This is a genomic window from Peribacillus psychrosaccharolyticus ATCC 23296, assembly GCF_000305495.1.
GTDB lineage: Bacteria > Bacillota > Bacilli > Bacillales > DSM-1321 > Peribacillus > Peribacillus psychrosaccharolyticus.
The window spans coordinates 57,672-115,342 of sequence record NZ_AJTN02000193.1 but is presented as its reverse complement, the minus strand read 5'-3'; the positions used below and the strand labels follow the sequence as shown (position 1 = coordinate 115,342).

Genomic DNA, 57,671 nt, shown 5'->3' with positions numbered 1-57,671 from the left:
TGTTAGTGGAATTACAGACCTTTCTTTAAATTCAATCGATGTCCTTTCAGGAATCGAAACCGTAAAAATTTGTGTTGCATATAAATATAATGGTGAAGTGATTAAAGAAATTCCAGCTAACCTTAATATTCTGGCTAAGTGTGAACCAGTATATGAAGAACTTCCTGGTTGGAAAGAAGATATTACCGGCTGTCGTTCACTAGATGAACTGCCTGAAAATGCACGTCACTATGTAGAGCGTGTGTCTCAGCTGACCCAAATACCGTTGGCAACATTCTCTGTCGGTCCAGACCGTACACAGACGAACATTGTTATAAACCCTTGGCGTATAGTATAAAAAAACATCTCGGGATATTCATTCTATTAAGGTTTGGATATCCCAGTTTTTATATGACGCTTACATGGTAATTTCATAGTAAAATAAGCTGATATTAAGCGGTCCATAAGAGACAATGTTATCCTGCTTTATTGATTTGTTTGTACCGTGTGGCATGGATTGAGATCATTAAAATGACAAAGAAAAAACACCGTTAAAAATAATACTGAAATTTATTTTAAAATACTATTGCTAAAAAGTCATAATCTATGATAATATAAAAAGCGTCGTCACAAAAGAAAGTAAAAACAGAGCATTTGCTGCTGTTAATTGTACGAGCCATTAGCTCAGTTGGTAGAGCATCTGACTTTTAATCAGAGGGTCGTAGGTTCGAATCCTACATGGCTCACCATTTTTATTTTTGTAATGGCCCCTTGGTCAAGCGGTTAAGACACCGCCCTTTCACGGCGGTAACACGGGTTCGAATCCCGTAGGGGTCACTTTGGTCCGGTAGTTCAGTTGGTTAGAATGCCTGCCTGTCACGCAGGAGGTCGCGGGTTCGAGTCCCGTCCGGACCGCCATTTTTAAATGTTCAGCTTATTTCATTGAGCCTTTCAGGTTCATACCGAAATGAAATAAAATAAATTATGGCCCGGTAGCTCAGTCGGTAGAGCAAAGGACTGAAAATCCTTGTGTCGGCGGTTCGATTCCGTCCCGCGCCATCTCTTAAACGCCTTTAGGGCGTTTTTTTTGTGTTTATAATTAACTCGCTTCTTTCCTCTTCTGTAATCTTTTTGTCATATACCTAATTCATTCATACTTTATTTTTCCAACCCCAAATGTCATTCTTACTGACAGACGAACATTCCCGATGCAAATAACAGGTAAATACATGTAATAAACGATTTTTTGTTTTGTAACATGATGTCAGTATCTATACATTTTTATTACAAATTAGCCTCTCTTTCAGAATGGTTTCGACAATATGATAGAGTAATGAAGGGAAAAAATGTTTAATGAATCTAGTCATTTATACCTACATATCGAAAGACTTTAGGTTATAAGATATCTTCTTGTCATTATAATGGCTGTTTCTTCAAGGAGGAATAAGGAAAAATGTTCAAGTTATATAATAGATGTACTCTTTTTAAAGGATTCCTTGCCGCATGTGCAGTTGTTTTACTGTTTCCGATACATTCATCTGCCAAAGAAAATGAAACATCAGAAATGAAGACGGTGCAGCATGTGTATGTTGATGATGATTTTGTTGGAAGTTTGACTGATGATAAAGGTTTACAGTCGAGTTTAGAAGAAAAAGTAGAGGATACAAAAGCAGCATACCCAGATGCCGTCATTAATGCGGATAGTCAGGTAACGCTCATACCTGAACAAATGTTTGAGGAACCTGACCGGGATAGCTTGGTTATTGATAAAGTCATTCACGATCTTAAAGTCAAAGCGGATGCTTACGAAATTATGATTGGTGATGAAGGGGTTGCTTATGTCTCATCAAAGGCCGATGCCGAGGAAGTAATAAAAAGCATACTTCTTCAGTATGTGACGGAAAAAGAACTTGAACAATATGAAGGAAAGAAACAAGGGGAAGTAAACGATACACAGGAAAGCCGTGTAACAGATATTCTATTATCAAAGTCTGTTGAAAGTAAAGCTGTTCATGTAGATCCGGCTAAACTGATTGATGTTAAAGAAGCAATTGAAGTGATTAATGAAGGTACGCATGTTAATGCGGTCTATGAAACAAAGGATGAAGAAACGCTGGCAGATATTGAAGACATTACTGACGTTGAAATAACAAGACTATTAGAATTAAATCCGGATATTAATGATGAGACGAAACTAGAGTCAGGTACAGAACTGCAAGTTGAAGTCCCTGTATCTTATCTAGATATTCGAGTTGAAAGAGAAGTCTTTAGGAATAAAAAAATAGCTTTCGAGACTAAAATTATTAAAGATGAACAACTTTATGAAGGTGAAAAGAAAACAGATGTAAAAGGGAAACCTGGGAACCGGGTTATTACGTATAAAACAATTGAAATGAATGGACAGCCTATTGAAGAAACGGTTACAGATGACCGTGTGGCATCAGAAGCAGTTACACAAGTGGAAAGAGAAGGAACAAAAGAAGTGCCTTCCAGAGGGACAGGAACCTTTGCATGGCCTGCAGACGGAGGTTATATCTCCAGCAAGCAAGGACAACGATGGGGTAAATTGCATAAAGGGATTGATATTGCCCGTCCGGTAACCAAAACAATTACAGCTGCGGACAATGGCGTGGTAGAATTCGCTGGAATAGGCTCTGGGTATGGAAATATGGTCATCATTGATCATAAAAACGGCTATAAAACAACTTATGCCCATTTAGACTCGTTAGCTGTTCATTCCGGACAAGTAGTACCTAAAGGAACGAAAATAGGTGTGATGGGGTCCACAGGCCATTCCACAGGTGTACATCTTCATTTTGAAATTCATAAAAATGGTGCGCTTGCTGACCCGCTTAAGTATATTAATCAATAAGTACTAGATCAAAAGCCTCTGAACCTTAGATTCGGAGGCTTTTGACATGTATTGTGGAGGCGGTATTACCCAATGGAAATAGGTAATAGATGATTTAAAGCCTAGTAAGTGATAAAGTATAATAGAGAATATATGTATGCTCAAGGTACCACTGTACGGTTTTAACAAAAGAAAAATTCATAGTGAAAAACTAGATTAAATCATTAAGCTATTTTACTAACGAAGTAGAAGGCTATTTAGATAACAGCTACCATTTGACAAAGGAGAAACAAGAATATGGAAAAAAAGATTTTAGTAGTAGATGATGAGAAGCCGATTGCAGATATTCTGCAATTCAATTTAAAGAAAGAAGGCTATGATGTATATTGCGCTTATGATGGCAATGAAGCACTTAAAATGGTCGAGGAATTACAGCCAGATCTGATCCTTCTAGATATCATGCTTCCACAGCGTGACGGTATGGAAGTTTGTCGTGAAGTCAGAAAAAAATATGAAACACCTATTATTATGCTGACAGCTAAGGACTCGGAGATAGATAAAGTACTAGGTCTAGAACTAGGAGCAGATGATTATGTAACGAAACCATTTAGTACGAGAGAAATCATCGCTCGTGTAAAGGCCAATCTCCGTCGTCATCAAATAGTAGCTGCGCCAAACCCAGAAGAAGAATCAAAAGAAATCTCTATTGGACCTTTAACGATACATCCAGATGCGTACGTTGTATCTAAGCGCGGCGATACAATTGAGTTAACGCATAGAGAATTTGAATTGCTCCATTACTTAGCCAAACATATTGGACAAGTTATGACACGAGAACATCTTCTGCAAACGGTTTGGGGCTATGATTACTTTGGAGATGTTCGTACGGTAGACGTAACAGTGAGACGTTTACGTGAAAAAATCGAAGATAATCCAAGTCACCCAGGCTGGATTGTCACAAGAAGAGGGGTAGGTTATTACCTGCGTAACCCTGAACAGGAGTAATAACCATGAAAAAGCTAGGCTTATTTCGTTCTATTCACGTGAAGTTTGTCCTTATCTACGTGCTGCTAATCTTTGTAGCCATGCAGATTATCGGTGTATATTTTGTTGCTGAATTAGAAGGTAAATTGAAGGAAAACTTTCAGAAATCAATTACCAGTCATATTAATCTTCTGACCTACAGCATAGGTGAAGAAATGACAAAAGAAAGAACAGAAAGTGATCCTCCGCTTGAAGTCGCAATCAATGGAATCCTTCTAGATAAGAATAATGGCAATAACGATATAACCGAGGTTCGTGTCGTCGAACAAAGATCAAAGAGAGTGATTGGAACATCGAATACTAGTAATCAAGCACTCGTCGGAAAGAAAACAACTGATTTTCTTGTCAAGCGGACACTTGTAGTCGGCCGAGAGCATAGTGAAATTCAGCGTGACAAGGATACGGGCCGGCGCATGTGGGTGCTTGCAACGCCTATTACTGAAAATTCGACGGTGATTGGTGTGGTCTATTTAATTGCGGATATGGAAAACGTATTCGAAGAAATGAATGAAATTAATACTATATTTATTACCGGAACAGCTATAGCACTTGTTATTACGGCAATATTAGGGGTATTTCTCAGTCAAACCATTACCCGGCCAATGACGGATATGCGAAAACAGGCAATAGCTATGTCTAGAGGGAACTTTTCTCGTAAAGTAAAAGTGTATGGCGATGATGAGATTGGTCAGCTTGCTGTCACCTTTAATACGCTGACTAAAAAGCTTCAAGATTCCCAGTCGAGTACAGAAGGGGAACGCAGAAAGCTGTCTTCCGTATTATCGTTTATGACTGATGGAGTTATTTCAACTGATCGTCGAGGACGAGTGAACTTGATTAATGACCCGGCAGCACGTTTATTAGATGTTTCACGTGAAACAGTATTAGGTCAGCCCATAATTGAACTGCTTGGGCTGGAAGAAGAATATACCTTCGAGGATTTACTTGAAGAAAGAGAATCTGTCATTCTTGATTATAGTAAACAGAATCAACCATATGTACTACGTGCTAATTTTTCCGTTATTCAAAAAGAAACTGGCTTTGTTAATGGCTTAATTACCGTGCTGCATGATATTACCGAACAGGAAAAGATCGAGGAAGATCGCCGTGAGTTTGTAGCAAATGTCTCTCATGAGCTGCGTACACCGTTAACGACGATGCGTAGTTATTTGGAAGCTCTTGCTGAAGGTGCCTGGCAGGATGAGGAGATAGCTCCGGCATTTCTAGGGGTCACGCAAAATGAAACAGAGCGAATGATCCGCCTTGTGAATGACCTGCTTCAATTGTCGAAGATGGACAGCAAAGATTATCAATTTTCAAAGAACTGGGTTAACTTTAGCACCTTCTTTACAAACATCATTGATCGGCTGGAAATGTCGAAAAAAGAAGATATTATTTTTAAAAGAGATGTACCAAGAACAGCTTTTTATGTCGAAATCGATGAAGATAAAATCACCCAAGTACTCTACAATATTATTTCTAATGCAATGAAATACTCCCCGGAGGGCGGACAAATTACCTTTAGAATCCGTGAAGCAGATGAACAGATTGTGATTAGTATTAGTGATGAAGGAGTGGGAATTCCTAAAAACACTCTTGATAAGATCTTTGAACGGTTTTACCGTGTTGATAAAGCTAGATCAAGGAATGTCGGCGGCACTGGATTAGGACTTGCTATTGCTAAAGAAATGGTCGTCGCTCATGGCGGGAAAATTTGGGCTGAAAGTGTGGAAGGCAAAGGAACGACTGTATTCTTTACCCTACCGTACGAACAGGAACAAGAGGATGAGTGGTCATGAATTTTGAACATGTGAAAAGCATTACTCTGACGATTTTAATTGTCACAAGTGCAGTGTTGACATGGAATATTTGGACGACCCAGCCCGAATATGAAGACATAGATCCCAATGGGTTTATCCCGGTTAAAACAGAAGAAAAAGAAATTAACGATATTCTTAAGTTAAGAGGGATTCTTTTTCATTCAGGCGGTAGTCATTTTCAAATGACCGACAGTGTCGAATTGGATAAATTCCAAGCTAATTTATCTAAATGGACTTTAAATGGTTATAAAGATGTCTCTTCTGAAAAGGCTGGGTCAGCTGGAGAATTCAGCAATTTTCTGCACAGTGAGGCTAATACAGAAATTTTGTTAACAGATGAAGTACCGTTTAAAATTTTTAATATGCTTCTCAATAGTAATGAAAAGGATTTACCGAGCTTTTCGTTTGACCGAATTGTTTTTCAAGCGAAAGAGTCAAGCCAAAGAGACTCATCGATTTATTTTGTTTCAACAAAAAACAAGGAAGTTATAGAAAGTAAATTAAATGGAGCGGATATGGAAGGGTTTTATCAAACCTACTATAAAAAGGCTCAAACTTTACCTGAATATGAATCGTACAAGGTTAGTAAAGAACGTACATTGTTTATTCTGAAAGAAAAACCGAAATTAGAGAAGCTCATCTATAGTATTAAATACGTGAATTTGAGTAACCTCAAAAAAGCTCTGTTTGATAATCCCTCAGAAGTCCGAACTGAAAAAGTGGAGGATGGAGAGGAGTATTCAGATGACGGCAGCTTGATGACAGTTCGAAGTAATTCCTTAATTTCTTATGTGGATACCACTGAAAAAGGGAATACGATGAACAGTTTTTCATCAAGTGAAATCATTCAGCAAAGCATAAACCATGTAAATAATCATGCAGGATGGGAAGAAAATCAATATCAGTTTGCAGGTCTTAAAGAAAATGACCAGAGTATCTTTTTCCAGTTGTTTATTGAGGGGATTCCAGTATTTAATGAATTAGGAATGTCTAAAATTGAACAGGTTTGGGGCAATGCCAATATTTATCGTTATAAACGTCCTGCTTTCGCTCTTGATTTCCCTTTACAATCTGATGGTGCTGAGGTTGAACTGCCAACAGGGAGGGAAGCGATAAAGGCGTTGAAAATGAAAGAAGGTTTTCAACTGAGCAAGCTTCAAGATTTAGTCGTTGGCTACCGTTTATCGAAACCATCGTCAGATGATAAATTCGTGACACTTGAACCCGCTTGGTATTACCGTTCTGGTGATACTTGGACCATCGTTTCGTTTGCTGAACTGGGAGGCGAGTAGGGATGGACTGGAACAAAACGCAAACGCTTTTTATTATTGTTTTTTTAACCCTTGATATTTTTCTGCTTTATCAATATATTGAAAAAAAAGCAAGCTTCAATACACCCTTTGTAAGCAGACCTTCAGACGTAGAGTTATTAAAACTTGAAGACATTACGTATGATAACCTGCCGAAAAATAAACTGAGAGAGAATTATCTTACCGCAAAAAGTAAGGATTTCACAAAGGAAGCAGATAGGCTGAAGGAACTTAAGGATCAGAAAACAACCATTATTAATAAGAATAAATTGACGGGTAACTTTGAAAAAAAAATAAAGTTCTCTAGCAAAAACTCGGCAATAGAACTTGAAACGTTTTTAAAGGAAAATATCCTTTATGGCAAAGATTATCGCTTTTGGTCCTATGATAAGGAAGCTAAAACGATTGTTTTTTATCAGTATGTAGAAAATAAGATGTTTTACAACAACAGTAAGGGAAAAGTGACTATTTTCCTTGATGATAAAAACAATATGATCTCCTACGAACAAACGTATCTGGTTGAAATTGAAAAGTACCAAAAGGAAAGAGAACTTCAACAGGCAGAACAAGCGATTATCTCTCTCTATTACAATGGTGATATTGCACCGAAAAGCGATATTCAAGCAGAACTAGGGTATTATAATTCACTACAAGCTGCTACTGTATCTCAACTATTGGTTCCAACTTGGAGAATTATTGTAAATGGTGAACTTGATCTATTTGTTAATGCATTTGATGGTGAAGTAATTGAGTTAAATACGGAAGAAAAAATACTGGAGTGAGTGGAATGACAATGCATTTTAGTGTTCTCGCAAGCGGGAGTACAGGAAATGCCTTTTTCGTAGAGACGGAGGATCAATCCTTCCTAGTAGATGCCGGATTGAGTGGTAAAGCGTTAGAAGGTCTTTTCAGCGATATTGGACGTGATATGTCCAAGCTCTCAGGCATTCTTGTTACTCATGAGCACAGTGACCATATTAAGGGACTAGGCGTAATAGCGAGAAAACATAAACTACCTATTTATGCGAATGCAAAAACGTGGAATGCTATGGAACGAAATATCGGACAGATTCCGATTGAACAAAAGTTCCATTTTGAAATGGAACAAATTAAAACGTTTGGCAGCTTGGATATTGAATCATTTGGTGTCTCTCATGATGCAGCTGAACCGATGTTTTATTCCTTCCATCATGAGGGTAAGAAGGTCGTTTTAATAACCGATACCGGTTACGTAAGCGATCGAGTTAAAGGGATCATTTCAAATGCTGAAGCATATATCTTTGAAAGCAATCATGATGTTTCTATGCTAAGAATGGGACGTTATCCTTGGAATATTAAGCGCCGTATTTTAAGTGATGTAGGACATGTATCAAATGAAGATGCAGCTCTTGCAATGAGTGAGGTTGCTGGTGATCGGACTAAACGTATTTACCTGGCGCATCTAAGTCTAGATAATAACATGAAAGATTTGGCCAGGATGTCTGTGGAGCAAACATTGAAAACACAAGGGATCATTGTTGGTGAACAGTTTTCAATTTATGATACGGATCCAAAAAAAGCAACAGAACTAGTAAGTGTGTAAGGGATAGCGAGGGACTGAAGGGAAACAACCTTCAGCCCTTTTTTGTGGAAAATTTCAGAGTGTTTTTATTAAGCTATTTCTTGTATCGAGAGTATAATAATGGGTATAACATAGAATGAATAGGTAGTATATGTACATGAACCAAAAGAAAGGATGAGTAAACCTTGGGATACTTTGATGAACAGGAGAGTAATCAAAAAACACGAAAAAGGGGAAGTAAAATCGGTTATTTTTTTGCGGCATTAGCGGGAGTGTTAATTGGTGCACTGCTCGTATTAACCGTTGTAAACAATAATGATAATGGAACGGAAACTGAAAATGCTGGTCAATCAAAAAACAATGAAAAATCGGCTGAACATGTACAAGATATTTCAATCGATGTTACATCGGCAGTTATTGACGCTGGAGACAAGGCTAGTGATGCTGTAGTGGGCATTACAAATATACAGCAAACGAACTTCTGGGGACAGCAAGGAGAAGCTGCAGAGGCTGGAAGCGGATCAGGTGTGGTATATAAAAAAGAAGGAGACAAGGCGTATATTGTTACGAATAACCACGTAATTGAAGGTGCAAACGAACTTGAGGTGACACTTGCCGATGGAACGAAGCTGCCAGCTAAATTGATGGGAAGCGATCCTTGGACAGATCTTGCAGTTGTTGAAGTAGCAGGAGCAAAGGTTCAAACAATCGCAGAGTTTGGAAAATCTACGGCACTGAAACCAGGTGAACCAGTCATCGCCATTGGAAATCCACTTGGTCTGCAATTCTCTGGTTCAATTACACAGGGGATTATATCAGGATTGGAACGAACAATAGAAGTTGATATTAATGAAGATGGACAGGTAGACTGGAATGCAGAAGTTATTCAGACAGATGCTGCAATCAATCCGGGAAACAGCGGTGGAGCACTTGTGAACATGAAGGGACAGGTAATTGGCATTAATTCAATGAAAATTGCAGAAAGTGCAGTTGAAGGCATTGGACTTTCTATCCCGATTGACTCAGTTGTGCCAATTATTAATGATATTGAAAAATACGGGGAAGTTAAACGTGCCTATATGGGAGTAAGTTTGGCTTCTGTAGAAGAAATTTCACAGTACCACCAGAAAAACACACTCAAATTGCCCGAGAATGTGAGCTCAGGTGTAGCGATTACAAGTGTACAGCCGAACTCGCCAGCAGCCAAAGCTGGACTAAAGGAATTCGATGTAATTATCAAGATGGATAAGGAAGAGATCAAAGACGTAGTCGGTCTAAGAAAGTACTTATACAACGATAAGCAAATAGGAGACAGTATTACGATTACCTATTACCGTGCTGGTAAAAAGGAAACAGCTGCAGTTAAGCTTACTGAAGAACAATTATAAAAAGAAAGGCAGGAAGGAATCATTCCTGCCTTTTTCTGTACTTGCGCTTTTTGAGTAATTTGGTACGATGACAGATGAGAAAAAATTATCAGTCATCCACAAATGAATGTATGCTTGAACTCAATTTGTGGATAAATAAGTATGGAATGATTGATCTAGTGTGGATGAAAGTTGGAAGTAAGGAGGGAAATTAATGATTTATTGCTGCCAAGAACATGTAGAACTAGCGTTAGATATAGTGGTAGATGAACATGAAACCTATCCAGTTTTGAATAAAGTGACAGATGAAAAGTTATCAACAAACTGTGAATATTGTCCTAATCAAGCTGTATATATGGTAGGGAACTAATATTCGCATACAACATGTGGATAATTTTTGTGGATATGTGGATAACTATTGTGGATAATATGTTTGTAACTTGTTCGTAAACTGTTTGTAAAGTAGGGGAATCGATGAATATTACCATTATCACCGTCGGAAAATTGAAAGAAAAGTACTTAAAACAGGGGATTGAGGAGTACCTGAAACGTCTATCTGCTTATGCAAAAATCGACATGATTGAACTGGCTGATGAAAAAGCGCCAGAGACACTCAGCGACATAGAAATGGAACAAATTAAAGAAAAAGAAGGGCAGCGCATCCTCTCGAAGATCCACCCGGATGCTCACGTCATTGCCTTAGCCATTGAAGGAAAACTTAAATCTTCCGAAGAACTTGCAGAAACCATCGACAAGCTTGCCACCTATGGCACAAGCAAAATCTGCTTCATTATCGGTGGTTCGCTCGGCCTAAGCAAAGAGGTCATGAAGCGGGCCGATGAAGCGCTCTCGTTCTCTAGAATGACCTTTCCACATCAGTTAATGAGACTAATCCTGGTGGAACAGGTGTATCGAGCGTACCGGATCAATCGGGGAGAACCGTATCATAAGTAAATGAGGTTTTTATTAATCACCCTATCCTTCCAAAAGGAGAGAAACTGATTTGCATTTCCAATCGTAATTTAATTTAATTACGATTGGAAAAATATATAAGAGGAGGTCATTCATTTGAAAGCACTTGTGTTTAATACATTCGGAGGACCGGAAGTACTAGAATATCTTGAAATTGCGGACCCCGTTATCGGACCTGATGAAATATTAGTAAGGATGAAAGCAATTGGTTTGAATTTTGCAGATATTTATAGAAGAAAAGGGAACTATCATCTTACTGGTAATTCCCCGTTTATTTTAGGTTATGAAGGGGCAGGAGTCGTTGAAAAGACGGGAACTAATGTCCAAGGAATCAGTGTTGGCGACCCTGTTGCATTTGCCGATGTCCCATATGCTAACGCGGAACAAGTGGCAGTTCCGAGGGAAAAGGCAATTCCTCTTCCAGAGACCATTTCATTTGAAGAGGCGGCTTCCGTTTTGCTGCAAGGCTTGACTGCCCACTATTTAACAAAAGATAGTTATGCCGTTAAGGAGAATGATATAATTCTGGTTCATGCGGCAGCAGGGGGCGTTGGACAGTTGCTCGTCCAAATTGCAAAGCTCCTAGGTGGAAGGGTCATTGGTTTAACCTCTTCTATGGAGAAGGCGTCCGCAGCTAAGAAAGCTGGAGTGAATCAGGTTTTCTTGTACTCGGATGATTGGAAGGGAAAAGTTTTAGAGGAAACAAACGGAAAAGGTGTAGATGTAGTCTATGACTCAGTAGGCTCCACGCTCGAAGACAGTTTTGCAGCAACTCGCATTGGGGGAACGGTTGTATTTTTTGGAATGGCAGGGGGAAACCCAGCTCCGGTTGACCCAAGAATGTTGATGGATACGTCAAAGACTTTGACTGGTGGGGACCTTTGGAATGTTCTTACTTCCCGTGAGGAACGGGAAGCCCGTTCAGCCGAGTTGTTCCGCTGGATAGAAGAGGGGAAAGTAACGGTATCTGAGCCAACGGTATTTGCACTGCGAGATGGCCGCAAAGCGCATCATTTTCTAGAAAGCCGCAAAAGCACGGGGAAAATTGTATTAAGACCATAAAATGATAAGCTATGTTAGCGAACAGGGAGACATTTTCATGTTTTGAATCGAGAACCCTACTTTATTTTCTTTCGATAGAGCATATAGGAAAAAGAATTGGGTTGCTCCTTACAAGTCTTTTGCCTTTATTCACCCACAGATGACTTCAGAATGGCTCTGTTGCATAGAGATGACAGCAGATAAGAACTATCGAGAGCGAAGGTTGGGTCGAGCGAAGCCAAAAACAGGTCGGGCAAGAACGTGAACACCTGAAGGGAATGGCTTATTGCTCATATAGAACCCTCATTTAGATACACAGAGGTGAAACCGTATAACAAGTAAGGGCGGTTATTGAAATAAAGTGGTTCATCGTATTCTTAATTTGACATTTATTTTTATATATTGTATTATATTCAAATATAAAATACCTGAAACTTATCAGGAGAGGTTCATAGCTGATACCCTCTATAAAAAACTATGGATACATGAAAAATACGCCATGTCCATAATTGGATATGGCGTATTTTTTATGTAAGTTGTATAGAAAATGTCAGCGCCTCTCCGTGAAAAGATTCGGTATTACTTTTCAAGGAGGTTTTTTTTATGTCTGGCCGCAAGTTCACTGAAGGATTAAAAGATTTAACATTATTAGGGAATCAGAACACACAATATGCAACTGACTATGCACCTGAGGTATTAGAGTCAGTAGAGAATCTGCATTCGAATCGTGATTATTTTGTGAAATTTAATTGTCCGGAGTTTACGAGTTTATGCCCAATCACGGGACAACCGGATTTTGCGACAATTTATATTTCATACATTCCAGAGAAAAAATTAGTTGAAAGTAAATCACTGAAGCTGTACTTATTTAGCTTTAGAAACCATGGTGATTTCCACGAAGATTGCGTGAATATTATTATGAATGATTTAATCAAGCTGTTAGACCCAAGATATATTGAGGTTTGGGGGAAATTCACGCCACGTGGTGGTATATCTATTGATCCATGGTGCAATTTTGGAAGACCAGGAACGAAATACGAAGAAATCGCAAACTATCGTTTAATGAATCATGATCTTCATCCTGAAAAGATTGATAACCGATAAAAGATAATGATTAGTTATTGTGGGATGAAGTGAATAAATCCTTGTTGGCAAGGAAGAGGTTATTAGAGACCTGCGAAAAAAAGGACTTGAGGATTACTTAAATTCCAAGAGGGAGCTTCAAGGGAAGAATGTATAAACATTGCTAAGCTTCTACAAATTTAGTGGTAGTTTAGTGGTATTTAAAGGAGAAAAATTATGAGAATATTATTCTATTTATTATCAATTGTAACTGCAAATGTTGTAACGGCAAGATTTGCACCGTTAGAGTTTGGTATGTTTATCGTTCCCATGGGGACACTTTTTGTTGGAGTAACTTTCATCTTTCGAGACCTTGTGCAAAATAAGTATGGTCGAGCAAAAATATATGCATTTATATTCTTAGCGTTATTCTTATCCGGAGTCGTTTCGTTTTCACTAGGAGATACGCTAATGATTGTTGCAGCATCTGCTTTATCATTTGCCATAGCTGAAACAGCAGATACAGAAATTTATACGCGCTTGAAGCTACCAATGGCTTGGCGTGTTTTTTACAGCGGAATTGTTGGTGGACTTCTTGATTCTGTCGTTTTTGTTATCGTTGGGTTGAGTCCAATAGGAGCAGGATTCATCCCTTGGGAAGCTGTACCAGCCGCTATTGTGGGTCAAGTAATTGTGAAGACAATCATTCAAATGATAGGTGCTTTAATTTTAAATCAAGGACTAGCAATGAAAGAGAAACGTCTGACACAAATATGATAAGAATATTTACCATCTAGATATATATAACTCTGCTCCACTTTTCTAGTTAAATATAAAATCTTTATAATGGATTATCTAGAATTGTAAAACGGAAAAAGAAATAAATCGCACTTACATTAGTTGCGGAGAACCGTATCATAAATAAGGTGAGAAATTTAATCTGCGATTAATCTAATGTAGACAAACCTCAATCGTAAAGCTAAAGACCCTTACTCTAAAAGAGTAAGGGTCTTTAGCTATCAAACTAACGAGCAGGGACTTTTAGTTATTTAATCGCTGAAAGCTGTTGGTGATAATATCTGGCTTTTTTCCAACTGAGATTGGGCTTGATCATCAGCAGGAGTATAACCTTTTTCAATTAGCTCTTTTATGTATATTTTATTGTAAACAAAGGAGAATACAACACCACTTACCCAAGCACCTATTCCCAATGTAAATGAACCGAGAACTAATTCTACAATTAACATTATTATAGCCCATTTTAAATCACCACGGAATAATGCGGGGAAAAACCCAAAAAGAAAGTAGTCCAACTGAATCCAATCTTAACTTCTTTTGTTAAGCCAGCTGAACTTTTTAATTTTACTTTCAAAACAAACACACCTTTATAGTTTTATTTAGAGACGAGATGATGAATGAATTAAGAAAATAATAATATGATATAAGTCCTATAAAAATAGTATTGCAAATACATCCACCATTTCTCTTTCCCAATTGTACTATATTATTGTAAAAAAGCTAAGTGCTTTAACACATATTGTCTATTTATAGGTATTTTAGATTTAATGTGAGTTTAGTTGAGGTTTTATTTTCTAGTCTTTGCATAAATATACGTAACAATCCATTCAGAAATCTCATGGGTTGACCATTAGACTATCTTTTGTCCTATTTATACTAGCATTGGTATTATATTTAATTCTTCCAACTAATAATCAATTAATCTTTGCAGGATTGATTATATTTCTAGGTGGTATTGGTTCAGGATTAGGGGTGCCTTCAATGCAAGCTGCCTCTCTTGAATCAGTAGCAAAGGAATTAACGGGGGTTGCTTCCGGTATTTATTCTATGTTTCGCTATATGGGCTCAATCACTGCATCTGTCATTATCAGTTTACAAATCAATTACTCAATAACTTTGTATATATTAATAATCTTTTCAATCGTTGGATTGTTTGTAGCTAAAGGTATGTTTATACCTGTGAAAAAGTATAAAAGCTGAGTAGATAGTCAGTAATATCTATACACACATCTTTAACTAGAAGATGTGGGTATTTTATTTCTCGCATACTTCATAAAAGACAAAAAGCATTTGAACTTGTCCATTCAAATGCTTGCTGACACGCTATTTACACTTATAACTTATCCTTACAGTGCATAGAAGCTATGAAACCAAAGGTCATACCTGGTCCAAGCGTTGCCCCTGGACCGGGGTATGAATGTCCCATAATCGATGCTGAACAATTACCACAAGCGTATACATTATCAAATATAGTTCCGTCTTCCTTTACGACCCTTGCAAACTCGTCCGTCACTACACCGCCTTTTGTGCCGATATCGCCTGGGTAAACTTTCATTGCATAATATGGAGCCTCGTTGATTTCAAGCAAATTCGGATTCGGTAAAGTAGGATCGCCGTAATACTTATCATGTGTATTTTCTCCTCGATGGAAGTCTAAATCCTTCCCATTTCGAGCAAACTCATTGAATCTGTCTATTGTTTTTACTAGATTTCCCTTTGGAATAGATAATTTGTTTTCTAATTCTTCGACTGTGTTCCCTTTCAAAACAATACCATTCTCATAGTATTCTTTAGGAAAATCCTGACCGGGAAATAAACCAGTAAAAATATATCTTTTCTTAGCTCTTGCATCTAAAATAATCCAGGATGTAATGGCTTTACCTCCTGTTTTTTCATTATGTTCATACATTTTATCAATGAACTCATGGTATGGAGTCGGTTCATTAATATATCTGTTTCCGTCTTGGTCCACGATGATCATATTTGGAAGGCCTCTATCAGCAACAAGAAAGAAGGGCATTCCTAAATGATTAATGACAGTAGGTGCACCCCAAACTCTGTCCATCAATCCAAACTGAGCATTCAGTTTTGCAAATGGTTCAATAATATCCCCAGTTTGACCTATTGGCGAACTTGTCCAATCGACGTTTTGTGGACTTGGAAGAAATTTATCTCGCTTTTCTTGATCTCTTGAGAATCCGCCTGAACCAAAAATTAGCCCTTTATTGATTTTAATTGTTACTTGCTTACCATTTTTATTTACTGTTAGACCCGTTACTTGATCGTTTTCATAAATAAAGTCAATAAATGGCGAATCAAGCCAAATTTCACCGTTTAAATCCTTGTACGTTAAAGCCATCCGGGCTATTAAAGCCCTTCCTAAAGAGGCATAATCTTTTTTTAATACTTTATGCTTAATTAATCGCCACCCTAGTGTGACAGAAGCTCTTTTTCCAGCCCAGGTTCGCGTAATCATATTCACTTTAACGAAATCTTGTCCTGTCATAACGAAACCTTTTGTATCCATCGAAGGAGGAAGAAGCATACTCTTCCAATCTTGTAATTTATTTAAATCAATTACTTCTGGCTCGATTGATCGGCCTTTCCCTTTGCCGCCTGGATGCGTTGGGTAATAGTCAGAGTAGTTTTTTGCATAGGAAAATCTCATATGCGGTCCTAAGTTGTGCATATAGTCCAACATTTGAATTCCCTTTTTTAAGTATATTTCTTTAATGTTATCAGCTACTAAATCGCCAACTGTGGAATCCAAATATAATTTAGATTCGTTAAAACTATCAGCAGCACCAGCCTTAACTAAATATCTGTTATTCGGAATCCAAACACCGCCGCCTGATAAAGCGGAAGCACCGCCAAAATGTTTTTCTTTTTCAATTAATAGTGTACGTAACCCTTCTTTTTTTGCTGTGATTGCGGCCGAAAAACCTGCTGCACCAGAGCCAACAACTACAACGTCATATTCATAATCCCAAGTCATTGGTAAGTCCCCCTTTGGACAAACTAAATGTAGTAATTATTTTCCAGTTAGATAAATCTTACATTATTTAACAGTACTTATACAATAATTAATGAGATTTAATTTTTATCCAACTAAGGGGTTATGACTTTTTGTTGAGGTTTTATTTTCCAGACCCTGCTTCAATATAGGTAACAATCCGCTCGCAAATCTCATGTGTAAGAAGAGAGTCCTCTATAGAGGGGTCTGGCGTCTTATTATGCTCCACACACTCAATAAAATGATCGACCAGTTGGTAGAAGCCGCGTTTAAACAAAGTTGGTTCCCAATCTCCAAACTTAGAAATACTCACTTCTTTATTATGAAAGTGGGTGGTTTCAACGAGACTATTTACAACATATTTGTCATGCCCTGCATTATACTCGATGATTTCTTCCGTAACTCCTCCGTTGCGGTTCATTATTCCTAAAGCGGTACATCCATCTCCAATAAGTTGTATGACTAAGTGATCGAGCATGTTGCCTGTTTTCAAGTATTCAACTTTTACATCCAAAACGGTGGTATTCATTAAAAATCTGAGGGTATCAACCACATGGATAAAGTCTTCTACCACAAAGCGTCTTATACTATCTGGAGACGCAAATCTATTTTTTTGCATAAGGATCAAACTTGCTTTTCCCTTTTTTCTTAGTTCGTTGACTTTTGGAATATATCGGCGATTAAAGCCAACCATAGCAATTTTTCCGCTTTCTTTTGAGAGATTAACAATTCTTTTTGTTTCCTTTTACATTCATTGAGATAGGCTTGTCTATGTATACATGTATTCCATTCATAAGTAACTTTTCTGCTGTTTCAAAATGCGCTTCTGTAGCAGTACTGACAAAAGCAGCCGTAATGTTCTTTTGTAGAAGTTCGTCCACCGTCTGAACACTTTCTTTAATCTTATACTTTCTTGCTAACTCATTTAATGTGGCTGCATTTCTTGTAAACAGTACTAGTTCAATTCCTTCTTTTTGAGAAAGGACAGGCAGATAGGCTTTCTTAGCAATATCGCCTAGCCCAATAATAGCTATTTTCATGATAATCACCCCATTCGAATGTTTGAAAGCCGTATCAGCTAAGCTTACTATGAATTGTAACGATCCTCAAAAAAATAAGACGACTGCAACGGAGCCGCCTGAGTCTTTCATCATTCTTCCTTAAATTGTTGGTTTAATAAGAGATTCCAGTACGTTTATGAGTTTTTTTGAATTCTTTCATATTAGGATCAAAATACGTATCGGTATATTTTTTTACAAAAACATTATTTTGAATATATCCTGCCCCCCATGTGGGATCCATAGTCAGCCACTTATCATCAATTTTTGCTTCAACCCAGGCATGTTTCTGAGGTGCATATCCTTCGACAAATCTCGCTTCAATATGGCTGGCCCTTAGGAGCGCGATAGCAAGATAAGCATAATCCTGACAAACCCCGTCCTTTAATTGGAGCGTTTTGAGCGCACTGTCATCCCAATTGAAATCATTTGTCTTAAATTTTTCTACATCGTAAGCAATGTTTTTAGCAACATATTCATAGATTGCTTTTGATTTTTCACGTTCGGACTTTTTTCCTTTTAGGATTGATTCAGCTAATTTAATAATTTTGGCATCTTCCGATTGAACACCGCGTGAGGGAAGGAGGTCACGCTGGTCACTCGCTTCTGTAGATTCTACTTCAAATTGCGCTACGCTAAAATAGCGGAAGTAATTCGTCTTTTTCTCTGTTATTTCAGGTACACTTATCGTCACCTCATACGTACCTGGGCCAAATCGTAAATAAAAGGAGTCGTTATAAGTAAAATCTTCGACGGGAATCACATCTAATGCGTGGTCTTCACCTTTTACGGTAGAAATATAGAGATGATCCGTTTTTGCTGCTAAATCTGCACTTGAATCAATTGAACCTTTTATTTGAAAGCTTTGATCGGTTTCTCCTCCGCCAAATTTAGGCTCATCTAGATTAAATCCTCTTTCTATCATTGTTTTAGAATAATACTCTATCGGCTTCATCACATTGCTTGATTGATTATCAATTAAAAGGGTTGTGACGGGCAGGTAGTAATTATCCCGAGTATCGTCTGGAAGTAACACCTCTAGTTTATGCAGTCCTTTTCCATAAAACAAAGGAATATCATAATCAAGGTGTCCATCCTTCACAGCAAAGGTATTTTTCCATGTTTCTCCCTCTTTAGTTAGTGCGACCATTACTTCATCTTTGCCTGCTGTCTGCCCTAAACGGCCTGTAAGGTTAAAGATTCCGTCTGCCTCTAGAAATCCATTTTCAACATCTAGAGTAAATAAATTTTCTTGTCCAAACGGAGTATAGGTCACATCTCTTTGGTAATCTGGATGAACATTAAACACGGAAAAAGAAGCAGCGTTATAGTAATAATTATCCCGGGTCTTACTTGGGACTTGGACAGAGAGATCATACATGCCTTCTCCGTTAAAAAAATGAATCGTTTGCTTGAATTTCCCATCTTTTATGGGAGTGTAATAATCGTTTTGCTCTCCTGCGGGGGCAGGTTCATCAGATAAAGCCTTTATCCATACGTAATCGGATTTTAATTCTGAAGACTGTTCGATTTCTCCTTCAATAACCAACTGACCATTAACAGCAAATTCCTTGTACACAGGCTTTTTTAGCTTTAATACAACCCCTTCACTATTTGTCATCTGTTTGATTGGTTCCCGTGTTAATTTTTTGTTTTTTTCTCTAACTAACTTTTCATATTTAGTTTCTGGAGTACTGATTGCTTTTGTGTCTTTATGTTCAGTATCACTGCATCCTGCTAGAAAAAATAGTAAGAAAAAGACACCAATGAACCCTTTCATGCTCAAAAAACCACCCCTCCATATTTCTCCTTTATAACCCAGTTTTTAATAATACGTTTATATTCTTATTTTGGTTTCTGCGCCTTATGTCCTCTTTTTTGGAATAAATAGGTATAAAGTATGTGCGCGGGATTAAAAAGTCGCAGAGTAATAATACAGCGGTAGTGAATAGAATTAACGTGAAAGAGGGGGTTAATAATAAGGTACAAAAAAAGTGACCGATATTATCGGTCACTCCTATCTAATCCAAAATATTTAGGGACGATGGTTTCAAATACCTGCCCATCGTCGTTATGCAGCAATTTTTTTACTTCAATATCAAAGTAATGAAAAATGTTTTCCTCTGTCATAATTTCAGACACAGAACCTGTAATGACGGGTTTGTTTTTAGCGACCATAAGCACCTTATCACCAAAGTAAAAAGCATGATTTGCGTAATGAGTATTGATAATGCAAGCTAAGTCTCGTTCTTTGACCAACTTTTTTATGGTTTGCAAAATGATTTTTTGCTTTTGAATGTCTAGATGTGATTCTGGTTCATCTAGAATTAAAATTTTTGGATCTGATACCAATGTTCGTGCAATCAATGCCAGCTGAAGTTCACCGCCGCTGACAGCTGTACAAGACTGATCAGCTAAATGGCGGATGCCTACAAGTTCAAGCGCGTCCAGTGCGGCTTCCCTGTCCTCTTGTGTGGGCTGTGCATAAGCATGAATTAACAAAGCACGTCCCATTGTGACTAAATCAAGGATCGAGTAACCAAAGGTCATTTTGGAAGCCTGCGGAACATACCCAATGGTTCGCCAGATTTCTTTTTGACGCAGACTTGAAAGTGGTTTCCCATTCAATAATGTTTCGCCTTTTTCCCATTTAAGCAAGCCCATAATACACTTTAATAATGTTGTTTTCCCTGCACCATTTGGACCCAGAATCGACATGATTTCACCAGGATGCAAGTCAAAGGAAATATCATTATTGTATAAATAGGTTTGCTCTTTGGTTTTCGCTTTTTGATAAAAAAAGTTTCCATCTTTTATTGAAATCAATTCCAGCCGCCTCCTGTTTTTCGTAATAAATACGCGAAAAAGGGTGCCCCGACAATAGCTGTTAAAATCGATAATGGAATTTCTGCTGAGGTTAAACTTCTTGCTAAGTTATCAATCATTAATAAGTACATTGCACCTATAGAGACGGATGCAGGTAATACATATTGATTATTACTGCCAACAAGCATCCGGGCGATGTGAGGAATAATCAGGCCAACCCAGCCGATAATTCCAGCTATCGCAACAGCTGCAGATGTAATTAATGTAGCGCCGATAATGACGAGCCATTTCATTTTCATGACTGATATCCCAAGCGATTTCGCTTCTTCATCAGAAAGAGATAAAATATTTAACCGCCATCGCACAACATACAAAATGATAATACCGATTAAAATGAGTGGTCCGCCTATAAATAAGTCAGAATAACTGGCTGTTCCAAGGCTTCCCATCAGCCAATACGTAATGGAGGGGAGTTTTTCCTCAGGATCAGCTAGAAATTTAACTAATGATATGAGAGCTTGAAATAAGGCACTTGTTACGACTCCTGCCAAGACCAGCATAAAAATAGGCATTTCACGTTTAGAGCCGCCAATCAGGAATGTGAATCCGATCGCTGCCATTCCCATTAATAGAGAGAATATTTGCATGGTAATCCCTGTACCAAATAATAAAATACCAATGGAAGCACCAAACCCTGCTCCAGCCGAAACACCTAGAATGTCAGGACTAACTAAAGGATTAGCAAACATTCCTTGGAAAGCGGCACCCGCAATGGATAAACCGCCGCCAATAAGCATGGCAAGTAAAATTCGCGGTAACCTGATATTCATGACCACTGTTTCTTCCATAGCGGACCAGGTTTGGTCAATAGGAAATAGCTGTGAAAGTAATATTTTGATCTGTACGATAAAACCGACTTCAAAACGTCCGATACTAATCGAGATAAGACCAAATATTAAGGGCAGCGTCCAAAGTGAAAATTTTATAAACTTGGATTTCATTTGAAAGCCACCTTTACCTTAATATTTTGCTGCTTCTGATGGAGGATTTAAGATCTGCTGAACTTGTTCATCATTTAATTTATAATCATAGAAACGTGAATAGTAGTCTTTAATTTCTTCACCCATGTCATAATCAAAACGATCTGGATAGTTATGTTGAGCCATCCATTTAAGCATTAAAGGGGCATCTCCACTTGGTGGATACCAGCGGTAAATTCCAAGCGGCATTTTATATACTTTTTTGTCTTGAACGGCCTTTACTTGGCTCCAGTCTTGACTAGAAAAAGTGTTATTATACAAATCATCCGGCTGTGTTTCGGTGAAGTTTGTAATATAGATAATATCTGGATTCCACTTGTAAATTTGTTCCATGTTGACAGCTTTTATTCCCTCGATGTCTTTGGCTGCAACATCAATTCCGCCGGTAGCATCTAACCAGCGATTTCCATGCATACCTGTTCCAGCAACAGATATTTCACCATTACTATGATATTGAAGGACCATTACCCGAGGTTTTTCTTTATCACCCACATCTGCAAGAGTTTCATTAATCATTTTCTGGTTTTCTTCACCCTCTTTAATAATTTCGTTAGGGCGATCAGTTGTTCCAGTGATTTCACCAGTTAACTTCAACCAGCGATTTAATGTATCAAGAGGATTTAAAGAAGTTGTGTTTGTATCAAGAGCCACAGTCGTAATACCTGATTCTTCAAGTTTATTAATCGTTTTTTCTTGGTTAGCAATTTCAAAATATACTTGAGGATTTAACGACATCAGCTGCTCAATATTTACTTCTCCGTTCTCAATGAAATTGGTTTTAGCGTCAAGAATGGATGGTGATATATCTTTCAAAATAGAATGTGAAGCAGCGTTATATGAATTTGGATGAATTCCTGTGATCTCGTCTGTAGAGTTGGTTGCGATATACCATGTTGAAAAATATGGTAAAATACTTCCCATTACGACAGAGTCAAGTTTTGAAGGAATCGTGACCTCACGATCTAATTCATCAACTATTAACTTTGATTCTTTTGTTGGTTCAAGATCTTTAGATGTATCTGAATCGCTGCAGCCTGCTAATAAAAACAGCAGAGACGCGGTAGATATAATAAATTTCCTCTTCATTTTCATACCTCACTCTGTTAGAATTCTAAATGATAATGATTTTCATCATCATATATTAATTTACAGGAATAAATATTTTTGGTCAATCGTTTTCTTTATATTACAATAATAATATTTGTTGTGCACGATCACAACAAGGGTATGTTTCAGAAAAGAATTAACTTAGTAAATATAAGTAGCCCATTACTGATTGGAGGATATATTTTGACGCAGCTTAGAGATATCTTATATTTAGATCCAGGTCATGCATTTGGTATACAGAATCGTACCAATTCGTTTATACAAGAAAACTTTACACAAATTGATCAGTACATGTTTGATAAGGTAGATTTAGAACCATTTAAATGTATATTCTTTCATGACTTTATCGATCAAGAATACCTCTATATACATAAAGAGAAGATTGCTTCCTTTTTAGAGGAAGGGAAGGTAGTTATCTTTTGTGGACATTTATTCAAAAAATGGCTGCCAGGCTGTTCGCTCTTTACACCTAAAACTATAAATAGTTTTACGGATTATACCATTTCAAAAGTAATAGAACATCCAATATTTGAAGGCGTGGATACAGAAGATATGACGTTTAATAAAGGGGTTGCCGGCTTTTTTGCACGCGGCACACATTCACCCGTTCCAAGTCATGCTGAAGTCCTGCTTACGCTTCCTGGAATGCCGACTACCTATATCGATCGAAACACGACCAAAGGAACAATGTTGGTTCATGCTGGGCGGGATCTTTTTTCTCATCGGATGCAAAATAAATCAACTGACCGTATAAGTACACAGCTTCTTCAATGGGTACATGACGAACTTGATTCAAAAAGGGGAGAAAAGTAATGAGGAAAATAGCGGTTATTTATAGTGGTAACGCCTCACATTATCGAACCTTTAATGAACCAAAATATAATCAGTACCTTGCAGAACTTATTTACTTTCCGAACTTTTTAGAAACGCCAATCAATCATTTTGATGTGTTACTGGTTCCCTCTCAGATGAATGAGACATTACTCCTTCAAGCAAAAGAAAAAATTCATGCTTATGCAGAGCAAGGTGGAATTGTGGTTGCATTCGGCCCTCAGCCTTGGGAGTGGCTGCCTAATCAAAAATGGGAAGAAAGAGAAACAAACTTCTGGTGGTGGAAGGAAAAAGGTGCTAAAAGCGGGTTGGTGTTGGCTGCACCAGAAAATGACCTGTTTAATTACATCACTTTGTCAGACGCAACTTGGCATCAACATGGCGTTTTTTGGCCGATTGCAGGAGCCAAAACGCTAATCGCAACAGAAGACGGCGGTTCAGTCATGTATCTAGATAAAGTCAGCACGGGTGGTACATGGATTATTACCACGTTAGATCCTGATTATCATTTTGGATCATACTTCATGCCCGCGACTGAACGTTTTCTAGACGGCTTTTTACCTTGGCTGGCGAATGGAGAAATATAAATTAATTTAAGACATGGGACAGAGTGATTAAATGTAAAAGACAGGAGAACCAGCAAAGGTTACCTGTCTTTTGATATATATAGGAAGATATAAAAGAAAAGCAGAAGGAAGCTCCTCAACTTACTTACCGTAGTTGGGTTGTTTTTTTATGAATTGTTTTGTAAGGTATCATAGAACAATAATGGTGAATCCTTACAAGTAAATCAGGATCTGCAGGATTGCTAATTTATGCTGAATAAGTAATAGTAATAGTAGAAAAGTTATCAATACGAGAAGAGGGTTAAGGAATGAGGAAAGAGTCCATTTATGGATTAACATTTGAACAACTGACCGAGTGGCTAATGGAACACGGACATAAAAAATATAGAGCGACACAAGTTTGGGACTATCTATATCGGAAGCGGGCAACTGATTTCAGTGAAATGACTGATGTAAATACTGACTGTATTCAGGTATTGGCTGAAAACTTTTCCATTCAAACACTGACAGAGCATGTTAAGCAGGAATCTGCGGATGGAACGGTTAAGTTTTTATTCAAGCTGAAGGATGGCAATTTAATTGAGACAGTTCTAATGAAGCATAAATATGGTCTCTCTGTTTGTGTGACGACGCAGGTTGGATGTAATATTGGCTGCAGCTTCTGTGCGAGCGGATTATTAGCCAAAAACCGCGACTTATCGGGCGGAGAGATTGTTGAACAGATAATGAACGTACAACTTTACTTGGATAAAAAAGAGCAGGGTGAAAATGTCAGTCATATCGTTGTAATGGGCATTGGCGAGCCATTTGATAACTTTGAAAATATGCTGAATTTCATTCATGTTGTGACCGACCGAAAGGGGTTAGCAATTGCTGCAAGAAGGATTACCGTGTCAACGAGCGGCTTGGCTAACAAGCTGTATGAATTCACAGATGCCCAACTGCAGGTTAACCTTGCGATTTCACTTCATGCACCCAATAATGAGCTTAGAACGAAAATTATGAAAATTAATCGTGCATTTCCAATTGAAAAACTTATGGAAGCACTTGATTATTACTTAGCTAAGACAAATCGTAGAATTACGATTGAATATATTTTATTGAAGGATTTAAATGATCACCCAGAAGAAGCTGAGCAGCTTGCCGATCTTCTAGAGAATAAAAAACAGCGTGTGTATGTCAATCTGATTCCATATAACCCAGTTGATGAACATAGTCAGTATCAACGCAGTGACCAAGAATCAGTTCTAGCGTTTTATGATACATTGAAAAAAAGAGGCGTAAACTGCAAAATTCGTCAGGAGCATGGGACGGATATCGATGCAGCCTGCGGACAGCTTCGTAGTAAGCAAATGAAAAAAGCAGAAGCTAAATAAGCACTTGGGATATGGGTAATAAGCATGGATTGAAGAACCTACTTCGACCATGCTTTTTTTCATTGACTTACTAAGAGATAAAAAGTTAGAATATTGGTAATATAAAGATTTGTCATTAGGGTCAGAGGCTGGACGATGATTAGTTCTGTCTCCATTTAAAAGAAACCATGTGAATAACACCAAGTCCTTTTAATGTTAATTGATAAGGATAGGGTGTTTTTATTTTATAAATTACTCAATAAAGACCCTTTCAGATGGAGGTACATAATGGTTAACTTATTGGTTTTTCAGTCGGATTTTGGAATTAGTGACGGTGCAGTTAGTGCGATGTATGGGGTGGCCCTATCGGTAAATAAAGAGCTGAAAATCAGTGATATTACTCACGACATTCCCCCGTTTAATGTGTGGGAAGGGTCCTATCGTCTGTTGCAGACTGTACCATATTGGCCTAACGGTACGGTTTTTGTTTCAGTCGTTGATCCAGGAGTAGGCTGTGACCGCCGAAGTATCGTCGTCAAGACTACAGATGAACAATATATTGTAACACCAGATAACGGAACACTCACCCATCTAAAGAAAAAGGTTGGAATCACAGCTGTCCGCATGATAGATGAGACAGTTAATCGTCTGCCGCGTTCTGGTGAGTCCTATACGTTTCATGGCCGTGATGTTTATGCATATACCGGTGCCCGGCTTGCAGCAGGTATTATTGATTTTGAAGAGGTGGGTCCTGAAATTCCGGTTGACTCACTTGTTGGATTTCCACTTGCTGATGCGTGTCTAAGTGATAATCGTATTACAGGTATTATTGAAATTCTCGATATACGCTTCGGTAATCTTTGGACAAATATCCCTCGAACTATCTTTAACCAATTAAAAGTTGAGATCGGCGAGAGGGTCACTGTTGAGATAGAAAACGGGAATCAACAAGTCTATGCCTATTCTATGACGTATGGAAGGTCATTTGCTGATAGTTCGTTAGGGGAAGCACTTATATATGTAAATTCACTTGATAATATGGGGATTGCGCTTAATCAGGCATCATTTGCGAAGACATATAAGATTGGGACGGGAAGCAGGTGGAGGATAAACATTCATAAAGAACGGATTGTCAAAGCTGAGTTTTAGTATAGGAGAAACTCAAAAGGAGAAAGTCAAAATGAGCTTCTCCTTTTGATTATTGAAGCGTTATCGTTTTCTGCCATGTAACTTGTTCTTTTGCCTCATTTTCGAAATAGAAAATGACTTCTCCTGTTTCTCCCTTCCACGATGAATCATAGGAAAACCCCATAAATTGTCCATTACCGCTGATATAAAAGCCCTTTATGCCTGTCCCGCCATTACTGATGGCTTCTTGGGTGGTATTCGTAACATCATGGTTTGATTGCCAGGCCATCTTAGCAAGACTGTATCCATCCGGCAGCTTCTTAACTGAAAAATAAAACTGATCAGGTGGTTCCTCTTGAGTTTGGTCAATGATCATGAGAACTTTTTCTTTTGCGGGATCAATTTCATTGTTTTGATCTCTATCTTTTAGATCTCCATCGCTTTTTTTATCATTATTTTCGTTCTCTTGCTGCTCACTTTCTGGTTCTTTTGTCACGTTAGTATTCTCTTCGTCTTTAGGCGGTTCTGTACGGTTATCTGGGCTGCATGCTGTCAGGACGATAAAAAGAGACATGAATACTAGATAGCGTTTGATGTTACATTTCATTTGTATTCCTCTCGCTTTCTTTTAATCTAAAGAAAAAGACAACTCCAACGGCTGTGTTTTCTGCCCCAAAAGATCGTCCATGGAGATGTAAGATTTGACTGACAATAGCCAGGCCTAATCCTGTACCGCCGGATTTACGGCTTCTCGAGTACTCGGTTCGGTAAAACTTTTCCCAAATCCGCTCCATTTGGTTGATGGGAATCTGCTCGCCTTTGTTTTCAATTCGAACTTCGATTTCATCTGCTATGTTTAATAGAGTGACATAGATGGATGACCGAGGAGAGGCATGGGTTATGGCATTGCTTAACAGATTGACGAGTACTTGTTCGATTCTTTTTTGATCTGCTTGGACAATTCCATGTGTATGATTGGTGATCACAACTTCTAGGGATTTCTGAGCAAGTTGTTGAGTGAATGTATCAAGTACACGGTTGATTAAGTGACTGACGGAAAAGGATTTTATATGAAGCTGAACAGCTTCCGCCTCATATTTTGATAGCAAAAGTAAGTCCATAATGATCTCATTCATATGATCGACCTCATGCAAGATATGAGAGAGGTAGCGTTCTTTTTTATGTTCAGCTACTCCATCCTGAAGTCCTTCTGCGAATCCTTTGATAATTCCAAGCGGCGTTTTTAATTCATGTGAGACATTCCCGGTGAATTCTTTATGTAGTTGTAAGAGTTCTTGTTTTTTATCCATATCCTTATGCAACTGTTGATTAGCAGTCTCTAACTCCTTTAATGTCGCTTTCAAGTTATCGGACATCGTCTGAAGACTAGCGGAGAGAGCCCCGAATTCATCATTAGAATGAGATGGAGTTTTGATAGAAAAATCGAGATCAGCCATACGTCGTGCAGTTTGGCTTAAAGATATTAACGGTTTAGATAGAATACGTGAGTAAAAGCCAGAAATAATAACAAGCAGGATAATGCCGAATGCTGCAAAATAAAGAAAATATTGTTGAATCATTTCGACTGCTTCATCCACTGGCTGAAGAGTCGTGGAGGCAGCCAGATAATAGGGATCTCCATTAAGTTCTATCTTCTGGATGAGCAGAACATAGGGGACGCCGCTCCATTGATCGGTCCATTTGTATTGAATCGTATCATTATTCAGCAAATCTTTATTGGTCGTTATATTAATCCAGCTGCGTAAGATTTCTTGATTTAAATTATCCTGAAAATAAGCGTTAAACGATCGGTTTTTAGGAAGTGTATAATTAGTTACCGTGCCCTCAATCATTTCTAATCCTTGCTCTGGCGGTACAGTAGACGGTGCAGACAGCGTAACAGGTTGAATGATGGTTTCTGCTTCATCCAAATAGAACCCGTCAACACGCAGACTATCCCCTTGTTTAATCTGGCTAGGGACATCATTTAATTGAATGCCCTCACCAGAAAGTAATATGGTTTTGTTCTCTCCGTCTGCCAGCAGCTCAATACGATAGGAATATAAAGGCTGATTGGTAAAATCCTTGTTTAACAGGGAAAGTGCCGCATTATTTTGATTCATAAATTCCCCTGTTAATTCAGCTGTCTTGCCTTCATCTTCAGTGTACTTCGAGAGAATAGGACCGAATGTTTTTAGGTTTTTACTTAATTGGCCAATTTTATTTTCAAAGTAAAATTTCTCAAAAAATAAAACTTGGCTGAGCAGAAGAAGGAAATAAAAGAGGGAGAAGCAGATAAACGTCACCATAAATAGCTTTAGAACAACGGAGCTTTTCTTCATTTTTCTGCCTCGAATCGATAGCCCGCACGAATAACGGTAACAATTCTTTCACTTTCATTTCCTAATTTAGCCCGCAATTTTTTTATATGGGTATCAACGGTCCGAATATCCCCAAAATAATCAAATCCCCAAACGGCATTTAAAATAGTATCTCGTGAAAGAACAATTCCTTTATTTCGGACTAAATAAATAAGCAGATCATATTCTTTCGGCGACAAGTCTATGTCTGCTCCGGCAATCGTTACGGAGTAGGACTTGGTGTTCAATTCTAGCGAACCGAATTGCAGCAAAAATTCTTCCCCGCTTATTCTTCCTTCTGCTCGTTTCAATAAGGCCTTAGCCTGTGCCACTAATACCCTTGGACTAAAGGGCTTTGTGACATAATCATCAGCGCCGAGCTCGTATCCTAACACCTTATCATCATCTTCGCCCTTGGCGGTCAGCATGATAATGGGTACGTCAGAAGATTTTCTAATCTGCTTGCATACCGTCCACCCATCTAATTCGGGGAGCATAATATCCAGAATGACCAAATCAATGGAATGTCGCTCAAAAAGATCTAATGCCAGTACCCCAGTTTCCGCTTCATAGATAGTCCACTGTTCGTTTTCGAAATAGTCAGTCACGATTTCGCGGACGAGCGCTTCATCTTCGACCAATAATAGGTTATGTTTCAAGGAAAGTTCACCTCTTTATCCCAAGAAATCCTTATTGCCCTAGTATAACGGGGCAATAAGGATTAAGGAAACGATATCATTTGTTAATGCCATATATCCCAAGCTTCTTATTGAATTTACTCATCCAAACCTCACCATTTCCAGTCATTGCACCTTTATAGTTCACAAATACTTTATCCGATTTTTGTTTGAGAACAGAGTTTTTCACCTTTTTTGTCATGATGGCCTTGTATTCTTTAATAAACTGTTTTTGATTTTTGATGACTTTTGTTTTTCCATTGCTATTCACATTCAGCGGGTAATAAACGAGGTTAGAAACGGCTTTCTTGTCATTTTTAGCTACAGCTTTTTGTAATTTAGTAAAATAAGTGTTGAATTCCTTTTGTGTAAAACCGGCAACATAGAATTTATCTTTTGTCGATTGTACGGTTTGTGTGGTCTTAGTATTTTGAGATTGAGTCGTTGCTGCCAGAGCGGGAGCAGTAATAACAGATGTGGAAAGAGCAAGTGCCAAAACAGCTGCGGTCATCCGAGTTTTTTTCATTTTTAGTACCTCCTAATTTGGTGTACCCAAAGAATACTATGTTGATGTGACCAACAAGTGTACAAATGAAAAAAGATCAATCATTAGGAAAGAGGGGACAAAAAAGAGGCTGCAGATGAGTGCGCCTCTTCATGAAGATTTATTTCGTGATTGCTTCTTTAACTGCAGCTACTTCGTAGGTAATTAATTCACTGCCGATAATGGGTGATTCTTTTTTAGCTCCATCTGCACTTGGTTCAGGACGTTTGTGAGCAGCTTTAAAGGCATCACTATTTCTCCAAGCAGTAAAATTATCAAGGTTTTCCCAGTACATGTTTACATTCAATTCATCATAGTCTTCTAGGTTTTGTGTTAAAAGTACTTCTACTTTTACGAAGCCCTCAGTGGTATCCAGCGGGCCAGGTGCTGTAAACCCTGGAGCCATAACTGCACCCATGCCTTTTTTTACCTTGATTCTATTGGTTACGATTAGCATAATACACATCTCCTTAGTTAAAGTCATTCTATCTTTAGTATTATTGATAGCATTTATAAAATCAAGAATGAGAGATGATTATTTTTCCATAAAAAATAGTTTTACCATTCTTTTGGTTCGTAGTTTAAATCCTCAAACAGTTGATTGCGTTCTTTCTTTGTTAGATCACGCCATTGGCCAACCGGAAGACTACCTAGCTGTATATTCATAATCCTTACCCGCTGCAAACGATACACTTCATAGCCTAGTTCGGCACACATGCGGCGAATTTGACGATTTAGTCCTTGAGTGAGAATAATTTTAAAATCAAATTTGGAAAGTTGAGTCACTTCACACGGTAAGGTTTTCGTATCAAGGATTTTTACTCCAGAAGCCATTTTCTCCAAAAATTCTGGTGTTATGGGCTTATCTACTGAAACAATATATTCTTTTTCATGCCTATTTTCAGCTCGAAGTATCTCATTCACGATATCGCCATCATTGGTAAGGAGAATTAACCCCTCTGATTCCTTATCAAGGCGTCCAATATGTGAAATTCTCAGAGGATGATTAACTAAATCAATAATATTCCCTTTAACTTTTTTCTCTGATGTGCTCGTGATACCTACAGGTTTATTTAAAGCGATATAGACATTGTTTTTCACAATACCGATTTGGGCTCCGCTGACGCGAATATCATCACCAGGTTCCACTTGATCACCTATTTTGGCGATTTTTCCATTAATGGTTACTCTGCCTTCACTGACTAATTTATCCGCTCCGCGTCTGGAGGCTTTTCCAGATTCGCTTATAAATTTATTAATTCTCAAAGCTTGGACACTTCCTTTTTATAGAGTTTACTGCCTTGCCTTGAAAAGAAGAGGCAGATACGCTATTTATCTTCTTTAACAATACAATAGGTAATTACCCACATGCAATATTCTTAGAGACCCCCAAACCAAAAACGCTGAAGTAAGAGAACTCCAGCGTTTAATAGCAGCGTAATTTTTATAAAACTTTATCCAAGAAGTCCTGTGTCCTTGGATGTGTAGGGTTAGTAAACACTTCTGCAGGTGTACCTTTTTCAACAACCAATCCGCCATCCATGAAGATAACTTGGTTGGCTACTTCCCTAGCAAAGCCCATTTCATGTGTAACGATGACCATTGTCATGCCTTCAGTTGCCAACTGTTGAATAACTGCCAGTACTTCTCCGACCATTTCCGGATCTAAGGCGCTTGTTGGTTCATCAAACAGCATAATATCAGGATTCATGGCCAACGCTCTAGCAATGGCGACACGTTGCTTTTGTCCGCCGGATAGTTGAGCGGGTCTTGCATTCGCTTTATCTGCCAGACCAACACGGTCTAATAGTTTCAATGCAATTTCTTTGGCCTCTGCTTTTGTATTTTTCTTTAATTCTATTGGAGAAAGCGTGATATTATCTAAAACCGATAAATGAGGAAATAAGTTAAAGTGTTGAAAAACCATTCCAATATTTTCTCGAACTTTATTAATATTGACTTTCTTATCTGTCAGCAGTGTATGATCGATCATCACTTCTCCGCCATTTACTTCCTCTAATAAATTCATACAGCGTAAAAGGGTACTTTTCCCTGAACCAGAGGGACCAATCAGGCAAACAACTTCACCTTCCTGTACCTCAAGATCAATGCCCTTAAGCACTTCTAATGAACCATATGATTTTTTCAACTGATTGACCTTAAGCTTTGCCATTCTGGATTCTCCTTTCTAAACGCTGCGATACTTTTGTTAAAATCATGATGATAATAAAGTACATTAAACCAACGATTAACCACATATTGAATGATTCTAAATTTCTGGCAATAATGATCTTTCCGCTTTGGGTTAATTCATTAATTCCTATGATTGAGAGAATGGACGTATCTTTCAATGTGATGATAAATTGATTAATGAAAGAAGGAATCATTAACGTAATGGCTTGAGGAAGAACAACCTTTGCCATCGCTTTTTTGTAAGGAAGACCTAAGCTTCGCGCAGCCTCCATTTGGCCCTTATCAACGGATTCAATACCTCCGCGGACAATCTCAGCCATATAGGCTCCAGCATTTAAACTAAGGGTCAAAAGACCTGCAGTAATTGCTGAAATACGGAAATCAAGTGCAGCAGGAACGCCGAAGTAGAAGAAGAACGCTTGTACAATCAGAGGTGTTCCACGGAATATATCCACATAAATACTGCCCAGCATATTTAACGCTTTATTTTTAGCAACTCGGCATAAACCGAATACAATTCCGAGTATGGATGCGATAATCAAAGAAACAACCGTCAGCATCAACGTCATACCTAATCCCTTTAGCAGACTTGGATAGCTCGATTTTATTAAACCGATGACCCCTTTATCTTCATCGCTTTTAGGGGCTGATAAATAAGTGTCTAAGATCTTGTCGTACTCGCCTGATTCTTTTAAGTTACTTAGTCCTTCATTAAATTGTTGAATAAGTTCAGGATTTTGTCCTTTAGAAACGGCAAAACCATACGATCCGCCTGATTCTTTCTCTGTCACTAATTCAAGTCCGTTACCTTGGTTGGCACCGTATGCAAGGACTGGGTAATCATCAAAAACAGCAGTAGAGTTGCCAGTTTTGACGTCATCATACATATTGGCTGAATCATCGAATGTGACAATTTTAAAACCGTATTTATCCTTAATACTAGTAGCAAAGCTGGCACCTTCTGTACCTGTTTTAACTGCGACTTTTTTTCCTTTTAAATCTTTATATTCTTTTATTTCGTCATTGCCTTCTTTAACGGCCATGACCACACCGGAATCAAAATATGGATCAGAGAAATCAAATTTGTTTTTCCGTTCATCGGTGATGCTCATACCGGCAATGACGCCGTCTACTTGTTTGGACTCAAGAGCTTGTACGGCAGCATTAAACCCTAAGGGCTTAATTTCTACTTTAAATCCTTGGTCTTCAGCAATCGCGTTAAGTAAATCGATATCAATACCGACATACTCACCGTTTGTTTCTTGAAATTCAAATGGTGCAAAAGTAATATCTGTAGCAATTTGATAGGTCTTTTCGTCTGTTGTTGCTGCTTGAGCGAATGGAGCTATAAATGATAGTAATAAGGTCATTAATGCAATCATTAACGGTTGTCGAAATTTCCTCATGATTTCCTCCTTGATATATGTTAGGAATAAAAATAATTATAGATAAATACTCTCTCTAGTGGTATTTACCCAATAATAAATGAAAATAAGAGTTTAATGTAATTTTTTTTTGAGAAAGTAAAATTAGCTTTCTCATTTGCCTCTGTTAGGATGAATTTATAAACAAAGAGTTCGTTCCACGTGAAACAAGATGACCCTTTAAAGTTAAATCTTGTTTTTAAATGGTGGTTATGTAGTTATGTTTTCCTGTGAATATGGACTGATGGTTGTGTTATCATTCCCCTTGTTTCTTGTAAAAACCTCATTATGGTCCTTTTTCGAGTATAATGGGAAGTTGGATATAATATAAGTAGAACGGACATGGGTTAGGCAATACGATACTATACAATAAATGAGGCAGTTATATGACGAAAAGAAAATTCACAGACTACGCATTAAGTGATGAAATTGTACGTGCACTTGAAAGTTTAGGGTTTACTTCGCCGACAGAGGTGCAAAATGAAGTCATTCCAGTAGCATTGAAAAAACAGGACCTGGTTGTAAAATCACAAACGGGTAGTGGGAAGACAGCGGCATTTGGGATTCCTATTTGTGAAATGGTTGATTGGGCAGAAAACAAACCACAGGCCTTAATTCTTTCACCTACACGTGAACTGGCTGTTCAAGTGAAGGAAGATATCACTAATATCGGTCGTTATAAACGAATAAAAGCAACGGCGGTTTATGGAAAACAGCCATTTGCTCCACAGGCAGCTGAGTTAAAGCAAAAGAGCCATGTAGTGGTTGGAACACCAGGCCGCGTCCTTGACCATATTGAGAAGGGTACGCTTGCTTTAGATCGTTTGAGCTATCTGGTAATAGATGAGGCAGATGAGATGCTGAACATGGGTTTTATTGATCAAGTAGAAGCGATTATCCATGAACTGCCGAAAAAACGGGTGACGATGCTGTTTTCAGCTACACTTCCTGAAGATATCAAACAATTATCAAACAAACATATGAAAAACCCTACTGATATTGAAATAAAAGCAACGGGTTTAACAACGGATAAAATTGATCACTATGTTATGGAAACCGCAGATAGTGATAAAACGGCATTGCTTCACAATCTGATGGTGGTAGAAAATCCGGATAGCTGCATTATTTTCTGCCGGACTAAGGATCGGGTTGATCAGCTCTGTGATGATCTGGCGGATTTGAATTACCCAGTGGATAAGATTCACGGTGGAATGGAGCAAAAGGACAGATTGGATGTCATGAATGAGTTCAAGCGGGGAGAATTCCGTTATTTAGTGGCTACAGATGTGGCAGCAAGAGGCATTGATATTGACAGCATCACGCATGTCATTAATTATGATCTGCCATTAGAAAAAGAAAGCTATGTTCACCGCACAGGCAGAACTGGCCGTGCCGGTAAAAAGGGGAAAGCCATTACGTTGGTTACGCCATTTGAGGATAAATTCTTGATTGAAATCGAAAGCTATATTGGGTTTAGTATCCCAAGAATCAAGGCTCCTTCTAACGAAGAAAAAAGCAACAGCCAAGCTGATTTTGAAAAGAAGCTGGCTGCTCAGCCAACTATTAAAAAATCTAAAAGTGACCAGTTAAATAGTCAAATCATGAAGCTCTATTTTAATGGAGGCAAGAAAAAGAAAATCCGTGCTGTTGATTTTGTTGGAACCATCGCTAAGATTAATGGCGTTTCAGCTGAAGATATTGGGATCATCACCATTCAGGATACCGTCTCATATGTTGAAATCCTTAACGGAAAAGGACCGCTAGTGTTAAAAGCTATGAAAAACACAACCATAAAAGGTAAACAACTAAAGGTTCACGAAGCCTTAAAATAAGTTAGGAAAACAGTTCACAGCATATGTGAGCTGTTTTTTTAATGATTAGGGACGGCACCAGACCTCATTCAAGGCATCTCTAAATAGGTTATTTAGGAGTTCAGTGGAATCCTTCTTGTAAGCAGCCGCTGTTGCTGTGTACGTACTTAATGCGATCAGTTCCTTTTCGATGAAGTGGTGGATGATCTGAACGTCGATCTTAGCAGATGGAATATTTCCGCTGCGTTTATTCATAACCAGCGTGTTCACTTCATTTTTTAGTAGTCCATCGGGAAGAACAGCACCTGCTAATCTGGAAAAGTCTACTGGTGGAAATCCAGGATGAACAATCATCCACTTACACGCAAGAATAGGACGCAGGATCGTAAGATAGATTTTTGTCGATACTTGCGCTTTTTTTAGCAGTGTACGATAGTTGGCTTTTGCCATATTCAAATAGTGAAGCAGGCAGGTATCAGTTGAGTAAACGGCATCAAAAAGACCCCGCATATTATCGATTACTGAATAGGGCTGTACATATACAATTTCTGAATACAGCCATTCGAGAAGAGATGGATTCGATTTACGGTAAAGTTGAAGGGCCTTTGTTAATTCCCAACCGTTCATATCCAGCTGTTCACAAATCGGCCGTTCAATTACGTTTCGGTATTGATCAATGGAGAGATACCAATCTTTTGTATGAAGATAAATGAAGCGTACATCATAGTCACTATCTGGGGAAGGAAACCCAAAGGCTCGGCTTCCAGATTCACATGCATAAAGAATTTTCACTTGAAAGTGTTCTTCTATTCTTTTTAGCTCAGCACTTATTTTATCGATCATAATAAAACCTTAGATTTATTCTTCATCTAAATCTAACCGCTGCTGATAGAGGGCTTTTAGTTCATCCTGAAGTCTGTCTAGTTGTTTTTCAATTGGGCCGCTGTTTCCATTCACAGAATCCAACTTTTCCATATCATCTTGTAATCGTACGAATTCGGCTTTGACGTCGGCGATTTTATAGTCGAGGGTTTCCTTATTCATCATGACATCTCCTTTTACTTTTTTCTATTCATACCATAAAAAAGATAATTTGTGAATGAGGGTAAACGGCTTTAAACAGTACGTTAGACTTTCCGAAAAGTTTTTTGCCTGTTACTTATGACACAGGGAAGTGAATATGCTGCTTTAATCTTACATAAGCTTATTTAGAAATGATCCTAAGAACTGATGGAGACACTTGCTTATTATCTTGTTTGAAAATGCTGGAAATGTGGAAAAAGTATAACGGGAAATTTGTCGAAGGAGGTCTTCGTTATCGAACATATCAACCAGCACTCATATATAGAGGCAAGGAGCACCGCAGAGGAAATTGACCGCCTTTTTTATTATGATGGTCAGGATTTAGGGAATCGGTATCATGAACAGGCAACTGTCTTTCGTTTATGGGCACCGCTTGCAGCTGAAGTAAGATTAGTACGATATGAACAAGAGGAAGAAAGCGGGAAAGAAATGATAATGGAGCGTTCCGAGAAGGGAACGTGGACAGCAAAGTTAGATGGTGACCAGGACGGCCTGGTGTATACGTATAAAGTAAAAAGTAATGAACAGTGGAATGAAGTCGTTGATCCGTATGCACGTGCTGTTACGGTTAATGGTGAGAAGGGAGTCGTAGTCAACCTTATGAGCACGAATCCTGAGAATTGGTCGACTGAGAAGCCTCAGCATTCTTCAGTGATGGACACGATTATTTATGAACTTCATATTCGTGATGCCTCCATTCATCCGGAAAGCGGGATGGTTCATAAAGGTAAATATTTAGGGTTAGCTGAGACAGGGACGACAGGACCAACAGGTATGGAGACAGGGCTTGATTATATTAAAAGCTTAGGTGTGACACATGTACAGCTGCTGCCAATGTTTGATTACGCAACAGTCGATGAAGCAGACTTAGATCTTTTACAATATAACTGGGGGTATGACCCGAATCATTTCAATGCCCCAGAAGGCTCCTATGCAACAGATCCCTTCGAACCGAAAACAAGAATTAAAGAAATGAAACAAATGATTCAATCTTTTCACGACCAAGGGTTACGAGTGATTATGGACGTGGTGTACAATCATGTCTATTCAGTTGAAGACTCTTCTTTTAACAAACTAGTGCCTGGTTATTATTTTCGATACCACAACGATCAATTAGTCAACGGGACAGGCGTAGGAAATGACACGGCGTCAGAGCGGATGATGATGAGAAAATTTATTGTTGATTCTGTTTCGTATTGGGCACACGAATATCACTTGGATGGGTTTCGCTTTGATTTAATGGGGATACATGATGTTGAAACGATGAATCAGGTGCGCCAAGCCTTGGATGACATTGATCCAAGTATCATTCTCCTGGGGGAAGGATGGGATTTACATACAACGCTTCCCGCAGACCAAAAAGCGAATCAGAAAAATGCCTCCTTGATGCCAAGAATTGCTCAATTTAATGATTATTTTCGTGACAGCTTGAAGGGAAATACGTTTGACAGGACCCAAAAAGGCTTTATCAGCCATTACCCTGGTCTTGAAGAAAATATAAAAAAAGGAGTTTGTGCAAGGGGCTATGACCATACCGCGACCTTTACCAGCCCAAGTCAGGTGGTTACTTATGCAGAAGCCCATGATAACCATACACTTTGGGATAAGCTCCAAATTACGAACAAAGAGTTACCGCCTTCAATTCGTAAGCGTATGCACCGTCTTGCTTCAGCTATCCTCTTAACCTCTCAGGGTATTCCTTTTCTTCATGCAGGACAGGAATTTATGAGGACAAAAAGCGGAGAGGAAAATAGTTATAAGTCACCGGACATCATTAATCAGCTAGATTGGAGACGGTCTGCAGAATATGCTGAGGATATCGAATACATCAAGGGGCTGATTACGCTTCGTAAAACCTATCCGAGCTTCCGTTTGGAATCGTATCAGTTAATTTATCAGAACTTAAACTGGATCGAGGCTCCAGCTAATGTCATAGCATACAGATTGTCTGGTCAACCAAATGAATTGGTTGTGGTTTATAATAGCAATCCGTGGGAAGTAGAAGTCAACTTGCCCTTAAAAGGGGATTGGTCAGTCCTTGTAGATAGTGAAAAAGCCGGGATAGAAGACATTGCAGTATATAAAGCAAGCTCTGTAAACGTATCAGAAATCAGCACGCTTATCTTAAAAAAGAATGACTAAGAAGATAAAATTAACCGCCCCAATCTAATTGGGGCGGTCGTCTTTATGCTGATTTAGTTGATTGAGCAGCTAATTCCGCTTGCGGAATCTTCCATAGCTCGGTCCACTTTTTTATCGAAGTAACGATGATGATTAAGCCTAACACCAACATAATGATGGAAAGAACCCCATTGATTACACTATATCCTGCTGATGCGGAATTCAGATACACGTTCTTAACCATCCAGTATCCGGCCACATTCACAGTTATGTATAGGTAAGCGAGCGGAATCAGGCAGGTAAGGATATACCAGCGTTTGTCAGCAATTTTTAGAATAACAGTCGTACCAACAATTAAGCCAATCGATGCCATCAACTGATTAGAAACACCGAAGAGCGCCCAAATCGAGCTGATGTCTCCGGAGTAGAGCAAGTAGCCCCAGACGAAGCAGGCTAAAGCGCTGGCAAATAGATTACCAGGCAGCCAATCAACGCGCTTAAGCGGTTTATAAAATTCGCCGAAGAAGTCTTGAATTAGATAACGGGCAACGCGCGTACCTGAATCAATGGCCGTTAGTATAAATACCGCTTCGAAAAGGATAACAAATTGGAAAAAATAAGAAGCTAATTTCTCAAACCATGGAATAGCCGTGAAGATATAGGTCATTCCAACAGCTAAGGTAACTGCTCCGCCTGTTCTGCCTTCTAAATCCATGCCGATTTCTTTACTTAGTTCACCTAAATGAACAGTTTGCATACCTAGTGTTTCAAAAACCTCAGGAGAGGAGTTGATGGCAAAATAATCTCCGGGCTGTAGGGCAACCGCAGCAATTAAGGCCATGATTGCAACTAAACATTCTACAAGCATCGCACCAAATGCGACTGGTTTAATATCACTCCAGCGATTTAGCATTTTAGGTGTGGTTCCTGAACCAACAAATGCATGAAAACCGGAAATAGCTCCACAAGCGATTGTGATTGAAATAAAGGGCCACACGGGACCAGCTACAATCGGACCGCCGCCATTAATAAATTCAGTAAATGCAGGAAACTGAATATCTGGATTAACCACAAATACACCAATGATTAAGGCAATGAATACACCGATTTTCATAAAAGTACTTAGATAATCACGAGGTGCCAGCAAGAGCCACACTGGTAATGCCGCTGCAAAAAAGGCATAAATTGGCAGAATAAGAGCTAGTGTGCTTGCTTCAAGGGATAAGAAATCTCCAAATGCCGTGTTTTGAATTTGTGGTCCTAAAAAAATACCGGCCATGATTAAGATGAAGCCGACAATTGTTGCCCATTTTAGGTTTCCGGTGAGTTTATGGTAGATACCTACGCCCATAGCTATTGGAATCGTAATTCCAACGGCAAATGTTCCCCAAGGGTTATTTTCCAAGGCATGTAACACAACCATAGAAAGGCCGGCCATAGTAATAGTAATGATGAAAAGCATAGCTAGACCTGTACAAAAACCGGCTACAGGACCTAATTCTTTCTTAGCTACCTCAGAAAGAGACTTTCCATCTTGACGCATTGAAGCGAATAAGACGACTGCATCATGAACCGCCCCTCCGACGACTGCTCCAATTAACAGCCAGAGTAATCCTGGCAAATAACCGAATTGGGCCGCGAGAATGGGGCCAACAAGTGGACCTGCTGCGGCGATAGCAGCAAAATGATGTCCGAATGTCACCCACTTATTTGTTGGAACATAGTCCTTTCCGTCTTCAAGTGTGTGTGCTGGTGTCGGAATGGACTCATTGAGTTTTAATACCTTGGCAGCCATAAAGGTACCGTATAAACGATAGGCAATTAATAAGATACAGATTGATCCGATTACTACTGTAACTGCATTCATTTTTCATCCTCCCCAATATTGTTGTAACGTCATTTTACTAAATAAAAACGCTTACATTGGGTTTTCACTTCAAAACACCAAAATACTGGATGTGAAATACATAATTGCACCATTGAAATACATTCATTACAGTTGGATCAGGAGGCCCTTAAGAGATTAAAAACCGATGAGCTCCTTTAAATCTTTTACATACGTACGAGAAACAGGGACTTTTACTCCGTTTTTCATGGTGATGTTGTAAGTCGAATTAAACCAAGGCTCAATTTCACTGATATGTTCAACATTTACAAGATAGCTTCGGTGGACTCGGATAAAAATAGAGCCGCTTAACTTCTTTTCCAGCATAATCAGGGTTTCACTGATTGTATATGCCTGATTATCCGTGAAAATGGTGCATTTCCCCTCTGCTGATGTCATATAAAGAATCGATTCGCAATCTATTAAAAGAATCCGGCCTTCCAGTGAAACGGCAATCCTTTTAGGATTAGTCGAAATAGCGGGGTTCCTTTTTGTCTTTTGCAGGATGATCTTTTCAATTGTCTGTTGGATCCGTTTTTCGTCAAATGGTTTTAAGATATAATCACTCGCCCCTAAGTCAAACGCTTGAAGGGCAAATTCATCATAAGCAGTCGCAAATACAATAGAGGGTATAGGATTTAGTTCCTGCAGACGTTTTGCCAGCTGCAGGCCATTATGGTCTGAGATTTCGATATCAACGAAGACGAGGTCAGGTTGATCGGCAGAAATGGCTTCGAATGCTTCTTCAAAAGACTCTGCTTCTCCGGTAATTTCCACCTGTTTACTGCGAAGCAGCAGATACCGTAGTTCATCCCTCGCAAGTGGTTCATCATCAACAATATATACCTTCAGCATGTTAGTCAGAAACTCCTTTTTGATCCATAGGTATGGTAATTTTGATTGTTGTTCCTGGGCTGCAGGAATTTGATTGAATAGATAGGCCAGCGCGGCCGTTATATATACCATCAAGTCTTTGTTTGATATTGTAAATAGCCGTTCCTGTCCCTTTTTCAGAGGCAACAATTTTTTTTCCTAACTCCAAAATTCGTTCGTCTGATATGCCTTGTCCATTATCTTGTACCGAGATATAAAGAAATCCCTTGTGAGTATAAATCGTTATCGTAATTTCTCCTTGTACGTTCAATCTTGAAAATGCATGGTGAATCGTATTTTCAATGAGCGGCTGAAGAGTGAAAGGAGGAATTAGAATTTTTTCAAGGCCCGGGGCAAGCGAATACGTCATCTTATATCGTTCAGGGAAACGGGCTTGCTCTAGTAATAGATAAGCTTGTACATGTTCGAGCTCCTTCTCAAGTGGAATCAGCAATTGGCGGGCACCTTGCAGATTACTGCGAAAGAAGGAACTGAGACCGAGTAAGAGTGATCGGGCTTTTTCTGAGTCTGTCCGGCATAAAACAGAGATAGTATTAATGCTGTTAAATAAAAAGTGCGGATGTACTTGAGCCTGCAGGGCTTTAATTTCTGCATCTTTTAACAGACGAGTCTGCTTTTCTGCTTCCGCTAATTCAAGCTGAGTAGAAAATAAGTTTGCTAGTCCTTCAGCGAGCTCCTGGTGGACGTCATCAAGTTTATTTGGATTTGTAAAGTACATTTTTAACGTACCCACTGTCTCCTGGTGAACTTTTAACGGAAGAACGACGGCTGCCGCTAATGGACAGTCTTTATGCATGCAGTAAATATTATCTTTGGATCTGGCAATCAATAATTCTCCGAGTTGAAGAGCTTCTCTGGTTAATCCAGTCTCCAATCCTTTGAGCGGTATATGGTGGTCACTTCCTGCACCTGCATGAGCTAATACTTGTTTATCATCTGTAATGGCGATTGCATCGGCATTTGTCAGGTTGAGGACGATGTTAGCAATGGCATTGCAAGAATCCGGGTTCAGGCCTTTACGGAAGAAAGGAAGAGTCTGGTCAGTAATACGAAAGGCACGATTAGTTTGCAGCACTCGTGTTCGCTGATCATCTCGAATGATCGCCTGAAGAATGAAAACGAACAATAATGAACCTAAACCATTTATAAAAATCATCGGTAAACCAATAACCTGGACAAGTGCTAGTGCTTGTTCGAATGGTTTCGCAGAAAGTAAAATAATTACCATTTGAAATGCTTCCATAATCATACCGATTCCTACAGCAAATATCGGTGTAATTTCTCCACCCTTCCTCCGTCGCTGTCTTCCTAATAAGCCAGCAGCAATCCCTGCAGCTACTGATGATATTGCACAGGCTGCTGCTGTAAAGCCCCCGAGAGATAAACGGTGGATGCCCGCGATTAACCCAATGCCAAGGCCGACCCAAGGTCCCCCTAGTAATCCACCGATTCCAATCCCCATTACACGTGTATTGGCTAATGCATGCTCGGAACCGACCGCTGTGAGCCATTCTGAATGAACAATTGAATGATTGCTTATTTCTATTCCAGTATAATTACTGATGATTCCAAAAAAACCGAACAAAATAATGAGCTGAAATTTTCCAGGTAGGTTTTGTTCATAATTAACGAGTTTTCGAAAGGACTTCATTTGTGATAACAAGAAAGCGAGTATGACAATAATTCCAACTCTTTCAATCATTAATGGCAATAAAGTAATCAAGATATCCCCTTTAACATCCATAGTCTTTTCTATCGATTTTAACTAAATAGTGGTTTTTTGTCGATTCTAGTTTTTTTATTTGTTTGAATAGTCTTGTTTAACTTTAAAAATATCGTGGTAAACGTTAAGAAAAAGCAGCAAAAATTTATACAGACTTTTTATAGAGAAGTAGAGGGAGGACTTGAACAAGATGACTAATAAACATGAAAACAGTAAGGATCAGCAGCTTGAGGCGTACCGAGTTGATGATGCGGGCACAAAATTAACGACTAATCAGGGGCTGCGTGTTTCTGAAGATGAGCACTCCTTAAAAGCGGGTGAACGTGGACCGACATTAATGGAGGATTTTCATTTTCGTGAAAAAATGACTCATTTTGACCATGAACGAATTCCAGAACGTATTGTTCATGCTCGTGGATATGGTGCACATGGATACTTCCAGCCTTATGAATCAATGAAGGAATACACCAGTGCTGGTTTTCTTCAAGATCCTTCCATAAAAACACCTGTATTTGTACGTTTTTCTACCGTGGCAGGTTCGCGTGGTTCAGCAGACACAGTTCGTGATGTAAGGGGCTTTGCTACAAAGTTTTATACAGAAGAAGGAAACTATGATCTAGTTGGTAATAACATCCCGGTGTTTTTTATACAAGATGCTATTAAGTTCCCGGATTTGGTTCATTCTTTCAAACCAGAACCGCATAATGAAATACCGCAGGCACAAACTGCACATGATACGTTCTGGGACTTTGTAACGGCCAATACTGAGACAGCACATATGATTATGTGGCATTTGTCTGACCGGGCTATTCCCCGCAGCTATCGAATGATGGAAGGATTCGGGGTAAATACCTTCCGCTTTGTAAATGAACTGGGTAAGTCTCATTTTGTGAAGTTTCATTGGAAACCAAAACTAGGGGTCCATTCTCTCGTTTGGGACGAAGCCCAAAAACTAGCTGGTAAGGATCCTGACTTCCATCGCCGTGATCTTTATGAAGCAATCGAGATGGGCGAGTATCCTGAATTTGAGTTAGGGGTTCAGCTCATTAAAGAAGAAGATGAATTTGCTTTTGATTTTGATATTCTTGATCCAACCAAGCTTTGGCCGGAAGAAATCATTCCAGTTAAAATCATCGGAAAAATGACTCTCGACCGAAATCCGGATAATGTCTTTGCTGAGACAGAGCAAGTTGCCTTCCATCTTGGAAATGTCGTACCTGGAATAGACTTTTCAAATGACCCAATGCTTCAAGGACGTCTCTTCTCTTATACCGATACACAACTTTCACGTCTTGGCGGTCCAAATTTCCATGAACTTCCGATTAACCGCTCGGTTGCACCAGTTCATAATAATCAACGTGACGGGATGCACCGTATGGCGATAAATAAAGGACAAGTCAGCTATCATAAAAATGGATTACAAGCTAATGCACCCGAGCCGGCTTCAGAAAAAGATGGTGGATATGTACATTATCAGGAAAAGGTAGATGGCCGAAAAGTTCGAGCTCGCAGTGAGAGCTTTAAAGATCATTACAGCCAAGCCATTCTTTTCTGGAATAGCATGACGGAAGTTGAGAAACAGCATATTATTGAAGCCTTCCAGTTCGAAGTAGGAAAACTGAAAAGCAAAGAAATTCAACAACGGGTAGTCGATATGTTCGCAAATGTTGATTTCAGGATTGCTAAGGAACTTGCTTTAGCAGTTGGCGCATCTGTACCTGAAACGGGAAATGTTCCAGATGGCAGTCCAGCTTCAGCCAGCTTGAGCCAAGAAACCAGCGTGAAGCTCCCAAATACACGTAAAGTAGCTGTTTTAGCTGATCATGGTTTTGATTATGCTGAGTTTACTCAATTAAAAGCAGATTTAACAGGAGCAGGAATACTTGTTGAAGTCGTGAGTAAAAACCTAGGAGCCATCCTTAGCAGCAATGGAGAGGAAGTTCCTGTTGATCATACGTTCCTGACAGCAGACTCTGTCCAATTTGACGCAGTCTATGTTGCAGGAGGGAAAGATGGGGTTACTAACCTTCTAGCAAGTAAGAAAGCTCCAGCCTTCCTGCTAGAAGCCTATAGTCACTTCAAGTCTGTAGGAGCTGGCACAGATGCACTTGATTTATTAACAGCAGCTGGCATTACATCACAAGATCCAGCTGAAGGGGTAATTGCAGGCGCTGATCATAAAGCCTTTATTCAAGCAGTAACGCAAGCGCGTCATTGGTCAAGAATCGTATAAATAAGAAAAGAGGTTCGGAATGGTTTATTCCGAACCTCTTTCTGCGTTTTAAACGTATTTATGGATTTTTTCTTGCTTATCAAAGTCCAGCCGGCTTCGAATACACATTCTAATCAACAGCCCCATTTTAGAAACTAAAAAAAGAAGATTGGAAACATACTCATTTTCACCTGAGTTTGTCTACAGTCTGACGTTGTCCCTCACATAGGGGGGCAGCTGCCTTTTGTTTATTTTTCTGCTTTTTCCTCAAATAATTTGACGACTTCAATAATCACATCTACTGCTTTAGCCATATGATCTACGGAGATAAACTCATATTTTCCGTGAAAATTTTCCCCGCCTGTAAAGATATTCGGTGTAGGCAGCCCCATATATGAAAGCTGTGAGCCGTCTGTTCCACCGCGGATGGGTTCAATAATTGGTTCAATGCCAAGGTTTTTCATCGCTTCAGCGGCTATCTCGACAATTTCCATCACCGGTTTAATTTTGTCCTTCATATTGTAATATTGATCCTTCATCTCCAAAATAACGCGGTCTGCTCCGTATTGTTCCTGGAATTCAGCCACCGTTTTTTCAATAAAATGTTTTCTTTCCGCAAACTGTTCTTTGTCAAAATCACGAATAATATAGTGCAGGACCGTTTCTTCCACATCACCAGTGATTCCAGATAGATGATAGAACCCTTCATAACCTTCAGTCGTTTCTGGAGCTTCTTCCACAGGCAGACGGTTGTTGAATTTCATCGCTATTTTTGCAGCATTAACCATTTTCCCTTTAGCAGTCCCAGGATGGATATTGGTTCCCTTAAAGGTTATTTTCAGTCCGGCAGCGTTGAAACTCTCATATTGAAGTTCACCCAGCGGCCCTCCATCGATCGTATAAGCATAGGCTGCGTGAAAAGCCTCAACATCGAACTTGTGAGGCCCTCTTCCAATTTCTTCGTCGGGTGTGAAGGCTACTCTAATTTGTCCATGTTTTATTTCAGGATGTTGTATTAAATAGTCCATGGCCGTCATAATTTCTGCAATGCCAGCTTTATTATCAGCTCCAAGTAAGGTAGTGCCATCCGTAGTGATCAGTGTTTGGTTCTGATAATCAGCAAGGTGTGGGAAATCAGTCGGAGAAAGAATAATGTTTAATTCACTGTTAAGGGTGATGTCTTTTCCATTATAATTCTCAACAATTTGAGCGTTAACGTTTTTTCCAGTGAAATCTGTTGCCGTATCGAGATGAGCTAAGAACCCAATCACCGGAACCTCCTTATCTGTATTGCTAGGAAGTGTAGCCATAACATAGCCGTTATCATCAATCTTTGCATCAACCAGTCCAATTGCCTGCAAGTCATTAACCAGCTTATTTCCGAGAATTAATTGTCCTGGAGAAGAGGGGCATGCAGAGTTCTCTTCATCTGATTGGGTATCAATTTTTACATAAGATATAAACCGTTCTACTAATTCGTTTTTCACTGTACTGTCATCTCCTTGAATAATATGCTTTGTTTAATTTTACCTTAAAGGAGAATGGCGATTGTGACAAGTTCTTCTTCTTTTTCTTCCAGAAAATTGTTACTTTGATTTTTCCAGAGTAAGCAAAAAAAGGGATGATCTCATCCCTTTTTTTGCAGCTAGATCAGTTCCTTACGAGTCAACTTAATCCTTTTATTGTATTGATCAATAAGAAATCCATTTGCGAGAATGAAAACTAAGGTGCCGATTCCAAGACCAATAAATTGATGAAAAACAATAGAGAAAATGATGCAGATGCTGAGTGGAATGCTCAAACAGATGATTGTACCAAGAGAGAAGCTTTTTGCCAGACGAGCAAAGGCTTGAAGAAGATAATCGAAGGGCAAAAGAACTCGGCTGATTTGAATGTAAATCGAGATTGCAGCAGCCACCCCATTCATCCCAATCAGCGTATATAGACCCCGAACCCAGATTTGGTCGGGCGTATAAAAGTAATGATGAATGTTAACAAACATATCAATTAAAAGACCAAAGAAAACGGCAAGGAGTAAACTTTTTATAATGAGTCGGATAGAAAACCGGCTGCCCATCAACGTTGTCAGCAACAGGGAAAATAACTGCAGAACAATCGTGCACAGTCCGATTGAAAGCGGGAGTACTGCAGCAAGATTTTGACTAGCTGCTGCCCAAGGCGCGGAGCCGAGATGAGCGACAATCATAAAGCTATTTCCTAGTGCATTAAGTGTTAATGATCCAAAAAACCAAAGTAATAGATACGTTTTTTTCAATTGAAAGCCAATCCCTTCTCCTATAAATCATACTACTTTTTTTGTAAAAGTTGAACCGATATGATTTCTACTTCGCGTAATGTACCTTTCTTTGTTAGTATGTGAATAATAGATGAAAAATAGAAGGAGTTGCGGCAGTGGGCTTTTTAGAAAAAATAGAACCATTTTTAGAAACAGATGATTTAACCTTACAAACATTTTTGGTAGAAACCCTGCAGGATTACCCTTTAGTTCCAGAAGAGTGGACCGTACGTCTGATAAAAGAAGCAGTCAGTTCGAAGGAAAAGGAAATCAATATCTTAACGAGGATATATAAGCATAGGCTTAATGAAGAGGCAGTAAGGTTATTAATTAAAGGGGCAAAGAGTGCTGATTCGAGAAATCGTCCTCTTTACTTAAACTTACTGTACTCGATTCGTCCGAAAGAAGCATTGAAATTCCGTCAAGAATTAACTCCATTTTTTGATAAGAAAAAATGGTCTTTCTATGAAACATTAGAAAATGGCGAAGAGGAAGAAGTTTGGGAACAATATGGGGAGCTGTTGGTTCAATTAGAAACCGAAGAGCGCTTTTCTCAAGAAATATTCGATCAAGCTAAAATGACGGTAGAGGTCCTTGTTGAAAAAGGCTGGATCGATGACATTGAAATCGCGGCCATTTTAAACCAGGATCTCAATGAAGAATATTTTTCTTTTGCAGGGATTCTGATTTTCCATGCGATCGGGATCATGAATCAGACAAAGTATATTCCTTTGCTTGCTAATTTACTGCTTCGTGACGAGGACTTGTTAGTCGAGGCAGTATCTGATACGTTGATTAAATTTCAAAGTAAAGAGGCCGTTCAAGCCATTGTACCTTATCTGGAGAATCCAGACTGTCTGGTTTTTGGTACGAGTATTCTTGGGAATTGTAAGATCCCAGAAGCAGAGGCAGAGCTGGTAAAGCTTCTTCCGATGATTGAACATGAGGATGATCAAGTACTAGTTGTTGAAGGAATCTGTTTTCAGCTTTCAGGAAAGCGGTACCCTGAAATGGATGCGTACTTAGCGGCTAGGGGCAGCAGTATGCTTGTCGACTTAAATATGCTTGCTTATGGCTATTATACGTTAATGGGCATCGAACATCCGAATCTTGAAGGCTGGAAGAAAAATGCGCTTGAAAGGCAAGACCAAAGCCTGCAAACTACAGTTGAAGAAATGGATAAGAAAAAGACAGGGAGAAATGATCCCTGCCCTTGCGGCAGCGGTAAAAAATATAAAAAAGTGTTGTGGAAAATAAGTAAAAAAAGCTGCCTTTTGGCAGCTTTTTACTTGTTTACTTACTCATCTTCTTTTTCAATCTCTGGGTTGGCCCAAACAGAGACACTTCCTCCATTAACAGGAAAGGTAGCCCAGCCATCTTCTTCAATCGTAATTCGTTCGTCCATTGTAGTGGTGAGATCCGTCCAGATTTCTCCGGCTCGTTCTTCTCCTACGTACATCCGCTTAATTCCAGGGTCTCCATTGGCAATCACGGTTGCACAGCCTGAATAAGGAATTTCGGGAATGCCCATTCTAACCCAGCCAATTGTATTTGGATGATCAAAGTAATCTTCCTGATCCCCGTATGCTTTGTGGTAGCGTGCAAACATAAGACGATCAATATCACCTTTTTTTCCATCGACGGGTACTGGTCCACCAATTCCATAATAATCTCCATAGAAGATACATGGATAACTGTCACGGCGTAATAAAATCAAGGCGTAGGCACTTGGTTTAAACCAGTCTTCGACCCAAGATTCCAGTGATTCATGAGGCTGAGAATCATGGTTATCTACAAAGGTAACCGCATTTGTAGGATGACTTTGTACCAGGGTATCGTTAAAAATGGTTGATAAATCAAAAGCGCCGCCTTCCTTACCGGCTTTGCAAAATTTATAATGAAGTGCAACGTCAAATAAATCAATCTTATAATTTGTTTTATCCAGGTATTCACGGCAGGCTTTAAGATCTGAATGCCAAAATTCGCCGATTAGGTAAAAGTTTTTATCTTTAATATAATCGACCAATTCATGGGAAAATTGGCTGATGAATTTCGTATTTATATGCTTAATCGCGTCGAGGCGAAAGCCATCACAATTTGTCGTTTCAACGAGCCACTTCGCCCAAGCAATCATCTCATCAATGACCACAGGATTATTATAATCTATGTTCGCAAACATGAGGTAGTCGTAATTACCAAACTCGTCATCTACATGTTCATTCCACGCACTGTCTCCACCAATTTTGAAAATACCCGTTTTACCTGTTTTTTGATCAAAATCCGTGCCGTTAAAGTGAGTTGAATTCCACGTAAAGGAAGAATACTTTCCGTCTCGTCCGGGAAAATCAAATTTCGTCCATCCTTCAATTTCAAAAGGCTCAGATATTTCTTCATTTCGGTTCATTGGATTAACTTCTACAACCTCGAAAGTTTCCGTTTCGTCTGCTCCAGCCTTATGATTCATGACAACATCAATATAGACGCACAGCTGATGTTCATGACAGGCTTCAATGGCATCAAATAGTTCTTGTTTCGTCCCGTATTTTGTACGAACAGTCCCCTTTTGATCAAATTCGCCGAGATCATAGCCGTCATAAATACCATAGCCGTTATCATCGCCTGACTGACCCTTGGTCACTGGAGGGACCCAAATGGAATCAATCCCAATCTTCTTTAGTTCGGGTGCTGCATCTTTTAAACGTTTCCAATGTTGACCATCCGCTGGTACGTGCCACTCGAAAAATTGCATGATTGTATGATTACGCTCCATACCCCTATCCACTCCGCTCTATTACCAATTATTAATTTTATTTACAGGTATTGTATGATTCATATATGTACCCGGTCATAAGAAAGGGTAAACGTTAGCTGCTTTTTGGAAAGAAGGCTTCTGCAAATAGGATGTTTTAGAAGGTAATTAAACTGTACGTACATGTGCAAAATGAAAGGTATATGAAAACAGTCTCTTTTTTGAAAGAGCTTAGTTCATACATTCGGTATCTAGGCTGGATATCCTTTAATTCTTTTCAGATAGAATCTTAAGAAATTCTTAAGAAATATACTGAGTAAAAGTTAAGATTTACTACTTACAATGTAAATATGAGCGGAACCATTCTGCTATATTGGAGAAAAGGAGGTCTGGAAATGGACAACTTTTGTATATTAGTCGTCGATGATGAAAAAGAGATCCGTGATGCAATCGAAATTTATTTATCTTATGAAGGGATTAAGGTTATTCAAGCACAAGACGGGATAGAAGCTCTAGAAAAATTACAAGAGCATACGATTCACTTAATCTTACTCGATATTATGATGCCCCGAATGGACGGGATTGCAGCAACTTTTAAAATACGTGAACAAAAAAATATACCGATTATTCTTCTTAGTGCAAAGAGTGAAGATACAGATAAAATCCTAGGTCTTCAAGTCGGTGCAGATGATTATGTGACAAAGCCGTTTAATCCTTTAGAACTAATGGCTAGAGTAAAGTCACAGCTTAGAAGATATGTTTCCCTTGGTACATATGAAGGCACGGCAAAAGTTATTGATTTAAACGGATTGACGCTTGATCGAGAAACGAAGGAAGTTAAGGTTATCGGAGAGCCAGTGAAATTGACGCCTATTGAATATAAAATGACTGAGTTACTAATGTCATATCCTGGAAGAGTATTCTCTATTTCCGAAATTTATGAACGTGTGTGGAAGGAACCAGGGTATAACGCCGAAAATACTGTGGCCGTACATATCCGTAAGATACGTGAAAAAATCGAAATCGATCCGAAAAATCCAAGATATTTGAAGGTGGTATGGGGAATTGGATACAAAATGGAAAAGTAGACTGCATTTTGTTTTAGCTTTATTGTTCGTTACGTTAGGGCTCACCGGAGTTATGTCAGGACTGAGCAGAGGGAATGAGTATATAGGTCAAAATTTTTTTGATACGGAGCAGTTCAAGTCTGAAAATAGTAAGTACTTGGAACAGCTAAATCTATTTGAACTGGGTATTACGCCTAAAAATATGAAAGAAAAGATTACAGTGACAGAAGAAGAAATCGAAGAATACCGCTTCAGATATGGAGATTTACCTGAACAAATAGATTCCATTAAGACTCAGTATGAGGGTCAAATTTCAGAAGCAGAGGCAGTGAAAAATAAAGAGCTTATAGAGATGTACGAAGCGGAACGCGACAAAAAAATAAATGACATTATGGCCAATTTCCAAAGTGATAAAGTAGTTGAAGAAAAGATTAGTAAAGTGAAAGAAAAAGAAGTAGATGCTTATTTTCAAGAAATGACGAAGAATCGTAAGGAATTCCTCGAATTTGATAAAGCATATACCTATTATTTAGAAGACATGACTACAGGGGAAGTGTATACAAATTTAAACTTGGATAGTGAAGATGATGTCTCTCAATATATAAATAAAAAAGATATGCTCTATCTTCGTTCTATTCCGATGGATGAAGATGAACGCTCTTATTTCTCTTCATATAGTGATTATACAGATACAGAGGTTGATACAGCAGGGATTATAGAATCTTTTGCCGATCGGGAGTTAAAGGGGCAGGTGGGTATTTCAAAAGATGCTCCTAAATCAAGTCCAATTATGAAGGAATATAAAACATATAAGACCACTCAAAAACTGGCGTATAGTTATCTAATTGCCAGCCTGTTAGCCCTACTGCTTGGTGCATTTATGATTCGTAAATCAGGTGTATGGAAAACCATTGAGATAAGCAGGTCTACCCCTGTCTTTTATTCCAAGATCCCCATTGATGTACGGGCAGGCGTTTTACTCGTTACGATCCTTATATTAGGCGATTATATTACAGATAATATGTATCAAATATCCTATTCATCATTTTACTATTTTGTAAGAGAGTTCATACACCAAACATTTTGGACCGTCCTATTTCTTGTATTGACGCTCATTCAGGGAAGTTGGTTCATTAATACGCTTAAAAACAAAGAAAATATCGAGGAAGAATGGAAAGAATCGTTAATCTATAAAGCAAAAGATGTATTTCTGGTAAGAAGAACCGGTGTTCAGATGGTCATTCTGCTTGGTATCACGTTTGCTACAGGGATTGGGATTTCAGTTGTCTTTATGGAAAATGAAGCTGTAATAGTCTTCATCCCCTTATTTTTATTCGTTACTGTACCAGCTGTTATCTATCTTTTGATACAGATTGGGAAGTTCAATCGGATTGTCCGGTATACAGATGAATTAGTAAACGGACATTATGCATCTGATCTCCCAGCTAAGGGCAACTCTACCCTATCAAAGCTTGCTCGGAACATAAATAGCTTGAAAACAGGTGTGAAAACTTCACAACAGGAACAGGCTAAAAGCGAGAGACTAAAGACTGAATTGATTACGAATGTTAGTCATGATTTGCGGACGCCATTAACGTCAATTATTACTTATACAGAATTGCTGAAGAATCCAAATCTCAGTGAAGAGGAACGTACGGGCTATCTTCAAATAATTGATCGAAAATCAAAACGGTTAAAGGTTTTAATTGATGATTTGTTTGAAGCATCTAAAATGGCCAGCGGCAGTATCGAATTAGTTAAAGATCGTGCAGACATTGTTCAGCTGCTGCAGCAATCCCTAGCTGAACGGGATGAAGCCATTAAGCAGTCGTCACTACAGTTCCGCGTTTCAATGCCTGATAAATGTGTTGCATTTGTTGACGGTCAAAAGTTATGGCGGGTGTTTGATAATCTCATAGGAAATATCTTAAACTACTCACTGGAGAATACCAGAGTCTATATATCTGTTACAGCTGAACGAGATCGAGTAGTCATTACGTTTAAAAATGTTACCAAGTATGAGCTTGGAGATAATACAGATGAAATGTTTGAGCGCTTCAAACGAGGGGATACCTCTCGCCATACAGAAGGATCTGGGCTAGGACTTGCCATTGCCAAATCCATTGTTGACCTTCATGGGGGAACCCTTGATATTGATGTAGACGGAGACTTATTTAAGGCTGTCGTGATGCTTGATTTAAACTAAATAAGGAGGAGAGCTGGGAGGGAAGTATTTCTCTTCCGGTTTTTTGTATTAGGAGAGAAATTGAAGTGAAAAAAAGCTGTTAAAGCTCGACAGCCAAGGGTGTTGAAAGGACCTGCGCAGGAGATAAATCCAGCTAAAGAAAAGATACAGTATGGCTGTTTTTACCATTTTAACCTCTGTATTGTGCAAAATGGAGGAAAAGGTGTGCAAAACAGACGAATTTCTGTGCAGAACCGAGTAATTTCTGTGCATTTCTGGCTAATTATTGTGCAGAAGGATCTAGAGAAAGCCGGTGATAAAGTTGTCACAAAAAAAGCTGTCGAAGATTTCTCGACAGCCTGGAATTATAGCTATTTATTGCTTTACGATCGTCTTCGTTTAAAGAAAGAAGCAAAGACAATGGCTCCAATTAGCAGAGCAAGCGATATCCCAATCATGATAAATGTTTCTTTAGAGTAGCTGCTTCCAGCTGCTCCTGATTGAGCATTAGGTCCTCCGTCCATACCTGGAGGCTGCATGCCGCCGCCCATATCAGGCGGACCATTCTGTCCACCGCCCATATTAGGCGGTCCGCCAGCGCCGGGACCTGCTCCGTCCTGACCAGCAGGCGGTTGCATTCCCTTATCCTGGGCCTCCCCAGTAGTAACGTCAGGCGGCTGCATTTGACCTTGTTCCTGTCCGCCGCCCATATCAGAACTTGTTTCAGCTTCGACGACTAATTCTCCGGATAATTGCGCTAAAATGGACTCAGCACGCTGTGTGGAGAATTCTATGATACTCTCATCACCAGTTGTCGCTTTAAGATATTCCTCCATGGTATAAAACTTAGTAGGATCTTTCTCTACGTATGGTGTAATCATTGAGGTGATTTCACTAACTTTTTCTGTTATGGTTTCCTCAGAGAAGAATCCAGTTGCCATTTTTTTTAGATATTTGTTGAATGTCTCTCTATTTTCATCATCTTCTAGTAGAGCATTCAGCAGAGGACGTTCTTCAAGGGTAGCCCCTGAAACAGGGGTGGTAATGCTAAAGTTTATAGCACTATCGTTTATGAAGCTCGACGAACCCATACCCATCATGCCGCCTTCTTTTCCACCGCCAGGCATTTGGGCTTTTTTAGCTTCTCCTGCTTCTGTGGTTTCCTTTGCTTGTGTATCCTCGGCAGATGTATCTTTGGCTTTGCCGCCCATACCTCCACCCATAGCTCCATACCGCCAAATGCCATATTGTAATCCCAAGGAAGCATGGAAAAGAGACCATCTTCTTCGTAGAGATAATAATTATGCTTTTTATCACCTTGATAGTGATCAAGATTGACTAGCGCTGTATTGGCGGCAAAATAACGGAGCATCTCATCAACATCTACTACATCTTCCAATTTTCCGCCATTATTAATGGTATCAAGCATGTTGATCATCGAAGATTGCTTAGATGTTTTCGTATTTGTTTTCAAATTTAAGCCGGTATAATCAGCAATATCGTCGCTGATCCATTTTAAATCGCTTCCTGTTCCATCCGGTTTGTATAAGTCACCGTTCCCAGTAGTGAAATTCTGTGATAGAAAGCTTTCATCAAGAGTTTCCACACCTAAGTAAAGTCCCTGTTCTTCTCCATTAATGGTGACATACATATACGAGTGTGATGGAGTAGGTACGCCCATATCTTCCATTAGATCGTAGGAAAGGTATTCCCGCATCATGGAAGCATCACTGAAATTATTATTTAAGGCTAGTTTCTGTAAGCCATCCAGCGTTTGTTCACTGCGATAATAGTCAAAATCAATCTTCCAGCTGTAGCGGTCAGAATCCTCCATCGCGGCTACGGAACTTAAAGATAACATTCCTTTTGTACGAAAGCCAACGTGGCTGACTGTTTTGCCGTTGATGGTAACATCAGCGTCGACAACTTCCTCATCTGTGGGGCTTTCTAGTATCGATGCCAAGTTTTTATCACTTAATTCAATATCAACCTTCGTCACTTTGCTCTGATCAAAGACGGTTGATTTGTATGTCTTAGCCATGCTCTCAGGCTGTTCGACTTGAAAAGTCGGCACAATGAAAAGGACAGCAATAAAGACTACCAGCAGGAGTGTGATGGCCCCGATGACGTATCGGTTCTTTATCATGCTAGAACTCCTTTCTGTTATAAAATAGGCGGGCAGGTGAATCAAACCATGCCCGCACTTACTAGGAAATTATGCTGTGAAGTTGCCGTCGTAACTTAACATAACAGCAGATCTTACACTATTAATTTCTTTAATTAGGTTGATGAATTCTGTATCATTTTCTTTGAGTCGAATCTCATAAGTTACTTCTAAATTATTATCAGGCATAATCGATTTCGATTTAATCGTATGCTTTTTTGATTGTTTAGAAAGGACCTCGTCCAACATGGATTCAATAGAAGAATCTGTGTACTTTACAATTAAAAGATACGGATTTTCAATCGTCAATCGGTTGCTGAAGAACAACATCACGATTCCTATTAAAATCGCACCGATAATAGCAAGCGGGATGAGGCCGGCTCCGCAAAGGATACCAGAGCCAATCGCCCAAAAGAGATAAACAAGATCCATTGGGTCTTTAATGGGTGTTCTAAAACGAACGATAGAAAGGGCACCTACCATACCAAGAGAAATGACAATATTAGTAGAGATCCCCATGATGACAAGTGCAGTAATCATAGACATGATAATTAATGAAATATTGAAATTGTGGGAATACATAACACCGGCGAACGTTTTCTTATAAATCACATAGATAAACATGCCGAGTGCGAAAGCAACCACTAAGCCAATCAATGAATCAACAATCGAGAACGATGCGGTGTTATCCAAAAAGCTTGATTTGAAAATATCAGTAAAGTTTGTAGTGTTAGTTTGCGTATCCAATGGTTAACCTCCGTTAAATAGATTTTACTTATCCGTACCTTCTGCTTAAAAGGTATTTAGAGTAAGCTGTTTTGCGTGTATTTACTACTTGAAGCAGTGACTTAATAATATCTGGCAGGAATTCATCGAACTTCACTTCGAGAATAACATCGTTTGGATCAAGCGCTTCAACCATCACCAGATCTGGGTTAAGGAAATCCGTGTTACGATAGCTTGTCCGAACATTGCTGTCAAACGTGACACGGACATTACCATGCGGATAGATAAATACTTCCCGTTCATAATCTACTACCGTTGTTGGCTTAAGTTGATATAGGTTCATATTGATGTATAATTCACGAATTAAGTCTCGCGAATCCACTGCCATCCAATCAAGTTCCCCTATGCGGATTTGTTCATATTCAGCAGCAGTGATTTTACACTTTTGTTTGTATGTCAAATTGTCCCGCTTACTTTTTTTCTCCAAATTAATAAAGTCGGTATTATAGTCATACAACCTGGCCCTGAATTTATCACGGTGATAATAGCCTTCCGTTTTCTGATTCATGATCCGGTTATCAAAATTATCGAAATAGACACTGCGAATTAAGTATTTTCCATTATTACCATGGGGATCAAGCGTCATAAAATGCTGAAGATTATTTCTTATCAGATAGCAGTCAGCCTTGGTAATACCATGCTTTAACTCGCGCCTTCCTTTTAAGCCTTTCATTATTTCTGACCTCCTATCGTGTTGGAATGACTTCATAATAATGAAGGATTCTTAAGATAACCTTAAGAATCCTTTCGAGATAAGAATTAATGGTT

50 protein-coding genes, 4 tRNA genes, 2 pseudogenes and 1 riboswitch (1 of these 57 only partly in view) are annotated in these 57,671 nt (G+C 38.9%); of the genes and pseudogenes, 28 read left to right on the top strand and 28 right to left on the bottom strand.

Translation table 11 applies throughout. The features are described from left to right. From WYK_RS11905 to WYK_RS11830, 17 genes are all read left to right on the top strand, one after another. Positions 1-337, top strand: the 3' portion of a protein-coding gene (locus tag WYK_RS11905) for an adenylosuccinate synthase (RefSeq protein WP_040374702.1). Its footprint begins 956 nt before the window's first position; 337 of the gene's 1,293 nt are visible here — the last part of the coding sequence; its start codon lies beyond the left edge, outside the window; it ends in the stop codon at positions 335-337. Between the two features lie 315 nt (positions 338-652). Then, positions 653-728: transfer RNA gene (locus tag WYK_RS11900), tRNA-Lys, on the top strand. Between the two features lie 16 nt (positions 729-744). After that, positions 745-816 (top strand) — tRNA-Glu (locus tag WYK_RS11895). Positions 817-820: 4 nt separating this feature from the next. Further along, positions 821-897, top strand: a tRNA-Asp gene (locus tag WYK_RS11890). 68 nt (positions 898-965) lie between these two features. Beyond that, positions 966-1,038: transfer RNA gene (locus WYK_RS11885), tRNA-Phe, on the top strand. Positions 1,039-1,432: 394 nt separating this feature from the next. Beyond that, on the top strand, positions 1,433-2,851 hold the full coding sequence (locus WYK_RS11880) for a peptidoglycan DD-metalloendopeptidase family protein (RefSeq protein WP_051387461.1): 1,419 nt from the start codon (positions 1,433-1,435) through the stop codon (positions 2,849-2,851). Between the two features lie 276 nt (positions 2,852-3,127). Beyond that, positions 3,128-3,835, top strand: coding sequence for a response regulator YycF (yycF, locus tag WYK_RS11875; protein WP_040374701.1), 708 nt, complete (start codon positions 3,128-3,130; stop codon positions 3,833-3,835). A 5-nt stretch (positions 3,836-3,840) separates the two neighbouring features. Continuing rightward, the gene (walK, locus tag WYK_RS11870; protein ID WP_040374700.1) at positions 3,841-5,673 is read left to right on the top strand and encodes a cell wall metabolism sensor histidine kinase WalK; all 1,833 of its coding nucleotides are present in this window, start codon (positions 3,841-3,843) and stop codon (positions 5,671-5,673) included. After that, the gene (locus WYK_RS11865; RefSeq protein WP_040374699.1) at positions 5,670-6,986 is read left to right on the top strand and encodes a YycH family regulatory protein; all 1,317 of its coding nucleotides are present in this window, start codon (positions 5,670-5,672) and stop codon (positions 6,984-6,986) included. The genes walK and WYK_RS11865 overlap by 4 nt, the downstream gene beginning before the upstream one ends. A 2-nt stretch (positions 6,987-6,988) precedes the next feature. Continuing rightward, on the top strand, positions 6,989-7,786 hold the full coding sequence (locus WYK_RS11860; RefSeq protein WP_040374698.1) for a two-component system regulatory protein YycI: 798 nt from the start codon (positions 6,989-6,991) through the stop codon (positions 7,784-7,786). Between the two features lie 5 nt (positions 7,787-7,791). Beyond that, a complete protein-coding gene (locus WYK_RS11855; protein WP_040374697.1) occupies positions 7,792-8,586 on the top strand; it encodes an MBL fold metallo-hydrolase in 795 nt (264 codons plus the stop codon). Positions 8,587-8,750: 164 nt separating this feature from the next. Beyond that, positions 8,751-9,953, top strand: coding sequence for a S1C family serine protease (locus tag WYK_RS11850; RefSeq protein WP_040374696.1), 1,203 nt, complete (start codon positions 8,751-8,753; stop codon positions 9,951-9,953). 193 nt (positions 9,954-10,146) lie between these two features. Continuing rightward, positions 10,147-10,302, top strand: a complete 156-nt coding sequence (locus WYK_RS23980; protein WP_081704873.1) for a CxxH/CxxC protein — start codon at positions 10,147-10,149, stop codon at positions 10,300-10,302. Between the two features lie 104 nt (positions 10,303-10,406). After that, on the top strand, positions 10,407-10,886 hold the full coding sequence (rlmH, locus tag WYK_RS11845; RefSeq protein ID WP_040374695.1) for a 23S rRNA (pseudouridine(1915)-N(3))-methyltransferase RlmH: 480 nt from the start codon (positions 10,407-10,409) through the stop codon (positions 10,884-10,886). 114 nt (positions 10,887-11,000) lie between these two features. Continuing rightward, the gene (locus WYK_RS11840) at positions 11,001-11,966 is read left to right on the top strand and encodes a quinone oxidoreductase family protein (protein ID WP_040374694.1); all 966 of its coding nucleotides are present in this window, start codon (positions 11,001-11,003) and stop codon (positions 11,964-11,966) included. 417 nt (positions 11,967-12,383) lie between these two features. Next, positions 12,384-12,430: riboswitch (PreQ1 riboswitch) on the top strand. 118 nt (positions 12,431-12,548) lie between these two features. Then, on the top strand, positions 12,549-13,049 hold the full coding sequence (gene queF / locus WYK_RS11835; RefSeq protein ID WP_040374693.1) for a preQ(1) synthase: 501 nt from the start codon (positions 12,549-12,551) through the stop codon (positions 13,047-13,049). Positions 13,050-13,244: 195 nt separating this feature from the next. Continuing rightward, positions 13,245-13,784 carry a VUT family protein gene (locus WYK_RS11830; protein ID WP_040374692.1) on the top strand — a complete coding sequence of 180 codons (540 nt, stop codon included), beginning with the start codon at positions 13,245-13,247 and terminating at the stop codon, positions 13,782-13,784. A 272-nt stretch (positions 13,785-14,056) separates the two neighbouring features. On the opposite strand, the pseudogene WYK_RS11825 reads toward WYK_RS11830, so the two are convergent. Beyond that, positions 14,057-14,379, bottom strand: a pseudogene (locus tag WYK_RS11825) (DUF2628 domain-containing protein). A 269-nt stretch (positions 14,380-14,648) separates the two neighbouring features. Between WYK_RS11825 and WYK_RS24545 the strand changes: the two are divergent. Then, positions 14,649-15,005, top strand: a complete 357-nt coding sequence (locus tag WYK_RS24545) for an MFS transporter (RefSeq protein ID WP_161629129.1) — start codon at positions 14,649-14,651, stop codon at positions 15,003-15,005. A 133-nt stretch (positions 15,006-15,138) separates the two neighbouring features. Here the strand turns inward: WYK_RS24545 and WYK_RS11815 are convergent, their stop codons facing one another. The 7 genes from WYK_RS11815 to WYK_RS11790 form a co-directional block, all read right to left on the bottom strand. Next, positions 15,139-16,800 (bottom strand): FAD-dependent oxidoreductase, encoded by a 1,662-nt coding sequence (locus WYK_RS11815; protein WP_040374690.1) that lies wholly within the window; start codon positions 16,798-16,800, stop codon positions 15,139-15,141. A 142-nt stretch (positions 16,801-16,942) separates the two neighbouring features. Beyond that, positions 16,943-17,437, bottom strand: coding sequence for a Gfo/Idh/MocA family oxidoreductase (locus WYK_RS25635; protein WP_235782495.1), 495 nt, complete (start codon positions 17,435-17,437; stop codon positions 16,943-16,945). A gap of 103 nt (positions 17,438-17,540) precedes the next feature. After that, a complete protein-coding gene (locus tag WYK_RS25630; RefSeq protein WP_235782494.1) occupies positions 17,541-17,858 on the bottom strand; it encodes a Gfo/Idh/MocA family protein in 318 nt (105 codons plus the stop codon). A 133-nt stretch (positions 17,859-17,991) separates the two neighbouring features. Then, the gene (locus tag WYK_RS11805) at positions 17,992-19,656 is read right to left on the bottom strand and encodes a transglutaminase domain-containing protein (protein WP_040374739.1); all 1,665 of its coding nucleotides are present in this window, start codon (positions 19,654-19,656) and stop codon (positions 17,992-17,994) included. 224 nt (positions 19,657-19,880) lie between these two features. Further along, positions 19,881-20,702 (bottom strand): ABC transporter ATP-binding protein, encoded by an 822-nt coding sequence (locus WYK_RS11800; protein WP_040374689.1) that lies wholly within the window; start codon positions 20,700-20,702, stop codon positions 19,881-19,883. Continuing rightward, positions 20,699-21,703, bottom strand: coding sequence for a FecCD family ABC transporter permease (locus WYK_RS11795; protein WP_040374688.1), 1,005 nt, complete (start codon positions 21,701-21,703; stop codon positions 20,699-20,701). The genes WYK_RS11800 and WYK_RS11795 overlap by 4 nt, the downstream gene beginning before the upstream one ends. A gap of 18 nt (positions 21,704-21,721) precedes the next feature. Further along, a complete protein-coding gene (locus WYK_RS11790) occupies positions 21,722-22,828 on the bottom strand; it encodes an ABC transporter substrate-binding protein (RefSeq protein WP_040374687.1) in 1,107 nt (368 codons plus the stop codon). A gap of 204 nt (positions 22,829-23,032) precedes the next feature. Here WYK_RS11790 and WYK_RS11785 point away from each other — a divergent pair, with 204 nt between their 5' ends. From WYK_RS11785 to WYK_RS11770, 4 genes are all read left to right on the top strand, one after another. Next, positions 23,033-23,662 carry a hypothetical protein gene (locus WYK_RS11785; protein ID WP_040374686.1) on the top strand — a complete coding sequence of 210 codons (630 nt, stop codon included), beginning with the start codon at positions 23,033-23,035 and terminating at the stop codon, positions 23,660-23,662. Next, entirely contained in the window at positions 23,662-24,267 is a 606-nt protein-coding gene (locus WYK_RS11780; protein ID WP_040374685.1) for a hypothetical protein, read from the top strand. The genes WYK_RS11785 and WYK_RS11780 overlap by 1 nt, the downstream gene beginning before the upstream one ends. 287 nt (positions 24,268-24,554) lie before the next feature. Further along, on the top strand, positions 24,555-25,622 hold the full coding sequence (rlmN, locus tag WYK_RS11775; protein ID WP_040374684.1) for a dual-specificity RNA methyltransferase RlmN: 1,068 nt from the start codon (positions 24,555-24,557) through the stop codon (positions 25,620-25,622). 267 nt (positions 25,623-25,889) lie between these two features. Then, on the top strand, positions 25,890-26,750 hold the full coding sequence (locus WYK_RS11770) for an SAM hydrolase/SAM-dependent halogenase family protein (protein WP_040374683.1): 861 nt from the start codon (positions 25,890-25,892) through the stop codon (positions 26,748-26,750). Between the two features lie 49 nt (positions 26,751-26,799). On the opposite strand, the gene WYK_RS11765 is transcribed toward WYK_RS11770, so the two are convergent. The 8 genes from WYK_RS11765 to WYK_RS11730 all read right to left on the bottom strand — a co-directional run bounded on the left by WYK_RS11765 (position 26,800) and on the right by WYK_RS11730 (position 33,909). Next, the gene (locus WYK_RS11765; protein WP_051387460.1) at positions 26,800-27,336 is read right to left on the bottom strand and encodes a hypothetical protein; all 537 of its coding nucleotides are present in this window, start codon (positions 27,334-27,336) and stop codon (positions 26,800-26,802) included. After that, a complete protein-coding gene (locus WYK_RS11760; protein ID WP_040374682.1) occupies positions 27,326-29,071 on the bottom strand; it encodes a sensor histidine kinase in 1,746 nt (581 codons plus the stop codon). The genes WYK_RS11765 and WYK_RS11760 overlap by 11 nt, the downstream gene beginning before the upstream one ends. Next, positions 29,068-29,748 (bottom strand): response regulator transcription factor, encoded by a 681-nt coding sequence (locus WYK_RS11755; RefSeq protein WP_040374681.1) that lies wholly within the window; start codon positions 29,746-29,748, stop codon positions 29,068-29,070. Before WYK_RS11755 ends, WYK_RS11760 begins: the two co-directional genes overlap by 4 nt. A 76-nt stretch (positions 29,749-29,824) precedes the next feature. After that, positions 29,825-30,292 (bottom strand): DUF4148 domain-containing protein, encoded by a 468-nt coding sequence (locus WYK_RS11750; protein ID WP_051387459.1) that lies wholly within the window; start codon positions 30,290-30,292, stop codon positions 29,825-29,827. A 139-nt stretch (positions 30,293-30,431) separates the two neighbouring features. Then, positions 30,432-30,767, bottom strand: a complete 336-nt coding sequence (locus tag WYK_RS11745) for a heme oxygenase (protein WP_040374680.1) — start codon at positions 30,765-30,767, stop codon at positions 30,432-30,434. A 101-nt stretch (positions 30,768-30,868) separates the two neighbouring features. Next, positions 30,869-31,576 (bottom strand): pseudouridine synthase, encoded by a 708-nt coding sequence (locus tag WYK_RS11740; RefSeq protein WP_040374679.1) that lies wholly within the window; start codon positions 31,574-31,576, stop codon positions 30,869-30,871. Positions 31,577-31,754: 178 nt separating this feature from the next. Then, positions 31,755-32,483: an amino acid ABC transporter ATP-binding protein gene (locus WYK_RS11735; protein ID WP_040374678.1), complete on the bottom strand. Its 729-nt coding sequence runs from the start codon at positions 32,481-32,483 to the stop codon at positions 31,755-31,757. Then, positions 32,470-33,909, bottom strand: coding sequence for an amino acid ABC transporter substrate-binding protein/permease (locus WYK_RS11730; RefSeq protein ID WP_040374677.1), 1,440 nt, complete (start codon positions 33,907-33,909; stop codon positions 32,470-32,472). The genes WYK_RS11735 and WYK_RS11730 overlap by 14 nt, the downstream gene beginning before the upstream one ends. A gap of 404 nt (positions 33,910-34,313) precedes the next feature. On the opposite strand from WYK_RS11730, the gene WYK_RS11725 reads away from it, so the two are divergent. Beyond that, positions 34,314-35,759 carry a DEAD/DEAH box helicase gene (locus tag WYK_RS11725; RefSeq protein WP_040374676.1) on the top strand — a complete coding sequence of 482 codons (1,446 nt, stop codon included), beginning with the start codon at positions 34,314-34,316 and terminating at the stop codon, positions 35,757-35,759. Positions 35,760-35,804: 45 nt separating this feature from the next. Here the strand turns inward: WYK_RS11725 and WYK_RS11720 are convergent, their stop codons facing one another. Then, complete coding sequence (locus tag WYK_RS11720) at positions 35,805-36,581, bottom strand: nucleotidyltransferase domain-containing protein (protein WP_040374675.1); 777 nt, start codon at positions 36,579-36,581, stop codon at positions 35,805-35,807. Between the two features lie 15 nt (positions 36,582-36,596). Further along, positions 36,597-36,785: an SE1832 family protein gene (locus tag WYK_RS11715; RefSeq protein ID WP_235782493.1), complete on the bottom strand. Its 189-nt coding sequence runs from the start codon at positions 36,783-36,785 to the stop codon at positions 36,597-36,599. Between the two features lie 249 nt (positions 36,786-37,034). On the opposite strand from WYK_RS11715, the gene pulA reads away from it, so the two are divergent. Then, positions 37,035-38,963, top strand: coding sequence for a type I pullulanase (gene pulA / locus WYK_RS11710; protein WP_051387458.1), 1,929 nt, complete (start codon positions 37,035-37,037; stop codon positions 38,961-38,963). Positions 38,964-39,006: 43 nt separating this feature from the next. Here pulA and cstA read toward each other — a convergent pair whose 3' ends face one another. The 3 genes from cstA to WYK_RS11695 all read right to left on the bottom strand — a co-directional run bounded on the left by cstA (position 39,007) and on the right by WYK_RS11695 (position 43,444). Beyond that, positions 39,007-40,809 (bottom strand): carbon starvation protein CstA, encoded by a 1,803-nt coding sequence (gene cstA, locus WYK_RS11705; RefSeq protein ID WP_040374673.1) that lies wholly within the window; start codon positions 40,807-40,809, stop codon positions 39,007-39,009. Positions 40,810-40,965: 156 nt separating this feature from the next. Continuing rightward, positions 40,966-41,682 (bottom strand): LytR/AlgR family response regulator transcription factor, encoded by a 717-nt coding sequence (locus WYK_RS11700; RefSeq protein ID WP_040374672.1) that lies wholly within the window; start codon positions 41,680-41,682, stop codon positions 40,966-40,968. A 1-nt stretch (position 41,683) separates the two neighbouring features. Next, on the bottom strand, positions 41,684-43,444 hold the full coding sequence (locus WYK_RS11695; protein ID WP_040374671.1) for a sensor histidine kinase: 1,761 nt from the start codon (positions 43,442-43,444) through the stop codon (positions 41,684-41,686). A 190-nt stretch (positions 43,445-43,634) separates the two neighbouring features. Here WYK_RS11695 and WYK_RS11690 point away from each other — a divergent pair, with 190 nt between their 5' ends. After that, positions 43,635-45,677 carry a catalase gene (locus WYK_RS11690; RefSeq protein ID WP_040374670.1) on the top strand — a complete coding sequence of 681 codons (2,043 nt, stop codon included), beginning with the start codon at positions 43,635-43,637 and terminating at the stop codon, positions 45,675-45,677. 227 nt (positions 45,678-45,904) lie between these two features. On the opposite strand, the gene pepT is transcribed toward WYK_RS11690, so the two are convergent. After that, positions 45,905-47,143, bottom strand: a complete 1,239-nt coding sequence (gene pepT / locus WYK_RS11685; RefSeq protein WP_040374669.1) for a peptidase T — start codon at positions 47,141-47,143, stop codon at positions 45,905-45,907. Between the two features lie 158 nt (positions 47,144-47,301). After that, complete coding sequence (locus WYK_RS11680; RefSeq protein ID WP_040374668.1) at positions 47,302-47,931, bottom strand: hypothetical protein; 630 nt, start codon at positions 47,929-47,931, stop codon at positions 47,302-47,304. A gap of 599 nt (positions 47,932-48,530) precedes the next feature. On the opposite strand from WYK_RS11680, the pseudogene WYK_RS26165 reads away from it, so the two are divergent. Then, positions 48,531-49,193: pseudogene (locus WYK_RS26165) on the top strand (SEC-C metal-binding domain-containing protein); the annotation flags it as partial. Positions 49,194-49,249: 56 nt separating this feature from the next. Here WYK_RS26165 and WYK_RS11675 read toward each other — a convergent pair. After that, positions 49,250-50,722: an alpha-amylase gene (locus WYK_RS11675; RefSeq protein ID WP_040374667.1), complete on the bottom strand. Its 1,473-nt coding sequence runs from the start codon at positions 50,720-50,722 to the stop codon at positions 49,250-49,252. A 374-nt stretch (positions 50,723-51,096) separates the two neighbouring features. Between WYK_RS11675 and WYK_RS11670 the strand changes: the two genes are divergently transcribed. Together WYK_RS11670 and WYK_RS11665 are read left to right on the top strand one after the other, a co-directional pair. Beyond that, on the top strand, positions 51,097-51,789 hold the full coding sequence (locus tag WYK_RS11670) for a response regulator transcription factor (RefSeq protein WP_040374666.1): 693 nt from the start codon (positions 51,097-51,099) through the stop codon (positions 51,787-51,789). Next, entirely contained in the window at positions 51,767-53,974 is a 2,208-nt protein-coding gene (locus WYK_RS11665) for a sensor histidine kinase (protein ID WP_040374665.1), read from the top strand. The genes WYK_RS11670 and WYK_RS11665 overlap by 23 nt, the downstream gene beginning before the upstream one ends. A gap of 362 nt (positions 53,975-54,336) precedes the next feature. On the opposite strand, the gene WYK_RS25625 is transcribed toward WYK_RS11665, so the two are convergent. From WYK_RS25625 to WYK_RS11650, 4 genes are all read right to left on the bottom strand, one after another. Next, entirely contained in the window at positions 54,337-55,044 is a 708-nt protein-coding gene (locus WYK_RS25625) for a CotH kinase family protein (RefSeq protein WP_235782497.1), read from the bottom strand. Positions 55,045-55,049: 5 nt separating this feature from the next. After that, on the bottom strand, positions 55,050-56,099 hold the full coding sequence (locus WYK_RS25620; RefSeq protein ID WP_235782492.1) for a CotH kinase family protein: 1,050 nt from the start codon (positions 56,097-56,099) through the stop codon (positions 55,050-55,052). Between the two features lie 69 nt (positions 56,100-56,168). Further along, on the bottom strand, positions 56,169-56,864 hold the full coding sequence (locus WYK_RS11655) for a DUF4956 domain-containing protein (protein WP_040374664.1): 696 nt from the start codon (positions 56,862-56,864) through the stop codon (positions 56,169-56,171). A 28-nt stretch (positions 56,865-56,892) separates the two neighbouring features. Then, on the bottom strand, positions 56,893-57,576 hold the full coding sequence (locus WYK_RS11650; protein ID WP_040374663.1) for a polyphosphate polymerase domain-containing protein: 684 nt from the start codon (positions 57,574-57,576) through the stop codon (positions 56,893-56,895). Positions 57,577-57,671 lie beyond the last annotated feature (95 nt).

Coding starts and splice junctions, on each gene's coding strand:
- WYK_RS11880 (WP_051387461.1), top strand. CDS start 1,433: ATGTTCAAGTTATATAATAGATGTACTCTTTTTAAAGGATTCCTTGCC.
- yycF (WP_040374701.1), top strand. CDS start 3,128: ATGGAAAAAAAGATTTTAGTAGTAGATGATGAGAAGCCGATTGCAGAT.
- walK (WP_040374700.1), top strand. CDS start 3,841: ATGAAAAAGCTAGGCTTATTTCGTTCTATTCACGTGAAGTTTGTCCTT.
- WYK_RS11865 (WP_040374699.1), top strand. CDS start 5,670: ATGAATTTTGAACATGTGAAAAGCATTACTCTGACGATTTTAATTGTC.
- WYK_RS11860 (WP_040374698.1), top strand. CDS start 6,989: ATGGACTGGAACAAAACGCAAACGCTTTTTATTATTGTTTTTTTAACC.
- WYK_RS11855 (WP_040374697.1), top strand. CDS start 7,792: ATGACAATGCATTTTAGTGTTCTCGCAAGCGGGAGTACAGGAAATGCC.
- WYK_RS23980 (WP_081704873.1), top strand. CDS start 10,147: ATGATTTATTGCTGCCAAGAACATGTAGAACTAGCGTTAGATATAGTG.
- rlmH (WP_040374695.1), top strand. CDS start 10,407: ATGAATATTACCATTATCACCGTCGGAAAATTGAAAGAAAAGTACTTA.
- queF (WP_040374693.1), top strand. CDS start 12,549: ATGTCTGGCCGCAAGTTCACTGAAGGATTAAAAGATTTAACATTATTA.
- WYK_RS11830 (WP_040374692.1), top strand. CDS start 13,245: ATGAGAATATTATTCTATTTATTATCAATTGTAACTGCAAATGTTGTA.
- WYK_RS11815 (WP_040374690.1), bottom strand. CDS start 16,800: ATGACTTGGGATTATGAATATGACGTTGTAGTTGTTGGCTCTGGTGCA.
- WYK_RS25635 (WP_235782495.1), bottom strand. CDS start 17,437: ATGCAAAAAAATAGATTTGCGTCTCCAGATAGTATAAGACGCTTTGTG.
- WYK_RS25630 (WP_235782494.1), bottom strand. CDS start 17,858: ATGAAAATAGCTATTATTGGGCTAGGCGATATTGCTAAGAAAGCCTAT.
- WYK_RS11805 (WP_040374739.1), bottom strand. CDS start 19,656: ATGAAAGGGTTCATTGGTGTCTTTTTCTTACTATTTTTTCTAGCAGGA.
- WYK_RS11795 (WP_040374688.1), bottom strand. CDS start 21,703: ATGAAATCCAAGTTTATAAAATTTTCACTTTGGACGCTGCCCTTAATA.
- WYK_RS11790 (WP_040374687.1), bottom strand. CDS start 22,828: ATGAAGAGGAAATTTATTATATCTACCGCGTCTCTGCTGTTTTTATTA.
- WYK_RS11780 (WP_040374685.1), top strand. CDS start 23,662: ATGAGGAAAATAGCGGTTATTTATAGTGGTAACGCCTCACATTATCGA.
- rlmN (WP_040374684.1), top strand. CDS start 24,555: ATGAGGAAAGAGTCCATTTATGGATTAACATTTGAACAACTGACCGAG.
- WYK_RS11770 (WP_040374683.1), top strand. CDS start 25,890: ATGGTTAACTTATTGGTTTTTCAGTCGGATTTTGGAATTAGTGACGGT.
- WYK_RS11765 (WP_051387460.1), bottom strand. CDS start 27,336: ATGAAATGTAACATCAAACGCTATCTAGTATTCATGTCTCTTTTTATC.
- WYK_RS11760 (WP_040374682.1), bottom strand. CDS start 29,071: ATGAAGAAAAGCTCCGTTGTTCTAAAGCTATTTATGGTGACGTTTATC.
- WYK_RS11750 (WP_051387459.1), bottom strand. CDS start 30,292: ATGAAAAAAACTCGGATGACCGCAGCTGTTTTGGCACTTGCTCTTTCC.
- WYK_RS11745 (WP_040374680.1), bottom strand. CDS start 30,767: ATGCTAATCGTAACCAATAGAATCAAGGTAAAAAAAGGCATGGGTGCA.
- WYK_RS11735 (WP_040374678.1), bottom strand. CDS start 32,483: ATGGCAAAGCTTAAGGTCAATCAGTTGAAAAAATCATATGGTTCATTA.
- WYK_RS11730 (WP_040374677.1), bottom strand. CDS start 33,909: ATGAGGAAATTTCGACAACCGTTAATGATTGCATTAATGACCTTATTA.
- WYK_RS11725 (WP_040374676.1), top strand. CDS start 34,314: ATGACGAAAAGAAAATTCACAGACTACGCATTAAGTGATGAAATTGTA.
- WYK_RS11720 (WP_040374675.1), bottom strand. CDS start 36,581: ATGATCGATAAAATAAGTGCTGAGCTAAAAAGAATAGAAGAACACTTT.
- WYK_RS11715 (WP_235782493.1), bottom strand. CDS start 36,785: ATGATGAATAAGGAAACCCTCGACTATAAAATCGCCGACGTCAAAGCC.
- cstA (WP_040374673.1), bottom strand. CDS start 40,809: ATGAATGCAGTTACAGTAGTAATCGGATCAATCTGTATCTTATTAATT.
- WYK_RS11700 (WP_040374672.1), bottom strand. CDS start 41,682: ATGCTGAAGGTATATATTGTTGATGATGAACCACTTGCGAGGGATGAA.
- WYK_RS11690 (WP_040374670.1), top strand. CDS start 43,635: ATGACTAATAAACATGAAAACAGTAAGGATCAGCAGCTTGAGGCGTAC.
- WYK_RS11675 (WP_040374667.1), bottom strand. CDS start 50,722: ATGGAGCGTAATCATACAATCATGCAATTTTTCGAGTGGCACGTACCA.
- WYK_RS11670 (WP_040374666.1), top strand. CDS start 51,097: ATGGACAACTTTTGTATATTAGTCGTCGATGATGAAAAAGAGATCCGT.
- WYK_RS25625 (WP_235782497.1), bottom strand. CDS start 55,044: ATGGGTTCGTCGAGCTTCATAAACGATAGTGCTATAAACTTTAGCATT.
- WYK_RS25620 (WP_235782492.1), bottom strand. CDS start 56,099: ATGATAAAGAACCGATACGTCATCGGGGCCATCACACTCCTGCTGGTA.
- WYK_RS11650 (WP_040374663.1), bottom strand. CDS start 57,576: ATGAAAGGCTTAAAAGGAAGGCGCGAGTTAAAGCATGGTATTACCAAG.